Origin of the sequence: Aminobacter sp. LjRoot7, assembly GCF_964252895.1 — a bacterium.
In the GTDB taxonomy this organism is placed as follows: Bacteria; Pseudomonadota; Alphaproteobacteria; order Rhizobiales; family Rhizobiaceae; genus Aminobacter; species Aminobacter aminovorans_B.
The window spans coordinates 275,727-331,406 of the sequence record NZ_CAXUPX020000001.1; the positions used below are offsets into that span (position 1 = coordinate 275,727).

Genomic DNA, 55,680 nt, shown 5'->3' on the forward strand with positions numbered 1-55,680 from the left:
CAGCGCAATCCCTGTCGTCTTGTCGCCATTGTCGACGGCGCTGGCGACGAAATCGATGCGCGCGTCGGCCAGCAAGCCGGGATAGGCCGCAGCACGGGTAGCCAGTCCGTTCAGCAACTTGTTGTCGGGCGCCTGCCTTGCGGCCAGCGCGACCAGCGGTGCAAGGTCGACTGATACCACCGAAGCGTCGAGATTGCCGGTCGGCGCCGTGGGAAAATCCTTGATCCGCCCGGTGGCGCTCAACGACGCACCGGCCAGTCCGCCGACCGACAGCTTGTCGATCTCCAGCACGCCCTCGCGAAGCCGAAGTGCTGTGTCGACAGTTTCGGCACTGAGGCCGGCGAAATTTACCGGACCGGCCTTCACCGCGAGATCGAGGTCGGCATCGCTGAAGCGGTTGGCGCCCTGGTCGGTGACGAACAGCGAAGCAAAGGCGCGCAACCCGTCGAGGTCGAGTTCGCCGCCATCGAGCTTCATCGTCACCGAGGCGCGCGCGTCGTCGGGCAGCATGCTGTCCAGTTCACCGGTGAACTTGGCCTTGCCAAGGATCAGCTCGACTGCGTCGAATGTCTGCTGTTCGCGCGTCAGCTTGACCTTGGCCTTGAAGCCCGCCGCCGGCAGCTTGCGCACCGCCTCGTCGACATCCTTGGCCACCCAGGCGGCAAAGCCCGAGGGCTGCCCGACGGCCAAAAGCATCTGCCCGTCGAAGCCGAGCGTGTTTTCGGTGCGCAGGAAACCATCTGCCTCAAGCCGCGTGCGGCCGGGCAAGGTCGCGGCCATCGACTTCAGCTTCCAGCCACCTTCACCCGGTTCCGCCGAAAGCTTGACGTCGCGCACCGTGGTGTCGCCGGCAACGACCGCCGGCAGGTCGACATCGACAGTGCCCGGGATCGAAGGCCGCGGCAGCTCGACCAGCACCTTTTCGAGTGCCGTCAGGCGCTGCGCGATCGAGAAGCCCGGTCCGCCCGCCTTTTCGCCGCCCACCGCCTCGTCGAAACGCACCTGCGCGCCATTCGCCGTGATCATGAAATGCGGCGCGGTGCCCAGGTCGATCTCGGCCGTGCCGTCGGCGGTATAGGGGTCGTCCAGCGGCCCGCTTTCGAAGCGGAATTCCTCGACGCCGAGTTTGGCATGGTTGAGCGCGAACTTGCCTTTCAGGCGAAAGCCCGGCTCGACCGGTTTGGGCTGCTCGCCGTCCTTGGCCGTTGGCGCTTCGGTCGCCTCGACGACGCTGAAGCCGCCCGAATAGAGCGCCCTGCCCTTGTCCATCGAAGCATTGCCGTCACTTTCGAGCACGAAGCCGTAGCGCTCCGGCGCCGCCCGCACCCTGAGCCGCATCTGCCCGGTCGGGTCGACGGAGCCGGTCGAGGCCGACAGCTGGGTCTTCATACCGTCGATGCGCAGCGAGCCATCGACCCGCCACGGACCGGACAGCGACCTTGCCGACACGGAGGTGTTGATCTCCGACAGAAGGTGGTCGCGCCCGCTCGCCGCGTGGCGCAGCCGCACCTGTCCTTCGGTGATGGTCAGCTTTTCGATCGAGATCTGCTTGGCATCGAACGGTGCCGACGGGCGGATGGACCAGTCGACGACGCCGTTGGCGGCGACGTCGATGATCGCCTTCGGCCGCACCAGCCGCATATCGTAGATCAGGAACTCGCCGCTCAGCAGCGGCGCGAGTTCCGCATCCATCGAGAAGGTCTCGACGGTCATCGCATTGTTGCCGCCGGCGCCGCCGCCGACGGTGACGTCGGAAAATGTCACCGAGGGAAACGGCAGGATGCGTGCCGTAACCTCCCCCTGCACCGAAACCTTGCGGCCGAGTATGGCGCTTGCCTCGCGCTCGAAGTCGGCCTTGTAGCCCGACCAGTCGATAAAATACGGACCCACCAGCGCCGCACAAAGCGCCAGTACGAACAGTCCACCGAATATGACAAACAGGCGAGCGAGCATTGCCTCTGGGCAAATCTTTCATGCGTCCCAGGCGACTAAGCGCAGGAGCGTGGTCATTTGGTGGCATGTTGGGCTGTGCGCTGCAGCACGTCAACGCCGCGAGGCGCCCTATCCCGTGAAAAGCGGTCGCGCCGCGTCAGCCCGGCTTCGTCGCCGGCTCTGCAAGCGGACCAATGGAGACGCCAAGATTCAGGTCAGGCCGAGCCGAACATGGTGGAGACCGGGGTCGCTCTTGGGCGACGAACGGAGCGTAAATTCAAGTACGCGAGTACCGGAAGCGCAGCTATCCGTCATTTGCAGGCCGGCCTCGCCTGAAGCGCCCTACCTGGCGTCGCGCTTGGCCTGGCTTACCGCCGCCGCCTTGCGCAGGCGCCCGCGCTCCATCGGCCTGACCAGGTTTTTCGCCCTCGCGTTCTCGAGAGCCCTCATGCCGAGATGCGCCTGCCGCGTGTTGAAATCCGCGCCGCGTGCCGGCTTCTTTTCCTTAGCAAGCGCCAATGCATGGCGCGCGTTCTCGACGAGATCGATACGCGCCACCAGCTGCCGCCGCCGCTGATGCTCGCCGTTGAGCCGCCGCATGCTCATCGCCAGCACGCCGAGTTTTGCCTTGGTGCCATGATCCTTGGTCGCTGGCTGCGCACCCTTGGCGGCTGCCTTGCCGCGCATCTCGCGCCGCTTGCGGTTGGCCTCGCCCTGCGCCCGGTCGCGCCGTTCGCGCACCGCCTTCAACAGGTCGCGCAGTTCGGCATCCGAAAGATCCTGCACCATCGGGTGGTGCGAATTCTGCACCAGCTTCCACTCGTCTTCGCTGAGGGCTCGTTCTTCCTGCTTCCTGGAAACCGCCATGTTCTGGTCCTCGCCTGTCACAGTCCGGTTGCCCAAAGCCTGGGCAACCGGACTGTCCGCCCGAACCAGGGCGGGGTCAAGCCGGCTATGCCGGACGGCGCATCCGGATCACCTTCTGCGGCCGCCCGTCGTCATCGGCGTCACGCCTGAGCGTTTCGAAGAATCCAAGCTTCTGATAGAAGCCGACCGCAGACTCGTTCTCGGCGTAGACTTCCAGCTCGAGCGCACCCTTCAGCGCCACGGCGTGTTGCACCAGTGCCTTGCCGAGCCCGTGGCCGTGCGATGCGGGATCGACGAACAGGCCGCCGATGAAGCCTTCGATCAGGCCGATGAACCCGGCCGGCTCGCCGTCGAGCTCGACAACCCAGTTCTCGGCCTGCGGCAGGTAGATGTCGCGGACCCTGCCCTGCTGCTCCAAAAGGTCAGCCTCGGACATGAAGGGATGGCCGACGCGCGAAGCCTCGAGCCAGACGTCAGCAAGCCGATCGCAATCAGCGGCGGAATAGGCGCGGATCGTCGCGCCGTGAGCGTGTGTCATTGGGATTATCCCTGGAATTTGCGTATGGAGAAAGGCGCATAAGCGCCCGCTTTGGCCTCTCGGCCCCGTCAGCACCTAGCCGACGCTTCAGCGATGGAAGTCTCTACGCATAAAATTCCTGGTTGGACGGCGCCGCAGTAGCAGCACCGGCTACATCAGGTCAATGCCTCGACGCCTACTCCGCCGCAGGCAAGACCTTGCCCGGATTGAGAATATTCTGCGGGTCGAGTGCTTGCTTGATCGCCCGCATCACCTGAACGCCATGACCGTGCTCGCGCTCCATCAGGCCCATCTTGCCCTGGCCGATGCCATGCTCGCCGGTCGAGGTGCCATCCATCGATATCGCCCGCTCGGCCAGCCGCTTGACGAATTCTTCCGCCCTGCCGATGTCTGCCGGGTCGTTCGGGTCCATCAGCACCAGTGTGTGGAAATTGCCGTCGCCGACATGGCCGACGATGGGTGCGACCAGCCCCAGCCGCGCGATGTCGGCCTCCGTCTCGGCAATGCATTCGGCGAGCCGCGAAATCGGCACGCAGGCGTCGGTCGACAGCGCCCGCGCGCCCGGCTTCAGCGTCTGCGACGCCCAGTAGGCATCGTGGCGCGCCTTCCACAGTTTCGCCCGTTCCTCGGCGACCTTGGTCCACAGGAACGGCCCGCCGCCATATTCGGCGGCGATCTCGCCGAAGCTCTCAGCCTGCTCGGCAACGCTGGCGTCGGAACCGTGAAATTCGAGGAACAGGCACGGGCTTTCGGGATAATCGAGCTTGGAATAGGTCTTCATCGCCCGCATCTGCAGCGCATTGACCAGTTCGATCCGCGCCACAGGAATGCCCATCTGGATGGTGGTGATGACAGCCTGGCACGCCGACTCGACAGTCGGGAACGGGCAGACACCACCCGAAATCGCCTGCGGAATGCCCTGCAGCTTGAGCGTCACCTCGGTGATGATGCCGAGCGTGCCTTCCGAGCCGACCAGAAGCCGCGTCAGGTCGTAGCCGGCCGAGCTTTTCCTGGCGCGGTGCGAGGTCACGACCTCGCTGCCGTCGGCCATGACAGCGCGCAACGACAGCACATTCTCGCGCATCGTGCCGTAGCGCACCGCATTGGTGCCCGAGGCGCGGGTCGCCGCCATGCCACCTAGGCTGGCGTTCGCACCGGGATCGATCGGGAAAAACAGGCCGGTGTCGCGCAGATAATTGTTCAGCGCCTCACGCGTCACGCCCGCCTCGACAGTGCAGTCGAGATCGTCGGCATTGACCGCGACGATCTTGTCCATGCGCGAGGTGTCGACCGAAATGCCGCCCGCCGGCGCATTCACATGGCCTTCGAGCGACGTGCCGGTGCCGAAGGCGATGACCGGCACGCGATGCGCGGCACAAACCCGCACCACGTCCTGCACGCCAGCAGTGCTTTCGGCGAACACCACGCCATCGGGCGCTTGGTTGGGCAGATAGGTGGTGGTGTGGCCATGCTGCTCGCGGATCGACTGACCGGTCTGGAAGCGCTCGCCGAACTGCTGCTTGAGGATGCCCAGCGCCGCCGCGATGCCCTCCTCGTTCCGCGCCATCGCCTTCAGGTCGCTCAGAGCCATGTTTTCCTCCGCGTTTGGAACAGCCTGGCGCCTTGCTGGCACCTTATGCTCCGGTAATCTGCCAGCCCTGTCAGTTTGTCCAGCGCCACCAAAGGCCAAGTCAAAGAGGATCTTCCATGCCAGCACCGTTCGTCTCGAGCGTCATGGAGGTCGAGAAAGCCTGGCTCGACTACAACGGCCACATGAACATGGCCTATTACAACGTGCTGTTCGACCGCGGCGGCGAGGAAGCGCTCGACCTGCTTGGGATGGGGGCGGCCTATGCCCGCGACCGCAAGCTCACCACCTACACTGCCGAGATCCATGTCTGCTACGTCAGGGAACTGCATCTCGGCGACAAGGTCACCGCGACCTTCCACCTGCTCGACCACGACGAAAAGCGCTTCCGCGTCTACCAGGAACTGCACCATGTCGACGGCTGGCTGTCGGCGACGTCGGAGACGCTGTCGCTCCATGTCGACATGAGCGGCCCGAAGGTCGCCCCCTTCCCGCAAGACATCATGGCCGGCCTCGACGCCATGCGCTTGGCGCATACCGCATTGCCGATGCCCGAGCGCGCCGGCCGCTCGATCGGCATCAGGCGCAAGCCCGCATAGTGGCGCCAGAGCCACAGGCGATTAACCTTACCTGTTTATAACCTTCGCCACAGCCTGAGGTTCGTTGATCGCCCCTCGCTGCCCTCCGACAATCCCCACCAAGCGAAGTTGAGTCGCGGCGGCGGGCACCGGACGGCTTGAGGCAAGGCATGCACACTGACATCGAAGCAACGGCCAACAAGCTCGCCTGCGACCCTCGCATCAGCGACTATGATTTCTGGCGTTCGCTTCGCAACATCAACAACGAGCTGTTCGAGATCGCCAACAACAACCGGCCGATCCCGATCGAGATGCTGCGCTGGCGCGTCATCCTGCGCCAGGCCCGCTCCAAGCGCGGCGTGGCCTGAAGCCTTACGCCGACCTTTCCCAAATCTTAAATTTTCGTCAGGTGCCGCGGCCTCGATAGTGCCGCCACAATCGGGGCCAAGCTAACCCTCGCTGGCCTCGCCATGCTTGCAGCGTCTTCGCCAATCTCATGGCGATCCACTGACGCATTCCGATGCCTCCCATGAGCACGTTTCCGGTCGGGACGAGTGGTTCGTTCCGGGAAGGCGTAGCTGTGTCCAAAAAGGAGGACGAGACGATGATCCTGCCCAGAACTGTTTTTGCCCAGGCATTCGGCCTGACCGGTGCCGCCTTCCTGGCACTGGCCACGCCCGGCTTCGCCGCAACCGCGGCGCAATCGACGACCAAGGCCTGCAGCGAGCAATATCAGGCGGCCAAGACCGCCAACACGTTGAACGGCGAGAAGTGGCCGCAATTCCTGTCCAAATGCAGCGCGGCGATGAACAACACAGCAGCTCCGGCAACGGTGCCCGCCGTCAAGGCCAAGCAGGCGTCAGCGCTAGCGCCCGCCAACACCAACACTTCCAAGACCACCAGGACCGCGGCCGTCTCAGGCACAACAGCCGGCCACCAGACCACCCAGCAGATCTGCAGCTCGCAATACCAGGCGGCAAAGGCAGCCGGCACGCTCAATGGTGCGAAATGGCCGGCCTTCCTGTCGAGTTGCAGCACAAGCATCAAGGACGACAACGAGGATGCGAGCGCCGCGCCACCCGAACCGAGCCTCGCATCAGTCAAGCCGGCGATGACGGCGACATCGGCCAATGGCAAGCCGCTGACGGCGGGCGAAGTCGCCTTCCGCCAGCGGATCCATGAGTGCTCGACCGAATGGCAGCGCGAAAGGCAGGCCGGCACCCTGCCCGCGGGTGCCAAGTGGCCGCAGTTCTGGAGCCAGTGCAACACCAAGCTGAAGGCCCAGGGCTGAGGAGCGGCGCGCGATGAATGCACAGGACATCGTCAACACCGTCTCGTCGAGGTTGAAGCTCGATCCCGCGGTCGCCGAAAAGGCCGTCGGCACCATCTTTTCGGTGCTCGAGCATGAGTCCGGCGGCGTCGCCAGCGCCGGCATCTTCACCAAGATCGCCGGTGCCGGCGAACTCGCCCACAGCTACGACGTCATGGCAGGCGAGGACAGCAGCAGCGGTCTCGTCGGCTCGCTGACCTCGCTGCTCGGCGCTTCGTTCGGCGAAAAGGCCGGCGCCATGGTCAACGGCATCGCGCAACTGCGCTCGCTCGGCCTCGACATGACCCAGATCGAGCAGGCTGGCGAAACGCTGCTGCTCGAAGCCAAGGGCGCAGCCGGTCCCCAAGCCGTCAGCGGACTTGTCGACGCGGTACCGGCGCTGAAAGGCCATTTCGGGCTCTAGGGCTTGGTCCCGAAATGAGAGCCGGTCGGATCATACTCCGGCTCCAAGCCATTCAGCTGACGAAGCCCGCGCCGTCAGGCGCGGGCTTCTCCGTTGATCGACTGCAAGTGTCGTTGCCGCTCAGGCGAGCTTTTCCTTGAAGAAGCCGACGGTCCGCCCCCAGGCGAGTTCCGCCGCCGCCTTGTCGTAGCGCGCCTCCGAGGTATCATTGTTGAAGGCGTGCTGGGCGCCGTCATAGACGAACAGCTGGAACTCCTTGCCGGCCTTCTCCAGTGCTGCCTTGTAGGCGTCGATGCCGGCGTTGATGCGGTCGTCCTTGCCGGCATAATGCAGCATCAAGGCTGCCTTGATCTTGGCGATGTCGGCCTCGTCCTTCGGCTGGGATCCGTAATAGGCAACCCCTGCCGCGAGATCCGGCGCGTTGACCGCCAGGGCGTTGACGGTGCCGCCGCCCCAGCAGAAGCCCATGGCGCCGACCTTGCCGTTGCCGCTCTCATGCCCCTTCAGGAAAGCCACCGTGGCGACGCCATTGGCCACAGTCTGGGCCGCGTCGAGCTGGCCGAACATTTCGCGCGCCTTTTCCTCATCCGTTGGTGTGCCGCCCAGCGGCGACAGATAGTCGGGCGCCAGCGCGACGAAGCCCTCGAGCGCGACGCGACGCGCCACGTCGCGGATATGCGGGTTGAGGCCGCGATTTTCATGGATGACGATGACCGTCGGCAGCTTGCCCGAAGCGTCGGCCGGCCGCACGAGATAGCCCTTCATTTCGCCTGCGCCGCCGGGATAGGTGATGTCCTCGGCCTTGAGCCTTTTGTCGTCGTCGGCGACAATCGCCGCCCGCGCCTGGTTGGCCGTAAGCAGCGGCGCGATTGCTGCGGCCGCAGCGCCCGAGCCGGCGAGCTTGGTCAGCTTCTCCATGAAGCCGCGCCGGTCGAGCGTCAGGTGGGTGTATTCGTCATAGGCGTCAATCATCGCCTGGGTGATGGCAGGTCGTGTCATCTCTCGCTCCCTGTCTGGTTCCGCAGGCGAGGAGTTTAACGTATGCAAATGTAGTTGGTTTCACTGTTGCGTGATTGGCGCGACCACGAAGAAGCGCCCGCGCGACGTCCGCGCGGGCGCTTGGGCAAGCTTTCAATCCTGGCTTTCCATGAAGCGGATGCGATTGCCGAACGGGTCGATCACCTGGCACTCCAGCCCCCAGTCCTGCCGCTCCAGGCCCGGGCGGTTGTACTTGTAGTTCTTGGCGATCAGCCCCTTCTGGAAAGCCTCGACGCCCTTCATGTAGCAGACGGCGGTCGCGCCCGGGCTGGCGTCGCCCGAATGCTCCGACAGATGCAGCTTCAGCCCGCCGCGCGACACCTGGCAATAGAGCGGCGCACCGGGGTGGAAGCGATGCTCCCAGTCGAACGTGCAGTCGAGGAAGCCTTCATAAAAGCCCCTCGCCTTGTCCTCGTCGAAGATGCGGAAGATCGGCACCGGCTGGGTAAAGCTCACCGCCCCGGCAGAAGGCTCTTCCGCCTTCTCCAGCTTGCTCGACAGGATGTTCCAGGTCTCCACGCCGAACTGGCGGGCGACGATCTCCAGCGCCTCGCTGTGGCTGACTTCGAGATTTTTCTGGGCAAGCGCCTCGCGCATGGCTTTCGCCATCGCCTTTGCGTCACGATAGGTTCGCATGATCTTCCGATCCTCTGGATGTGGCGAGAAATCCCATCAGTGCCCGCATTGCCGATGCTCTCACCATTCCCTTGGGATCAGGTGACGGAAGCGTCCGATGTGTTCGCCATACCCCCTGAAGGGTGCGGACTGCCGGCCACATCAAGCCGTCAGCCACGCTAGCAAAGCGTCCGCAGCAGGGTCAATACCGCTCGCTTTTCCCGGCAAAACCAGAACAAAACAGAGACACTTCTGGCCTTTCCGCCCCGAATCACTACATTCGGGGCAAATGTCAGACTTTCCGGACGACATGCCCTTTTTCGACGAGCCCGGCGGGATGCCGCCTAGGGCCGCCAGCACGCCTGCGCCCAGCGGTATCGCCGCGCGCGCCATGGCTGCGCGCCAGGCGCCTGCCGCCCCCGATTACCTCAAGGGCCTGAACCCCGAGCAGCGCCAGGCTGTCGAGACCACCGAGGGCCCGGTCCTGGTGCTCGCAGGTGCTGGCACCGGCAAGACCCGCGTGCTCACCACCCGCATCGCCCATATCCTCAGCCAGGGCCGCGCCTACCCCAGCCAGATCCTTGCCGTCACCTTCACCAACAAGGCGGCGCGCGAGATGAAGCAGCGCATCGGCCACCTTGTTGGCGAAGCCGTCGAGGGCATGCCTTGGCTCGGCACCTTCCACTCCATCGGCGTCAAGATGCTGCGCCGCCATGCCGAGCTTGCCGGCCTGCGCTCCGACTTCACCATCCTCGATACCGACGACGTCATCCGCCTGATCAAGCAGCTGATCCAGGCCGAGGGCCTCGACGACAAGCGCTGGCCGGCGCGCCAGTTCGCGATGATGATCGACGGCTGGAAGAACAAGGGCCTCGGCCCGGCCGAGATTCCCGAGGGCGACGCCCGCTCCTTTGCCAACGGGAAGGGCCGCGAGCTCTACAAGGCCTATCAGGACCGGCTGCAGACGCTGAACGCCTGCGACTTCGGCGACCTGTTGTGTCATCCGATCCGCATCTTCCGCGCCTACCCTGACGTGCTCAAGGAATACCACAAGCGCTTCAAATACATCCTGGTCGACGAGTACCAGGACACCAACACCGCGCAATACATGTGGCTGCGGCTGCTTGCCCAGGAAACAGGTGGTCCGGGGCAGAAGAATGTCTGCTGCGTCGGCGACGATGACCAGTCTATCTATGGCTGGCGCGGCGCCGAGGTCGACAACATCCTGCGCTTCGACAAGGATTTCCCCGGCGCCGTCGTCATCCGGCTCGAGCGCAACTACCGCTCGACCGCCCACATACTGGGTGCCGCCGCTCACCTCATCGCCCATAATGAGGGCCGCTTCGGCAAGACCCTGTTCACCGATCGCAACGACCCCGAGGACGACAAGGTCAATGTCCATGCCGCTTGGGACTCCGAGGAGGAGGCGCGCGCCGTCGGCGAGACGATCGAGCAGTTGCAGCGCCAGAAGCACAATCTCAACGACATGGCGATCCTGGTGCGCGCCTCGTTCCAGATGCGCGAGTTCGAAGACCGCTTCGTCACGCTTGGCCTCAACTACCGCGTCATAGGCGGCCCGCGCTTCTACGAGCGCCAGGAAATCCGCGACGCCATGGCCTATTTCCGCGTCGTCGCCCAGGGTGCCGACGACCTCGCCTTCGAGCGCATCGTCAACGTGCCCAAGCGCGGCCTCGGCGAAGCCGCCATCCGCCAGGTCCATGATACGGCGCGTGCCCTTGGCGTGCCGATGCTGCAGGCAGCCGCCCAGCTTGCCGAAAGCGACGAACTCAAGCCCAAGCCGCGCGCCGCACTGCGCGAGGTCGCCGCCAATTTCGAGCGCTGGCAGAAGGCGCTCGACAACACGCCCCACACCGAACTCGCCGAGATCATTCTCGAGGAGAGCGGCTACACCGACATGTGGAAGAACGACCGCTCGGCCGAAGCGCCGGGCCGGCTTGAAAACCTCAAGGAGCTGATCCGCTCCATGGAGGAATACGAGTCGCTGCGCTCCTTCCTCGAACATGTCGCCCTCGTCATGGACGCCGAGCAGGACGAGCAGCTCGACGCCGTCTCGATCATGACGCTGCATTCGGCCAAGGGCCTCGAATTCGAGACCGTCTTCCTGCCCGGCTGGGAGGAAGGCCTGTTCCCGCACCAGCGCGCGCTTGACGAAGGCGGCCGCTCCGGCCTCGAGGAAGAACGCCGCCTCGCTTATGTCGGCCTGACCCGCGCCAAGAAGAACCTGCATCTGTGGTTCGTCTCCAACCGCCGCATCCATGGCCTGTGGCAGTCGACCATCCCCTCGCGCTTCCTCGACGAACTGCCCGAGGCGCATGTCGAGGTGGCGGATGCCGGCAATTCCTATGGCGGTTACGGCGGCGGTCGCCAGAATCCCTACGGCGCCTCGCGTTTCGACGACGTCGGCCAGAAATCCTTCTCCAACACCTATGCCACGCCGGGCTGGCAGCGCGCGCAGGCAAACCGCACCGAAGCCACCGACCGCAACTGGGGCTCGCGCTCCGGCCATTCGGTCGAGCGTATCGGCTATGGCGAAACCGATTCCGGCTTCGGCGCCGGCCGCGGCTCGGTCAAGGGCCGCACCATCGACGGCGAACTGGTCGCCAAGTCAGTCTCGACGGAACCCTCCCGCTTCACCGTCGGCGACCGGGTGTTCCACCAGAAATTCGGCAACGGCAACATATCAGTCATCGACGGCAACAAGCTGACAATTGACTTCGACAAGGCCGGCCAGAAGAAGGTGCTGGACGGGTTCGTGAGCCCGGTTTGATCAAGCCCGTTTCCGGCACGTCAATCCGCCACCAGCCGCTCTGCACGAAATCTGCACGAATCTCCTGAACATCTCCTCGTTCCGGCCACCATGCGTGCCCGATGCGGCGGCAGACATGCTGCATGCAAAAGACATCGAACCGCCCCCCCCGCCAACTGCCTAGACGGCTGCTCACCGAAGCATGGTGGCTGACTGATCCGGCGCCGCCGGCAACCATCGTGCCCTTCTCGGCCACGCATCGCGGCCCGAAAAGCCTCCCGCGCAAGCTGGAGTGCAGGGCATGAACCGCAGCCGCTCCCTGTGCACGATATCCACCAAGGTCGCAGTCGCATTGCTGCTGACGCTTGCGGCCGATTTTCTGCTGTTCCGGCAACCCCTGGGCATGTCGCTCTTCATCTTCGCAGCCCTCGTCGCTGCAGCCGCGATTGCATTTCATTCCCGTGCACCGCATCCCCGTCCACTCGCGCTCAAGATCGTCTTCGCCGCTTTGGCTCTTGCCCCGCTTGCCGAAAATGTCAGCCCGCTCTCGGTCACGGTCGCTACCATCGGATTGACGGCCTTCGCGCTGTCGCTCTCGGCGCGCCTGCGCTCGGGGCCGGCAGAATGCCTCAAACGCATCGCCGGCTTCCTCGTGGCGGTCCCCATCCGGCTGCCCTACGACGTCGCGCGCCTGCGTAAGGTGACCGGACGCCGCAAGGTCCGGCGCCTCGGTAGCCTCGCCGCATGGACGCTGGCGATCGCACTGGGTGCCGTGTTCGTTGCCCTGTTCGGCATCGCCAATCCGGTCATCGGCTACTGGATGTCGCTCATCGACCTCAGGGTCATTCTCGACTTTCTCGACATCTGGCGGCTTGCCTTCTGGCTCGGCGTTGCCGGCATCGTCTGGAGCTTTCTCAGGCCGCGCTTGCCCGGATGGGCACCAAAATGGCGCATCTTCACCCCACGGCCGGCCGCTGAAGCGCACGGAAGCGTGGATACACCGGCCGGCCTACACCAGTCGATCTTCGGCACGGCAGCGATTCTGCGCGCCCTTGTCGTCTTCAACATCATCTTCGCGCTGCAGACCGTGCTCGACGGCGCCTATCTGTGGGGCGGCGTGGAGTTACCCGCGGGGCTCACCTACGCCGCCTATGCCCATCGCGGTGCCTACGCCCTCATCGTCACGGCACTGCTTGCCGCGATCTTTGTGCTGCTGGCGCTGCGGCCAGGCAGCGCGACCTCGGCCGACCGTCGTGTCCGCGGCCTCGTCTATCTCTGGTCGGTGCAGAATTTCGTCCTGGTGATCTCGTCCATCTTGCGGCTCGACCTTTATGTCGACGCCTATTCGCTGACCTACTGGCGCGTCGCCGCCTTCATCTGGATGGGACTGGTCGCCGCCGGCATCATCCTGATCATGGCGCGCATCGCTCTGGAAAAGTCCAATGAATGGCTCCTGGGTGCCAACATGCTGACGCTTTCTGCGGTTCTCTACATCAGTTGTTTCGTCAACTTCGCTGCAATCATCGCGCAGTACAACGTCAGCCACAGCCGCGCGATGGATGGAGGATCCGAGTTGGACTGGTATTATCTGCGCTCGCTTGGACCCCAGGCGATCCCGGCAATCGACACGGTGCTGAACCACATGGGTGATGCCGGAGCGGTCGCGAGAACAAGCCTCGTCTCGCGCCACTACGAGGCGGACCGCTTCCGCGAGCTGCAACAGAACTGGCGTGCCTGGAGCTTCCGCAACCTCCGGCTGGCGGCCTATCTCGACCGGCCCTCGCCCCTGCTTTCCGGCGCAATGCCGCAACCGCAGTGACGACGATGCCGCGCCATATTCTTGTCGTCGACGATGATCCCCATATCCGCGACGTGATCTGTTTTGCTCTCGACAAGGCCGGCATGGAGACCGAGCCGGTCGGCGACGGCATGGCGGCGCTGGCCCGCATTGAACGCCGCATGCCCGACCTGGTCGTGCTCGATGTCGGCATGCCCGAGATGGATGGGCTGGAGCTGTGCCGCAGGCTCCGGCGCACCTCTGATGTGCCGGTACTCTTCCTGTCGGCCCGCGACGAGGAGATCGACCGTATCCTCGGCCTCGAAATGGGTGGCGATGACTACGTCACCAAGCCGTTCAGCCCGCGGGAGCTGGTAGCGCGCGTCAACGTCATCCTTCGCCGCGCCCGCCCCGCTCCGGCGGAAACCGTCCCCGCAAGCCTGAGTCACGGCCACCTTGTGCTCGACCCGTTGCGGCGCGCGGTGGTTTACGGCGATCGGGAAATCGACCTCACCGCAACCGAATTCACCATCGTCAAGGCACTGATGATGAGACCGCAGCATGTGCTCAGCCGCAATCAGCTGATCGAAGCCAGCCATGCCGCCAACATTCATGTCTCGGAACGAACGGTCGACAGCCATATCCGCAACATCCGCGCGAAATTCGCAGCAGCTGGCTGTCCGGACGTGATCGAGACCGTCCATGGCATGGGCTTCCGGCTCGGGCGGTGCGGCGCGTGACCGAAAAATGGCGCCCCCGGATCGGCCTCGTCGTTCTGGCCATCCTCGCCACCGTCATGGCGCTGCCGCTGCTCGGGCTATTCTGCTTCCAGCTCTACCAGGAGCGCTTCGAGCCAGCCGCTGAGCCCGCCCTTCTATCGCATGGCGCAGTCGCGGCAGCGGCCCTTGTAACAGGCGTCACGCTGCTGATCGGCTTCGTTTTCATCCGCACCATCACCCGTCCCATGCTCGACCTGATGGAGCGAACCGCCCGCATCGCCGAGGGGCAAACGGACGCCCTGCAGCCGCTTGCCCACCACGGCACGCGCGAAATGGCAGAGCTGTCGAAGGCCTTCCTCGACATGGCGCGTAAGCTGCAGGTCCGCAACGAAACGATCCGCACCTTCGCTACCCACGTCTCGCACGAGCTGAAATCGCCGCTGACCGCGATCCAAGGTGCCGCCGAATTGCTGCGCGACGCCAGCGATGACATGGATCCGGCCACAAGAACGCGCTTCCTCGACAACATCGTCGCCGACACCGACCGGCTGAACCGCCTGGTTCGCCGCCTGATCGAGCTGGCGCGCGCCGACAAGGCAGCGCTGCCGGGCCAGAGCACGTCACTCAATGAAATTCTCGGCCATCTCGCCCCGGTCGAAGGTGTCGAAATATCGATCTTTTCAGGCGCTGACATCCGCTTCGCCATGTCACCCGAAAACGGCGCGGCCATCCTGTCCAATCTCGTCGACAACGCGCTGCGCCACGGCGCCGGCCGTTTCGTGCTGGAGGCCAGCGGCTTGGACAACATCGTCATCATCGCTGCCACCGACGATGGCGGCGGCATCTCGCCCAACAACCGCGCCCGCATCTTCGAGCCCTTCTTCACAACCCGGCGCCAAACCGGCGGCACCGGCCTTGGCCTCGGTATCGTTTCGACCTTGCTCAGTGCCCATGATGGCACGATCCGGCTTGCCAGCACCGACAAGGGCGCGCGCTTCGAGATCACGCTGCCGGCGGCATAGGTGCCCGGCACGATCGGCGCCGAACCCGCGCTCTACCCGCCCTTGCCCACCCAGTAGCGCGGCCCCGGTCCCAGCCGACCGGCGCGGTCGTCTGGGTTGACCAGCTGGCAGCGCTCCAGCGACAGGCAGCCGCAGCTGATGCACTCGGTGAGCCCGATCTTCAGCCGCTTGAGCTCATTGATGCGTTCGTCGACGCGGTGCGTCCAGCGCTGCGACAGCTGCGACCAGTCCTCGCCCGTCGGCACATGGTCCGAAGGCAGCCGCGCAAGCTCCGCTCCCACCTCTTCCAGCGACATGCCGAGCCGCTGGGCGAAAACGATGAAGGCGATGCGCCTCAGCACCCAGCGCGGAAAGCGCCGGTGCCCCGATCCGGCACGCTCGGAGGCGATCAGCCCGCGCTCTTCGTAATAGCGCAAGGCCGATGCTGCGACACCCGAACGCCGCGAAATCTGGTTGATCGTCAGAAGCTGTTCCATCCGGCCACTAAAGCACATCAGGGCCTTGACTTAAAGCTCACTTGAACTTGTAGGGAAGCGTCGTCAACCGCGCATCGGGCCACCTGGCGACATGTCAGGTACGAGGCAGATGCGCCAGATCTCGCATCAAGGAGCCTTGCAGATGACGATTCTTGTGACCGGCGCGACCGGCAATGTCGGTGGAGCGATCATACACGAACTGGTCGAGCGCGGCGCCCGCGTCCGCGCCATGACCCGCAACCCGGCCAGGGCCAGGCTGCCCGAGGAGGTTGAGGTCGTGCCAGGCGACTTCGGCGACCCGGACAGCCTTGCCTCGGCCTTCGCCGGTGCCAAGGCCCTGCACCTGATCAACTACGACGCCAAATCAGGCGCCCACATGAAGAACCCCGAAACAGTCGTCGCTTTGGCCAAGGCGGCCGGCATCGAGCGCGTGACGTCGTTCCGTGGCGAAGCGCCCGGCGCGCTGGAGCAGGCATTGCGGCAGAGTGGCCTCGCCTGGACCGACTTCTTCATTCCGGTCGAGTTCATGACCAACGCGCTGCAATGGGCGCAGTCGGTGGCGACGGAAGGCGTGGTCAGGGCGTTCGGCCCGTCACGAAGCGCGATGATCCACGAGGTCGACATCGGCACCGCGATCGCCAACGCGCTGACCGCCGTCGGCCACGCCGGCAAGAGCTACACCCTGACCGGCCCGGAGGCGCTGACGCCGCAGGACAAGGTCGACGCCCTTTGCGAGACGACCGGCAAGGCCATCAGGCTGATCGAACTCTCCGAAGCCGAGGCGCGCGCCAAATGGCAGGCGCGGGGCACGCCCGCGCCGTTCATCGAGTTTCTCGTCGATTGGCACGTCAACACGCCTGAAAGCGCCTATCAGGTGCTGCCCACAGTCGAGCAGCTGACCGGCTGCCTGCCCCGCACCTTCCGGCAATGGGCCTTCGAGCGCGCCGCTGCCTTCCGCGGCTAGGCTCGCTCCGACGCACCACACGCATATGCAGCCTGCAGACGCGCATATGTGGCCTCTTGCCGGCGATCACGTCGGCGAGAGGCCACCGCCACCGGTGCCACTTACCGGTTGCTGCCGCGCATGCGCAGGAATAACATCAGGTTGCGCTAATTCATGGATCGCAGGGAGGCGAAGACGATGCGCAGATATATCGATTGCCGAGAGTTCCCGAGCGAAATGAAGTGCACTGTGGCGATTGCCGCGGACAGTGAGGACGAGCTGGTCAACGCCGCCGTCCAGCATGCGGTCGCCGTCCATGGCGAGCACGACACGCCGGATTTCCGCGCCGAGGTCAGGAAAGCCATCCACGTCGGCGCGCCGCCGGCCTGATTTGGTGAGCGACATATCGCGGGGCGCTGATGCAGGGGCTCTGCCGCGCAATCATCGGATGCAGGCTGCACCGGCAGTGGCTCGCGTGCATTACGCCCGCAGGCCACTCTTGCCGACTGTGGCAGTGAGGAAGCTAGCTCTCTGATTGTCACTTATGGAGTTGACGAGCCGCGAGCTTATTGCCGGCGTGCAGTCTCGCTGCTGCGCATTGCCTTCAGCCGTTCGGCGGCCGACGCCGCCAGTTCGGCGTAACGGTCCTCCAGCGCCTCGGCGGCCACCAGCACTTCGGGTTCGAAGTCATTGGCCTCGAGCACCTGCCTGAGCTTCTCGACGAATTCGGCCTGCTGTTCGAGCGCGGCGAACAGCTTCTTGACCTGGTCGCGGCTGATGTCGGGATTGGCGAGCGTCGCCGGAACCTCGCGCGCCATCTCGGCGCCGGTCTCGGCCTGCTCTCTGAGGATATCCAGCCAGTCAGTCACGCGACGCCATACCCTACCCGCCATAATCTTGTTCCGGACCGCGCCAATCGTCAACCGCCCGGAAGTAGCGAAGGCGATCACCGCCGTGGACAACACTTTCACGCCTGCAGCAGGAATTGCGCACGGTGGTTTTTTGTTCCCAAATCCTAAGCCCCTGCTTGTCGACGCTGCAGGATATGCACCGCCAGGCAATGCGACACGCATGAACGTTTCCCGGCTGCGAGAAGACGCCGGGCTTACGCCTTCGCTTTCGCTCGGGTATCGTGCTGCTTGGCAGCGTCCTCACATTTCTTGCGGATTTCCTCGACCTCGGTCTCGGTCAGGTGCTCGATACCGATAAAATAGTTCTTCGCCTTGCTGACCCGGATCAGTTCGTCGAGCTTGGCCTGGATCGCGGCACCGTCGCGGTTCTGGGTGTTCTGGATCAGAAACACCATCAGGAAGGTGACGATGGTCGTGCCGGTGTTGATCACCAGCTGCCAGGTGTCGGAAAAGCCGAACAAAGGACCGGACACCGCCCAGACCAGCACGACGACGCAGCAGCCGAGGAAAGTCAGCGGCAGGCCGGCGGCATAGGCAACCTTGTTGGCAATCTTGGTGAAACCCTTCTCGAACATGGACATTTCCCTTCGGTGCGAAAGGAAACAACCGGCGCCCGCTTCGGGTTCCGCAGGCGCTTGCTCCGGTTAGGCCGGACGCGCCTCCCAGCAGTCGAGAAATGCCTCGATCTGCAGGCTCTGCATGTCGGGAATGGCCTCGAATAGCCTTTCGCGCGGCCAGTCCCACCAGGCCAGCGCCTCGATACGAGCAACGATTTCAGCGGGAAACCGCATCTTCAGCCTTTTGGCCGGTACGCCAGCAAACACTTCGAACGGTGCGACGTCGCGCGTCACAACGGCATTCGCCCCGATCACCGAGCCGTTGCCAATGGTGACCCCAGGCATAATGACGGCGCCATGGCCAACCCACACGTCATGGCCGATGCTCACCGGCTTTGCCCTGCGCCGATCGCGGAAGTCGTTGTCGACGCCAAGATAACGGAAGTACTCGTTGGGGCGGTAGCTTAGCTTGTGCGTGGTCAGCCGCTCCATCGGATGCTCGAGCGCGTTGATGCGCGTGTTGGCGGCAATCGAGCAGAACTTGCCGATCGCGGTGTAGATCGCCTCGGCGTGGCGCTCGAAATAGGAATAGTCGCCGACGACAACCTCGCGCAGCACCACGCGCTCGCCGACGATCACATGACGGCCGAGCCGGCAGCCTTTCAGCTCGGATGTCGGGTGGATGCGCGGCTCGTCATCCTTGAAGCGAAGGTCTGCTTGATCGTCCATAACGCGGATGTACGCCCGTGCCACACGGCCCGCAAGCTATTGCGGCTTGCCCTTGGCCCAGACGACGTTCTGGCCATAAAGCGGCACCGTCGTCATCGACATCTTGGCCGAGCCGTCCTGCACCTGGCGCGAATGGGCGAGATAGATCAGCGTCTCGTTCTTCTGGTCGTAGATGCGGTTCACCACCTGCTCCTTCCAGATCAGGCTGATGCCCTGCTTGAACACCTCCTCGCCCTCCTGGCCGAGGTCGATCTCGCCGATGGTGATCGGCCCGGTCTGCTGGCACGAGATGGCGGAATCAGAAGGGTTCTCGAACCAGTTGCCCTTCTGCAGCCTGTCGATCACGCCGCGGTCGAAATAGGAGACGTGGCAGGTGACGCCCTCGACCTTGGGGTCCTTGATCGCCTCGACGATGATGTCGTTGCCGAGCCAGTCGACGCCGACCTCGCCCACCTGCTGGGCCATGGCGGGCAGTGCTGCGCCGAGCGCAAGGGTGGTCGCAAGGACGGAAAGGGCAAGCCGCATGAAAGCCTCCTGAATTGGCTGCAGTCGTCCACAATTGGGTCGCAAGCGCCCGCCTTGCAAGCCGCAGGTGTCGCTTCGGGCTCGCGAAAAGGTGTTTTGTGGACGAATGAGAGCGTCAACATGTCTCTTTTGGCAAATCACGCGCCGCGCTATTAAGGGTTGATGAAACAGGCCTTGCCCATATCGTTTTCGGCGACCGCGTGGATCGCGCTCGGCCTGATGGCGTTTGCGGCGGTTTCAGGCCTCGCCTTCGCCTCCTGGCTGGACAAGGACGCCGGCATCTTCATGTCGCTGGTCGAAGCAGGCATGTCCTGGTGTTTCTGAACCAGCCATCAATCACACCATGGAATCACAACCGATGATGCGCACGATCCTTGCCGGCATTCTGATCCTGATGGCCGCCGGCGTCGGCTGGCTGACCTTCGACTGGTACAGCAGCAAGAACAGCGCCCAGGCCTTCGGCGCGCCCTTCGTGCTCGTCGACCAGAAGGGTGCCGAGATCACTGAGGCTGCCTTCCGCGGCCAGCCGAGTGCTGTCTTCTTCGGCTTCACCCATTGCCCCGAGGTCTGCCCGACCACGCTGTTCGAGCTCGACGGCCTGCTCAAGCAGATGGGCGACGAAGGCAAGAACCTGCGCGCCTATTTCGTCTCGGTCGATCCCGAGCGCGACACGCCCGAGGTGATGAACAGCTACGTTTCCAACGTCTCCGACCGCATCACCGGCATCACCGGCGCGCCCGACAAGATCGCCGCCATGGCCAAGGCCTTCGGCATCTATTCCAAGAAGGTCCCGACCGAAGGCGGCGACTACACCATGGATCACACGGCCTCGGTGCTGCTGCTCGACAGCAAGGGTGATTTCTTCGGCACGATCGCCTATGAGGAGAACCCAGAGACCGCACTTGCCAAGCTCAAGCGGCTTGCCAAGGAAGGCTGACCCTCCTCTTCCGGACCCGACATGACCCAGACACGGCTGCACTTCACCACCGGCCGCGAAGCCGCCAACCGCATCTTCGCCGCCCTCGAAACCGCCTTCGAGGAAGATGGCTGGCCGATCGCCGTTATCGAGGTCGACGAGGACCGCGACATCCACGAGGTCTCGCTCTACACGGATGGCGATGTCGACGACATCGCCCGCCGCATGGCCGAAGTCATTGCCGAAGCCGGCCAGAAAGGCGAGCTCGGACGCGAGGTTTTGCCGGATGTCGACTGGGTGGCGAAGTCGCTCGAGGGCCTGAAGCCGGTGCAGGCCGGGCGCTTCATCGTCCATGGCAGCCATGACCGCGAGGACGTGCGCCCCGGCCAGATCGCCATCGAGATCGAGGCGGGCCTCGCCTTCGGCACCGGTCACCACGGCACCACGGCAGGCTGCCTCGAGATGATCGAAAAGGTGATGGCCGAAGAAAAGCCGGCCAACGCGCTCGACCTCGGCACCGGCAGTGCCGTGCTTGCCATCGCGGTCGCCAAGCTGGCGCCGATCCCGGTGCTGGCCACCGACATCGACCCGGTCGCGACCGAAGTCGCTGCCGCCAATGTCCGCCTCAACGGTGCAGCCGACCATGTCGAGACGGCGACGGCAGAAGGTTTCGACGACCCGATCTTCGCCGCACGCGGCCCGTTCGACCTGATCGTCGCCAACATCCTGGCACAGCCGCTGATGCTGCTGGCGCCCGAGATGGCGCAACACCTGGCCGCCAACGGCTCCCTTGTGCTGTCCGGCATCCTCGACCGCCAGCACGATGCCGTGGTCGAAGCCTATGTCGCGGCAGGCTTCCGCCACGTCGAGACCTTCCACCGGGAAGGCTGGGTGACGATCCACCTCAAGAACTGAGCCCACTGGCACAAGCCGGCGGCGTTGCCAGCAAGGGCCGGCACGGATAGGTTCGCCCGACATCCAGCTTTCGGGAAACCACCATGTTCCAGTCCTTCGATTCAGCCGGCGATCCCACCGTCGGCAAGCCGCGCGTCGCGCTGCTCCGGCAATGGCTCAAGGAAAACGGGCTCGACGGCTTCGTCGTGCCCCGCGCCGACGAGCACCAGGGCGAATACGTCCCGCCGCGCTCGAATCGCCTGCGGTGGTTGACCGGCTTCAGCGGCTCGGCCGGAGTGGCTATCGTGCTCGCCCGCAACGCCTACATCTTCGTCGACGGACGCTACACGCTGCAGGTGCGCGACGAGGTCGATCTCGACATCTTCACCGTCGAAAGCCTGATCGATAACCCTCCGTCCATGTGGATCAAGGAAAGCCTGCCCAAGGGGGCAAGGCTTGGCATCGACCCGTGGCTGCACACAATGGGCGAGGTCAAGGCGCTGACCGCGGCAGCCGAAAAGGTTGGCGCCGTGCTCGTCCCCCTCGCCCGCAACCCCATCGATGCGATCTGGGAAGACCAGCCCGACGCGCCGCTGGCCCCGGTCGAGATCCACCCCGAGGCCTTCGCCGGCGAACTGGCCAAGGACAAGCTCAAGCGGCTTGCTTCGGCGATCGACAACGACGGCGCCACCCATGCGATCCTGACCGACCCGTCGTCGCTCGCCTGGGCGTTCAACATCCGTGGCGGCGACGTGCCCCACACGCCGCTTGCGCTCGGATTCGCGATCCTCGCCGCCGATGGCAGCCACGCCGTGTTCATGGACAAGCGCAAGCTTGGCCGCACCGAGGAGGCCTATCTCACCCAGCTCGCCGACATCAAGGCACCCAGCAAACTCGATGATGTGGTCGCGGCCCTTGCCAAGTCGGGCGCCAGGATCGCGCTCGACCCGGTGCTTGCCGCCGACAGGCTGCGCGCCCTGATCGAGGACAATGGCGGCACGGTGGTGCAGGCGCCGGACCCGGCACGGTTACCACGCGCGACCAAGAACGCCGCCGAGATCGCGGGCTCCCGGGCGGCCCATCGCCGTGACGGTGCTGCGGTCGCGAAGCTGCTGTGCTGGCTCGACCGGCAGAAGCCGGGCAGCCTCGACGAGATCGCGGTGGTGACCAAGCTGGAAGAATGCCGCCGGCAGACCGGCGATGAAACGCAGATGCCGCTGCGCGACGTCTCATTCGACACCATCTCAGGTGCCGGCGCCAATGGCGCGATCATGCATTACCGCGTGTCGAAGGCGACGAGCCGCGTGCTCGCCGACGGTGAGCTGTTCCTGCTCGATTCGGGCGCGCAATATCAGGACGGCACCACCGACATCACCCGCACCATGCCGATCGGCAAGCCGAGCGAGGAGATGCGCGAGCGTTTTACCCTCGTGCTCAAGGGCATGATCGCAATCTCGCTGGCGCGCTTTCCCTCGGGCACGCGCGGCGCCGACATTGATGCGCTTGCCCGCATCGCCCTGTGGAAGCACGGCCTCGACTACGCCCATGGCACCGGTCACGGCGTCGGCTCCTACCTAGCAGTCCATGAGGGCCCGCAGCGCATCGCCAAGACCGGCATGGAAAAGCTGCTCGCCGGCATGATCCTGTCCAACGAGCCAGGCCACTACAAGGAAGGCCACTACGGCATCAGGCTGGAAAATCTGATCCTGGTGACGCCCGCCGCCGAACTGCCGGGCGGCGACATCGCCATGCACGGCTTCGAGACGCTGACGCTGGCGCCCTTCGACCAGCGCCTGCTGCGCGCCGACCTGCTGACCCGCGAGGAACTGGACTGGCTCAACGCCTACCATGCCCGCGTGCTGGCCGAGATCGGACCGATGCTCGACGGCGAGACGCTGGCCTGGCTGGAAAAGGCGACGGCGCAGATCGCCTGATTGGCAAACAGCGCAAATTGCCGGCCGCCTCGGGCGGCCGGTTGTCGTTCAGCCGATGAAATGCCGCATGGCAATCAGCACGGCGGCACCGGCCAGGAACATCGTCATCAGGCCGCCGCGCAGTCCAATGACGGCTGCGACGGCAAGCGCTGCCAGCTCAGCCGGACCGGCAGAAAGTGCCGCGGGCGCCACGAGCGTGGTCAGCACCGCCGCCGGCACGGCGTTCAGCCCGGCCTCGACACGTGGATGGATGCGCTCGAAGCGCGAGATGACGAGATGGCCGCCGACGCGGGTCAGGTAGGTCGCAACAGCGCCGGCGATGATGATCCAAAGGGTCGTGCTCACGACACCACCTCCACCGTTTCTTCGCTCGTGACGGCCTCTTCAGGCCGAACCGGCATCGCCGCGGCAAACAGCACGCCAGCCAGTGCGCCGATGGAAACATGCCAGGGCGAGCCGACGGTCTTGTAGGCGATCATCGAGGCGACGGCGCTGGCAACGACGATCGGTAGCCAGCGCGGACGCTTGCGGAAGCTCATCACCAGCCCGAGGAAGTAGATCGGCAGCAGGAAATCGAGCCCGATGGCATGCGGATTGGGGATCAACCGCCCGAACAGTGCACCCAGCGCGCTTTCAGCGACCCAGAAGACATAGATCGGCAGCGCCATGCCCATGTACCAGGCGAAGGTCACCTGCTCGCCATTCTCTCCCTTGCGCTCGGCCTCGGCATATTGCGGATCGACGAGGAAGAAGTAGCCGACGGCTTGCTTCAGGAATGGCCAATGGTCGATGTGCTTGCCCACGGCGGCCGAATAGAGCACGTGGCGGAAGTTGACGGCGAAGATCGACAGCACTACCAGCCACGGCGCGACATGCTGGCCAAACAGCTCGATACCGACAAGCTGGCTGGCGCCGCCATAGATCGAGGCGCTCATCAGCGTCGCCTCGACGACGGAAAAGCCGTTGTCGACGGCAAGCGCCCCAAACAGGATGGCAAAGGGCGCGGAAGCGACCACCACCGGCACGCTCAGGCGCACGCCTTGCAAGAATTCACCTTGACGATCAGACATTTGGCCTCCGTGGCGCATCGGCCCTAGATCGAACTTTGAATGTTGGAATGCACGATGCAGGTCGACATCGAAACGCAGGGCAGCTCGACCGATGCTCCATAGCCTGCGCGGAGGTCTGAATAAGTCAGCCGGCTTGGCGTGTCACATCAATTCGGTTGAGCCAACGATCAGCGCTTCTTGGCCTTTGGCGGCTGCTTGACCGAACACGGCGAATTGCCGCCCGCATGGAGCCGGCCCATCGTCATGTCGAGCTTGATCGGCAGGTCACGCAGCGTGGAGACGTTCAGCTTGCGCGCGGCAGCCAGCGCCACCTCGCCGCAGGCATGCGCGTCCTCGGCCGCATTGTGGTGCTTGAACGAGAAGTCGATATGGCGCGACACCTCGTTGAGCCGGTGCGAGGCAAGCTCCTGCCACACCTTCTTCGCCATCTTGAGCGTGCAGATGTAGTCGATATCGGGACTGGCCATGCGATAGAGCGCATAGGTCGCCCGCATCACGCTCATGTCGAACGACGCGTTGTGAGCGATGACAAGCGTGTCGCCGAGGTCGTCCTCGAACTCTTCCATCACCTCGGGAAACTCGGCCGCGTCCTCGACATGTTCGGGCCGGATGCCGTGCACGGCGATGTTGAAGCGCGAGAAGCGCATGTCCCTGGGGCGGATGAGCCGCTCCTCGACGCGGATGACCGCGCCGTCCTCGATCCAGGCAAGGCCGATGGAGCATGGGCTGCTGCGCTGCTCGTTGGCAGTTTCGAAGTCGATGGCAAGTGCACGCATGAAGTCTGTCAGCCCGCCTGCCCGACGCGCTCGAACCACTGGTCCTCAGTGATGACCTCGATGCCGAGGTCGGTCGCCGCCTTGAGCTTCGAGCCCGCGCCCGGCCCGGCAACCACCAGGTCGGTCTTCTTGGACACCGAGCCCGCCACCTTGGCGCCGAGCTTCTCGGCCATCGCCTTGGCCTCGTCGCGCGACATCTTCTCCAGCGAGCCTGTGAAGACCACCGTCTTGCCCGAGACCGGCGACGACACGTCACCGATGCGTTCCTCGTCGAGCGGCGTCACCTCGGCGAGCAGCGCGTCGAGCACCTGCCTGTTGTGCTCCTCGGCGAAGAATTCGACCACAGCCTCGGCAACGATCGCGCCGATGCCGTTGACGCCGGTCAGCTCCTGCCAGGCGGCATTACCCTTGTCGCCCTTGCCTTCGGGCATCACGGCGGCGGTACCCGCCTGCCGGAACGCCTCGAAATTGATGTAGTGGCGGGCCAGGCGCTTGGCATTGGTCTCGCCGATGTGGCGGATGCCGAGCGCAAACAGGAAGCGCGAAAACTCGACCTGGCGGCGGTCGTCGATGGCGGCATAGAGCTTGCGCGTCGATGTCGCGCCAAAGCCGTCGATGTTCTCGAGCTTGGTCAGCGATCCATCCTGCCGCTTCTTCAGCGTGAAGATGTCGGCCGGCGATCCGATGTGCAGCGCCGGGTCCTGCGACTGGAAGAAGAACTCGATCTGCTTTTCGCCCAGGCCCTCGATGTCGAAAGCATTGCGCGAGACGAAATGGCGAAGCCGTTCCACCGCCTGCGCCGGGCAGATCAGGCCGCCGGTGCAGCGGCGCACCACCTCGCCCTCCTCGCGCACTGCATGACTGTCGCAGGCCGGACAGCGCGTCGGGAACAGATAGGGCTGTGCGTCCGCCGGACGCTTTTCCATGACGACGTCGAGGATCTGCGGGATGACGTCGCCCGCCCGCTGGACGATGACCGTGTCGCCGACGCGGATGTCATGGCCCTCGTCGCGAATGGCCGCACCGCTGTTGCCGATGCCCTTGATGTAGTCCTCGTTGTGAAGCGTAGCGTTGGTCACCACCACACCGCCAACCGTCACCGGCTGCAGCCGCGCCACCGGCGTCAGCGAGCCGGTGCGGCCGACCTGGATGTCGATGCCGAGCAGCGTCGTCGTTGCCTTCTCGGCCGGGAACTTGTGCGCGATGGCCCAGCGCGGCGAGCGCGAAACGAAACCGAGCCGCTGCTGCAGGTCGAGGCGGTCAACCTTGTAGACGACGCCGTCGATGTCGTAGCCGAGCCCGGCGCGGTTGGCCTCGATCATCCGGTACTGCGACAACAGCCCCTCGACGCTGTCGAACACCTTCATGAGCGGATTGGTCTTGAAGCCGTAGCCTTTAAACGCCTCGACCATGCCCATCTGGGTGTCGGCGGGCATGTCGCTGACCTCGCCCCAGGCATAGGCGAAAAAGCGCAGCGGCCGGCTGGCGGTGATCGAAGTGTCGAGCTGGCGCAGCGAACCGGCAGCCGCATTGCGCGGATTGGCGAATATCTGCTTGCCGGCGTCGGCATTGCGCCGGTTGAGCTCGGCGAAGTCGGCGTGGCTCATATAGACCTCGCCGCGCACTTCCAGCACCTCGGGAAAGCCGCCCGACAGCACGTTCGGAATGTCGGCGATGGTGCGGGCGTTCGCCGTAACGTTTTCGCCGACCTGCCCGTCACCACGCGTCGCCGCCGTCACCAGCCGCCCGTTCTCGTAGCGAATCGACAGTGACAGCCCGTCGATCTTGGGTTCGGCTGTGATCACCACCGGCTCATCGGCAGAAAGCCTGAGGAACCGCCTGATGCGACCAACGAATTCGCTGACGTCCTCATCGGCAAAAGCATTGTCGAGCGACAGCATTGGCACGACATGGGTGACCTTGCCGAATTTTTCCGAGACCGCGGCACCGACCGATTTGGACGGCGAATCCTCGCGCACCAGCTGCGGAAAGCGCTGTTCGATGGCGAGGTTGCGGCGGCGCAGAGCATCGTAATCCGCGTCCGAAATCGTCGGCGCGTCCTCGGCGTGATAACGCAGGTCGTGACCGGCGATTTCCTCAGCCAGCCGCGCAAGCTCTGCCGCGGCTTCAGTCTCGCTCAGCGAATCGACTGGCTTGTCGGACATGGTGCGGCTCCGGCTGAAAACGCGGCCACCATAAATCAGGACGCTGCCGAGCGGGAGCCGCTCAAGGCGAATTCCACGTCAAATCAGCAGGATCGCGAAAGCTCCTGACAGCGGAGCCGCGGTTGGCCGGTCAGGAAGCGACAGCCGTGTTCTCGCGCAGCAGGCGCTCGGCGGCGGCGCGCGCTTCCTCGGTGATCGAGGCGCCGGAAAGCATGCGCGCGATCTCCTCTTGCCGCGCCGTGCGGTCCATCTCGTGGATGCCGGTGGCCACCTTGTCGGTGTTGCCCTTCTTGGAGATCAGGAAATGCGTGGCCGCACGTGCCGCGACCTGCGGCGCATGAGTTACCGACAGCACCTGCACCCGGCTGGACAGCCGCGCCAGACGCTGGCCGATGGCGTCGGCGACGGCACCACCGACGCCGGTGTCGATCTCGTCGAACACCAGGGTCGGTGCCGAGCCACGATCGGCAAGCGCCACCTTCAGCGCCAAAAGGAATCGCGACAACTCGCCGCCCGAGGCGACCTTCATCATCGGGCCAGGCCGCGTGCCCGGATTGGTACGCACCCAGAACTCGACCTGGTCGATGCCTTCCTGCATGCGATTGTCGGCATCGCTCGACATCTCGACCAGGAATTCGGCGCGTTCGAGCTTGAGTTCGGGCAGTTCGGCCATAACTGTCTTGCGCAGGCTCTCGGCCACCGTCTTGCGCAGTTCCGACAGGTTGGCGGCGATGCGGTCGTAAGCCTCGCGGCTTGTCTTTGCCTGCGTTTCCAGCACCTGCAGGCGCTCTTCGCCGGCGTCGAGATCGGCGAGATCGGCGACCATCGTGTCGCGCAGCTTGGCCAGGTCGTCGACGGCGACATTGTGCTTGCGCGCCGCGGCGCGCAGGGCAAACAGCCGCTCCTCGGCCTTCTCCAGCCGCTGCGGATCGTATTCGGTGGCGCGAAGGGCGGCATCGACGCCTGATTGCGCCGCATCGAGCGAGATCATCGCCTCGTCGAGCGACTTGACCACGTCGTCGAGCAGGCCCGGCACTTCGGCCGCCTTGCGCTGCAGCCGGCGCAACAGGCTGGCAAGCTGCGGCAGCGGCGACGACGAGCCCGACAGCACGTCCTGCGCATCCTGGATTTCAGAAGCGATCTTTTCGACGCGCATCATTGCGGCGCGCATTTCGGCCAGTTCGCTTTCCTCCCCCGGCTGGGGATCGAGCTTGGTGAGTTCGGTCACCGAGGCACGCAGATATTCGGCTTCGCGCGCAGCCGCATCAACCCGGGCGCGATGGCGCGACAGCTCCTGCTCGGCACCTCGCCACAACTTCCACGCGTCGGCGGTGGCCTTGGCTTCGCCGACATGGCCGCCAAACGAATCGAGTACGTCGCGGTGCGCACCGGCATCGACAAGCGCGCGATCGTCGTGCTGGCCGTGGATTTCGACAAGGGCGCGGCCGATGTCGCGCATCAGCGTGACGCTGGACGGCTGGTCGTTGACGAAGACGCGGGTGCGTCCGTCGGCGGTCTGGACGCGTTTCAGGATGATGTCGCCATCATCGTCGATGGCATTGTCGGCGAGCAGCGTACGCGCCGGATGGTTGCGCGGCACGTCGAAGACGGCGCTCACCTGCCCTTGCGTCGCACCGTGGCGGACGAGCGAAGCATCGCCGCGCGCGCCAAGCGCGAGCGACAATGCGTCGAGAAGGATGGATTTGCCCGCGCCGGTTTCACCGGTCAGCACGGAAAGGCCAGGCGTGAAATCGATGTCCAGCCGTTCGATCAGGACGATATCGCGGATCGACAGGCGCGAGAGCATCTATTTCTGGTCAGGCGCCGGAGAACATCTTTCCGGCCTTGGAAATCCAGGAGCCGGCATTTTCGCGAGGCTCAAGGCCGCCGGACTGCAGCAGCTTGTACGAATCCTTGTACCACTGGCTGTCAGGATAGTTCTGGCCAAGCACGGCTGCCGCCGTCTGGGCTTCCGAGGTCAAGCCCATCGCGTAGTAGGTCTCGGTCAGGCGAGCGAGCGCTTCTTCGATGTGGCGCGTGTTCGAGTAGTTCTCGACCACGTTGCGGAAACGCTTTGCCGAGGCGATGAACTCGCGGCGCTCGAGATAGTAGCGGCCGATCTGCATTTCCTTGCCCGCGAGCTGGTCGCGAGCAAAACGAATCTTGGCGTTGGCGTCATCGACATATTCCGATGCGGGCCAGCGCTGGACCACTTCGGTCATCGCTTCGATGGTGCGGCGAGCTTCCTTCTGATCCTGCGTCACGTCGCGAATCTGGCGGAAGTAGCTGAGGCCGATGATGTACTGGGCGTAAGCCGCGTCGTCGGTCGAAGGATAGAGCGCGAGATAACGCTTGGCCGAATTGATGGCCTCTTCATAGGAGCCCTGGCGGTAGCTGGCGAAAGCGCCCATCACCATCGACTTGCGCGCCCACTCGGAATACGGGTGCTGGCGGTCGACGGCCTCGAACTTGCGGCTGGCCTCCTTGAGACGGCCGGCATTGAGGTTGGCGAGGCCCTGATTGTAGAGCACATCGGCCGGTTCGGTCTGCTCGACATAGGTCGCGAGATCGACGTCGGCTTCGCCGGACATGCAACCGGACAGTGCAAGCGTCGGAGCGATGAGCGAAAGCGCCACAACCAGAGGCTTCACGCGCAATTTCGATCGATCGGCTCGTATCAATGACATCACAGAGTTCCGCCCCTTTGGCGCTGTTTCGCTTTTAGGCAATGGCCATAGATCACAACTGGCTTTGCCGGGCAACGCTATCAGCCGCCAATCGCGCAATTTTGTGGCACGCAATGACGCATGCCATTTCGCCGGCCAAGTGGTGCAACAAGGTCACACCACTTTTCCGGCGATTGCCAGCCGTCAGAGCGTCCAGGGCGCGTGGACTGCGGCGCTGACAGCGATAAGTTCGGCCGAACGGCCGCGCTCGCGGCGCGACGTCTCGACGACTTCGAAGGCCGAGCGGTCGGAAAGCAGGCGGCGCAAGGCCGCAGCGTTCAGCCGGTGGCCGCCGCGATAGGAGCGGAAGCAGCCGATGAAGCGCGCGCCGGCAAGTGCCAAATCACCCATCGCATCCAGCGTCTTGTGACGCACGAACTCGTTGGAGAAGCGCAGGCCTTCCATGTTGATGATGTGGTTGTCGTCGCCGATGACCACCGAATTCTCGAGCGACGAACCCAGCGCATAGCCGGCGGCCCACAGGCGCTCGACGTCCTTCATGAAGCCGAAAGTGCGGGCGCGCGAGATTTCGCGGCGGAAAATATCGTCGTTGATGTCGGAAGCGAAGGACTGGCGGCCGATCGCCGGGCTTTCGAAATCGATCTCGACCTCGAATCGCGTGCCGCCATAGGGGCGGAACTCGGCCCACGAGGCGCCGCTTTCGATTCGCACCGGCTTGAGAACGCGGATGTAGCGACGCTTGACGCCCTGCACTTCGATGCCGGCGAGGTCGATAGCCTCGACGAACTGTGCTGCGCTGCCGTCCATAATCGGGATTTCGGCGCCTTCGACCTCGATCAGCAGATTGTCGATACCGAGGCCGAACAGGGCGGCCATCAGGTGTTCGATGGTGGCAACGTGCTGGCCGGCGGGATCGCCGAGCAAGGTGCAAAGATCGGTCGCACCCACTTCTGACACAATTGCACGAAACTCTCGGTCAGCAACCTGAAACACCACGCCCGTATCCGCGTCTGCCGGCGCGAAATGGATGGCTACCGGCTTGCCGCTGTGGACGCCAACGCCCGACAGGGTGACACGCGATTTGAGTGTTGTCTGATAGTCCTGCAAGTCGATCCCCATATGCCCGTACTCACTGCGTCCGCTTCGCCACACCACGGCGCACGGCTCTTATGCTCGCTAGACGGGACCTCATCCCCACAATACCCGTCAGCGACCTTAGTCGGCGCGAAGATAGTCTTCCGGGTGAGAGACTCCAAATCACGGTTTCTTACTCTGTGTAACTGCGGGGACGCTTCGACTCACCCCATCAAGTCAATGATTTGACTTACCTTTTCAGATCAAAAGGCGGGCGTCGAGACGCCCGCCTTTCAAAGAGTGTTACCGTTCGTTCACAGATCAGTTGGCTTGCCGGCGAAGGAACGCCGGAATCTCCAGCTGATCGTCTTCAGTCCGTGCCTGCGGTGCCAGGCGGCCATGCTCATCGAGCTGTCCGCGACGCGGCGCGTACATCTGCGATTCCTGGCTGGTCATGCGGCGCTGCTCAGGTGCAGGCTGGCGCAGCTTGGGCTCGCGTGGCTGCGCGGGCTGCAGGCGTGCCGGCTCTTCTTCGCGACGGGTCAGGCCGCTGGTCAGGCGCTTGAGCAGGCCCATCGGACCACGGTCCTCATGGTGCTCGGCCGGCTGGGCCTTGGCTTCCACCTCGGCCTTGACCATCGGCGGGAAGTCCTCGACGCGTGGCATGCGCGGCTGAACCTGGGCCGGCTGCATCATTTCGCGCTGCGGTGCGACCTGCGGCTGGGCCACCGGCTGCGGTGCGGGCTGCTGGAACTGCTGCGGCTGGTACTGCTGCGCCTGCGGCTGGGCAGGCGGAGCTGCAAACAACTTGCTCTGCGGGCGGAAATCGTCGCCCTGCGGAGCTGCGGGGCGCGGCTGCGCCATCGCTGCGGCATTGGTTTCGGCAAGGCGGATAGCTTCGGCGACCGGGTCGTTGGTACGCACTTCCATGCGCGGCTGTTCGACCGGAGCGGCCTGCACGACGGGACGCGGGGCCTCGACCTGGCGCTGGGCCGGCTTCGGCGCCTGACGGATGGTCAGCGGTGCAGCAGCCATGTCGGCGGCCGACTTGTCGATGCCGGTGGCAACGACCGACACGCGGATGACGCCTTCGAGGTCTTCGTCGAAGGTGGCGCCCAGGATGATGTTGGCGTCCTGGTCGACTTCCTCACGGATGCGGGTCGCAGCTTCGTCGACTTCAAACAGGGTCAGGTCGCGGCCGCCGGTGATCGAGATCAGCAGGCCCTTGGCGCCCTTCATCGAGGTCTCGTCGAGCAGCGGGTTGGCGATCGCTGCCTCGGCGGCGGCCATCGCACGGCCCTCGCCCGAAGCTTCACCGGTGCCCATCATGGCCTTGCCCATCTCGCGCATCACCGAACGGACGTCGGCGAAGTCGAGGTTGATCAGGCCTTCCTTGACCATCAGGTCGGTGATGCAGGCGACACCCGAATAGAGCACCTGGTCGGCCATGGCGAAGGCGTCCGCGAAGGTCGTCTTGTCATTGGCCAGACGGAACAGGTTCTGGTTCGGGATGACGATCAGCGTGTCGACGCACTTCTGCAGCTCCTCGATGCCGTAGTCGGCCGTCTTCATGCGGCGCTGGCCTTCGAAGTGGAACGGCTTGGTGACGACGCCGACGGTCAGGATGCCCTTCTCGCGAGCGGCGCGGGCAACGACAGGAGCAGCACCGGTACCGGTACCGCCGCCCATGCCGGCGGTGACGAAGCACATGTGGGTGTTCGACAGGTGGTCGATGATCTCGTCGATGCACTCTTCAGCGGCGGCGCGGCCGACTTCCGGCTGCGAACCCGCACCAAGGCCCTCGGTGACATGCGCGCCGAGCTGGATGAGGCGCTCGGCCTTCGACATGGTGAGTGCCTGGGCATCGGTGTTGGCTACGACGAACTCGACGCCGCGCAGACCAGCAGTGATCATGTTGTTGACGGCATTGCCGCCGCCACCGCCGACACCGAACACGGTGATGCGGGGCTTGAGCTCGGTGATGTCCGGCTTCTGCAGATTGATCGTCATAGTCCTCGTCCTTTTTGCCTTTCGAACCGCTTCGCCGTGCGGCCGTTTATGGGGCTGCCCCCGTCAATTCCTAAAAACTGTCTCTCAACCACTGACTCATGCGATGCAGTTTTCCGCCAGTTCCCGTTGCCCTGTAACGGGAAATCCCTTTCGCAGACTGGCTCTCGATGCCGGCCATCTGCGGGTAGATGAGAAGCCCGACGGCGGTCGCGAAAGCCGGCCCCTTGGCCGCCTCCGGCAGACCTGCCACGCCGAGCGGGCGGCCGATGCGTACATTGCGGCCGAGAATACGACGCGCTGCCTCGGGCAGGCCGACGAGCTGGCTGGCGCCGCCCGTCAGAACGACGCGCTTGCCTACCGCATTGCCGTAGCCCGACTTGTTAAGCCGGTCGCGCAGCAGTTCCAGCGTCTCGTCGATGCGGGCGCGAATGATGCGCGCCATCACCGAACGGGGAATCTGCAGCGGAACTTCGTTGTCGTCGACGCCGATCGGCTGGATGCTGATCAGGTCGCGGTCGTCGGTGGTGCCGGGCAGCGCCGAACCGTGCATGACCTTGAGCCGCTCGGCATCGTCGAGACGCGTCGATAGACCCTTTGCCATGTCCATGGTGACGTGGTTGCCACCAACCGGAATGGCGTCCGCGTGAACGAAACGGCCCTCGGAGAAGACCGAAAGCGTCGTCGTGCCGCCGCCCATGTCGATGCAGGCCGCGCCCATTTCGAGCTCGTCATCGACGAGTGCCGCAAGGCCGCTGGCATAAGGCGTGGCAACCATGTGCTCGACCGACAGGTGCGAACGGTTGATGCAAAGCTCGAGATTGCGCATCGGCGCCGAATCGCCGGTCAGCACATGCATGTCGACGCCAAGCGTATCGCCGACCATGCGGCGCGGGTCGCGCACGCCGCGCTCTGCATCGAGCGAAAAGGCGACAGGCAGCGAGTGGATGACGTCGCGCTCGGCCCTCAGCGCCTGCTTGGCGCCGGCAGCGAGCACGCGCTGGACATCGGATTCGTCGACCTCATGGCCGCCGAGATTGATCGTCGCCGAAAACGACTCGCTCTTGATGCGGCCGGCGGACAGGTTGACGATCAGCGAGTCGGCGGTGAGCCCAGCCATGCGCTCGGCAGCGTCGACGGCGAGACGGATGGCGTGCTCGGCACGGTCGAGATCGACAACCACGCCCGACTTCACGCCCTGCGACTTCTGGTGGCCGATGCCGATGACCTGGGCCTGGTGGGTGCGGCCCTTGAGCAGTTGGCTGCCTTCAGCCGGCTTCAGCTTGGCGACCACACAGCAGACCTTGTTCGAACCGACATCGAGCACCGTGAGGATGCCCGAGCGACGCGAAACCGGATCTTTTTGACCGCCGAGCCAGCTCATATTCTTTTCTCCGCCTTCGCCTTGAGGGCCTTCGGCTTGTTTTTCAGCAGATCGGCGCGCCGCTCGACAGCTTCCGGCGTCAACTGCACGACCAGCCGATCACTGAAACGCATGTCGATTGCAGAGATGTCGCGCGTCAAAATCGCATTCTCGCGGTCGAGATCGGCAAGGTCGGCAAGTGCAGCATCGACCTGATTCTCGGGCAGCTTGACGGTGATTCCGTTGTCGAGGCGCAGATCCCAGCGCCGCTCGCCGACGCGGATGTAGCCTTTCACGCGCGACGCCAACTGAGGGAATGCCTGCACCCTTGCGACGAAGTCGGCAGCGCGGTCGGCGGCACCGAAGCCGATGACCAGCGGCAGCGTGGCCTGGCGTCCGCCAGCGTAGGGAGCAATGACCTTGCCATCCTTCTCGACGACGCTGAGCTGGCTGCCGTGCTGCCAGATCGCAAACGCATCGCGCTCGTCGATGCGAACCTCGATCGTGTCGGGATAGACCTTGCGCACGGCTGCATCGCGAACCCAGGGCAGGCTGACGATGCGCTCGCGCGCCTCTTCCGGATTGAAGCCGACCAGCGAAGTCCAGCCGTCGAGTTCAAGCTTGTCGAGGATGTCGATTTCGGAGGTTTCGCGGTTGCCCGAGACCTTGATCTGGTCGACGGCAAAACCGCTGCGGGCGGTCACGCCCTGCACCATCGCCGGGAAGTGGCCGCCGAGATAAGCACCATAAAGCGAGCTTGCGGCGAGGAACGCAGCCGTCAGCATCGACGCAGCATAGGGCGGAGGAGTGAACTCCCCACGCCCGAAGCGCGACAGCATGCGAACCGGCTTGCGCAGCAGCCGCGGCAGCACGAAGTGCTCCGCGGACAAGGACAGCCCGAAGACGCGCGGCGCCGAGCCACCCATCCTTCTGCTCTGTCCCGATCTCAACGCAAACACGAAGCGTCCTCCACCATCCAACTCAACAACTCACCAAACGAATGCCCGGCTTGGGCGGCAATCTCAGGCACCAACGACGTCGGCGTCATGCCGGGTTGCGTGTTAACCTCCAGCCAGACGACCTCTCCATTTTCGGAATGGCGGTCGTCGTACCGGAAGTCAGACCGGGAGACGCCCCGGCACCCGATCGCTTGGTGAGCCTTGAGCGCCAGTGTTTGTATTTTTTGGTAAATATTCGGTGAAACTTTCGCGGGGCATTCGTGCTTTGATCCCCCGGCGACATATTTTGAATCATAATCGTAGAAGGCATGACCGGTCGGGACGATCTCGCAGACGCCAAGCGCGACATCACCCATGACTGCGCAGGTCAGCTCACGGCCATGGACGTAGCGCTCGACCATCACCGTATCGCCATAGCGCCATTCCGACGACGAGATGACCTGCGGCGGATGCGACTGGTCTTCCTTGACGATGACCACACCGAAGCTCGACCCTTCCGACACCGGCTTGACCACATAAGGCGGCTTCATCGGATGCTGATTGCCGATGGCGAAGCGGTCGAGAACACGGGATTCGGCAATCGGAATGCCGGCAGCCTTGGCCACCTTCTTCGACTGCTCCTTGTTCATCGCCAGCGCCGAGGCCAGCACACCGGAATGGGTGTAGGGAATGCCGAGATATTCGAGGATGCCCTGGATGGTGCCGTCTTCGCCGAAAGGACCATGCAAGGCATTGAATGCGACATCCGGCTTGAGCGCCGAAAGCACTGCGCCGACATCGCGGTCGACGTCCACTCGCGTGACCTGATAGCCCACCTGCTCGAGCGCTTCGGCGCAGGCATTGCCGGACGACAGGGACACAGGCCGCTCGGACGAAAACCCGCCCATCAGGACAGCGACGTGCTTTGACTTCATCCCCTGAGATCCCCTCTCGACTCAGACACAACGCCTTGTTTCCAAAGACTAAATAAGAGCACCCGGAAGTAGGACTTCCGGCTGGAAACGCGGGCTACGCGTCACGCGACTCAAATCAGGAAACGCTTTAGGTCAGAGAATCAGAGACTTGATTCCGTGGCAAGAGCCGATTGAAATTCGTTGCAATTTCATGACCAATGCGGCTTCCGATGACCTGCAGGATGACTTCGGGAAAAGGCGGAATTCGGGTCGCAAAAAGGCCCCGGCGAGGATGCGCCGAGGCCTTTTGAAATCGTCGTCTCAGGTGGTTTTGATGCGCCCCGACAGGCCTGCCGGAGTGACCGACCTTAGAGCAATTGCCCCAAGAATTCCTGCACTTCGTGGCCGGGCTTGAAGTGGCCAAGACGCTTGATTTCCCAGTGCAGACGGATGCCCGAATTCTCAAGCACGCGGCTGCGCACGGTCTCGCCGAGATACTCGAGATCATAGCCGGTGGCGTTGCCCGTGTTGATCATGAAATTGCAATGCAGCGGCGACATCTGCGCGCCGCCGATCATCAACCCGCGGCAGCCGGCGTTGTCGATTTCCTTCCAGGCCGAGGTTCCCTCGGGATTCTTGAAGGTCGAGCCGCCCGTCTTTTCGCGGATAGGCTGCACCGTTTCACGATGGTGCTGGACCGCGTCCATCGCCGCCTTGATCGCGTCCTTGTCCTCGGCATAACCCTCGAAGGTCGCCGAAGTGAAGATCAGGTCGGCAGCAGCGCCCGAATGACGGTAGCTGTAGCCCATGTCGGCGTTGGACAGCACATGCAGGTCGCCCTTGCGATCGAGCGCGCGGACTTCGACGACGCGTTCGCGCGTCTCCACACCATTGGCACCCGCATTCATGCGCAATGCGCCGCCGATGGCGCCGGGAATGCCGTGGTAGAAATGAAAGCCGCCGATGCTATTGTCATGGGCAAGAGCTGCCACGCGCTTATCGGGCGTCGCAGCACCAGCCTTGATGCCGGTCGCCGAAATCGCCTCGGCTTCGCCGAAACCCTTGGCCGACAGGCGAACGACGAAGCCCGGAATGCCGCCCTCGCGCACCAGCAGATTGGAGCCGATGCCGACGACCATCACCGGGATTTCTTCTGGCACCGCCTTCAGGAAGGCAGCCAGATCCTCTTCGTCTGCAGGCTGGAACAGCGCCTGGGCCAGGCCACCAGCACGAAACCAGGTGATCTTCTCCATCTCGGCGCTGGGCGTGATGCGGCCGCGCAGGCCGGCAAGCCGGTCGCCGAGCTTGGCTATGAGCGCCTCGCCTCCGATCACGATCCGCCCCCGGCGAGCTCGCCCGGCAGGGCGTAGGCCCATTGCGTGATGTTGCCGGCGCCAAGATAGACGACGAAATCGCCCGGCTTGGCCAGTTCGCGCACGATCGGCGCAACGGCGACGGGGCCGTCGATGTAGCGGGCATCACGATGGCCGCCGGCGCGGATGCGCGCGACGAGCGCCTCGGAGTTGATGCCATCGATCGGATCCTCGCCGGCCGTATAGACGGGCGCGATCATGACGGTGTCGGCATCGTTGAAGCAGGCCGAGAAATCGTCGAACAGGTCACGCAGGCGGGTGAAGCGATGCGGCTGGGCAATGGCGATGACGCGGCCGGCGGTGGCCTCACGCGCGGCGCGCAGCACGGCCTTGATCTCGACCGGGTGGTGGCCGTAGTCGTCAAACACATCGACGCCGTTCCAGGCGCCGGTGTGGGTGAAGCGGCGCTTGACGCCGCCAAACGACAGCAGCCCGCGCTTCACGGCCTCGGGCGTGATGCCGAGTTCGGTGGCGACCGCGATGGCCGCGGTGGCATTGGAGACGTTGTGGCGGCCCGGCATCGGCAGGCGCAGGCCCTCGATGGTGGTCGCGGAGGCCGACTTGCGGTTGCGGATGACCACGTCGAAGACCGAGACGGCACCTTCCATGCGGTGATTGGTGAACCGCACGTCGGCCTGGGCGTTCTCGCCATAGGTGATGACGCGACGGTCCTCGATGTGGCTGACCAGCGCCTGTACCTCTGGATGGTCGGTGCACATCACGCCAAAGCCGTAGAACGGCACGTTCTCGACGAACTGGCGGAACGCCTCGCGCACCTTGTCGAAGGTGCCGTAGTGGTCGAGATGCTCGGGATCGATGTTGGTGACGACGGCGACGTCGGCCGGCAGCTTCAGGAAGGTGCCGTCGCTCTCGTCGGCCTCGACCACCATCCACTCCCCCTCGCCCATGCGGGCGTTGGTGCCGTAGGCATTGATGATGCCGCCATTGATGACTGTCGGGTCGAGCCCACCCGCATCGAGCAGCGTCGCCACCATCGATGTGGTGGTCGTCTTACCGTGGGTGCCGCCGATGGCGACCGCATTGCGGAAGCGCATCAGTTCGGCCAGCATCTCGGCGCGGCGCACGACCGGCAGCAATTTCTCGCGCGCGGCCATGAGCTCCGGATTGGTCTTCTTGATCGCGGTCGAAACGACGATCACCTCGGCGTCGCCAAGGTTCTCGGCCTTGTGACCGACGAAGCACTCGATGCCCTTGTCGCGCAGGCGCTGGACGTTGGCGCTCTCGGACTGGTCGGAGCCCTGCACCTTGTAGCCGAGATTGTGCAGCACCTCGGCGATGCCGCTCATGCCGATGCCGCCAATGCCGATGAAATGCACGAGGCCGATCGTCTGCGGCATCTTCATGGCCGCACTCCCTTCCTGAATTCCGCAACGGGTATTTTGGACGCAATAGCCTCTGCGAGGTCGGCGAGCAACCGTGTGGCGTCTGCTTTGCCGACTGACTTAGCGGCAGCCGCCATGGTCGCCATGCGCGCCGGATCGTCCATCGCGCCGCCGATCAGCCCGGCAATGCGCTCCGGCGAAAGCGTTGCCTGCGGGTGCACTTCGCCGCCGCCGGCCGCGGCCAGCCGCGCCGCGTTAGCCGCCTGGTCGTGGTCGAGCGCGTAGGGATAAGGCACCAGGAATGCCGGGCGGCCGATGACCGCGATCTCGGAGACCGTCGAGGCGCCCGAACGCGAAATCACCAGCTGTGCTGCCGCCATGCGCTGCGCCATATCGCCGAAGAACGGCGACACGTCGGCGGTGATGCCGAGCTTGGCGTAGGCCGCCTTGACCTTGTCGGCATCCTCGACGCGCGCTTGCTGGGTGACACGCAGGCGCTTGCGCTGTGCTTCACTGAGCAGTGCGATGGCACCGGGAACCGCATCGGAAAAGAACTGCGCGCCCTGGCTGCCGCCGAAGACGAGAAGGTTGAAGGCATCCGTTCCGGTCGACGCCGCATAAGGGGTCTTTGCCGCCTCGATGACGGCCGGGCGCACCGGGTTGCCGGTCACGACGACCTTGGCGCTGTTGGCACCCGCATTTTCGGGTAGGAAGCCGCCGGCGACCGCATCGACCTTGCTGGCGAGCGCCTTGTTGGCGCGGCCCATCACGGCGTTCTGCTCATGCACCATCGACGGCACGCTGCGGCGGGTCGCGGCATAGAGCGGCGGCAGCGTCGGATAGCCGCCGAAGCCGATGACGACGGAGGGCTTGATCTGGGCGATGACCTTCGAAGCCTGGCGCACGCCGCGCCAGATGCTCCAGAAGGCGCGCAGCACGGCAATCGGGTTCTTCGAGCCGATGGTCGATGATGAAATCGGATGAATGGCCGCAGCGGGGAACTTGCCGGCGAAACGCTCGGCGCGATCGTCGGTGGCGAGATGCACCTGCCAGCCACGCGCGGTCAGTTCATGCGCCAGCGCCTCAGCCGGAAAGAGATGGCCGCCGGTCCCGCCGGCGGCAAGCATGATAGTTCCCTTGGCCATGTTATTCGGCCGGAACCGCGTGGCGCGGCATGGCGGAGAAACCGCCCGGCCTGAGCTTTTCCGGCTTCTTGCGCGTCAGCGACAGCACCATGCCCATCGACATGGCGATCGCGATCAGCGACGAGCCGCCATAGGAGATGAAAGGCAGCGTCATGCCCTTGGCCGGCATGAGCTGCAGGTTCACGCCCATGTTGATGACCGACTGGAAGCCGAAGACCACGACAAGGCCGGCAACCGCATAACGGGTGAAGTCGTCATGCTCCTTGAGCGCGGTGCGCAGGCCGCGCAGCACGATGAAGGCAAAGATCGCCATGATGATCAGGCACAGGATGATGCCGAACTCCTCGCCGGCGACCGAAAACACGAAGTCGGCGTGGCTGTCGGGGATGACGCGCTTGACAGTACCCTCGCCCGGACCGACGCCGAACCAGCCCCCATTGATGATGGCGTCACGGCCCATGTCGACCTGGAAGGTATCGCCCTCGCCGGTCATGAAGCGGTCGATACGGCCGGCGACGTGCGGGAAGATCGTATAGGCGGCGAACAGTCCGCCGGCGCCGACGCATCCGAGCGCGATGATCCAGAACCATGACATGCCGGCCATGAAGAACATCACGCCCCAGGTGCCGAGCACCAGCATGGTCTGGCCAAGGTCGGGCTGCGCCACAAGCAATGCCACGACGAGGCCGAGCAGGATCATGGCAAACAGGTTGCCGGGAATATCGGGCTGGCGTTCATGCTCGGCGAACAGCCAGGCACAGATGACCACGAAGGCCGGCTTGAGGAACTCCGACGGCTGGATCGAGACACCGGCCAGCGACAGCCAGCGCCGCGCGCCCTTGACCTCGACGCCGATGAACAGCACCGCGACCATCATCACCAGCATGATGCACAGCATCACCAGCGCCATGCGCCTGATCTGTCTGGTATCGAGGAAGGACACTGCGATCATCACCGCCAAGGCAGGGATGGTGAAGATGATCTGGCGGGTGGCGAAATGGAACCCGTCGAGGCCGATGCGCTCGGCAACGGCCGGGCTTGCGGCGAATGAAAGCACGATGCCCAGTCCCATCAGCGACAGGAATGCCGCGAGGAACCAGCGATCGACCGTCCACCACCACAGGGCGACGGGACTTCTGTCGAGACGGCTGGCCATTATCTTGCCCCTCCGATAGCGCTGACGCCATCAATAGCATCCACAGCTTGCCTGAAGGCTTCGCCGCGAATTTCGAAATTCTTGAACTGGTCGAAGCTGGCGCAGGCCGGCGACAGCAGCACCACCGCCTCGCTCGTATCGTCCTTGGCAGCATCCTCGGCCGCGTGCTCTACGGCCGCCGCAAGCGTGCCCGAGATTTCGTACGGCACCGCTTCGCCAAGCGTCGCCGAAAAAGCCGGAGCGGCCTCGCCGATCAGATAGGCCTTGGCGATGCGCGGAAACAGGCTGCGCAGCGGCTCGATGCCGCCCTCCTTGGGTAGGCCGCCGGCGATCCAGTAGATGCGCGGGAAGCTCGACAGCGCAGGTGCCGCGGCATCCGCGTTGGTCGCCTTGGAATCATTGACGAACAGGACGTGCCCCTTGCGGCCGACCTGCTCCATGCGGTGGGCAAGTCCGGGGAAGCTTTCGAGGCCGGCCTGGATCTCGCCGAGGTCGAGCCCGACCTTGAGACAGGCAGCCACCGCCGCGAGCGCGTTCTGGGCGTTGTGCTGACCGCGTAGCGAGCCGATACCTTCGAGGAAGGCGATGCGGCTGTAGCGGCCGTCGATCGCCTCCATCAGGTCGCTGCCGTCGGCGAAGTAGCCGTCAGTCAGAGGCAGACGCTTGGAAATGCGCACGACTTCCTTGCCGACGCGCTCGAGCCTGTCAGCGATCTGGGCGCAGTAGATGTCGTCGACGCCGATGATGGCGGTTTCGCTGCCGGCGACCAGGCGCTCCTTGATCGAAGCGTAGTGCTGCATCGTGCCATGGCGGTCGAGATGGTCGGGCGTCAGGTTGAGCAGCACGCCGGCGGTCGGATTGATCGAGGGCGCGAGGTCGATCTGGTAGGACGAGCACTCGACGACATAGTGGCGGTCGGGTTGCGGCGCGTCGAGCGTCATCACGGCGCGGCCGATATTGCCGCCCATCTGCGTGTCGCGGCCTGCCGACTGCAGGATGTGCGCAGTCAGCGCCGTCGTCGTCGACTTGCCGTTGGTGCCGGTGATGGCGATAAACGGTGCTGTCGGCGCGGTGGCGATGCGCTCGCGCGCGAATAGCTCGATGTCACCGATGACCTCGACGCCAGCGCCACGCGCCAGTTCGACCGTCCAATGCGGCTTGGGGTGTGTCAGCGGCACGCCAGGCGACAGCACGAAGGACGCAATGCCGGCCCAGTCGGCGCCGCGCAGGTCGCCAGTCGAGATGCCTTCGGCGGCAGCCCGCGCCACGCTTTCGGGATTGTCGTCCCAGGCAAGCACGTCCGCCCCGCCTTGCGCGAGCGCACGCGCGGTCGCGATCCCCGAGCCACCGAGGCCGAAGAGCGCCACTCGCTTTCCCTGAAATGACGTCGCGGGGATCATGGATGCCTCAGCGCAGCTTGAGGGTGGAAAGGCCAATCAGTGCCAGGATAACAGCAATGATCCAGAAGCGGATGACGACCTGGCTCTCGGTCCAGCCAAGTTTTTCGAAATGGTGATGGATCGGCGCCATCAGGAACACCCGCTTGCCGGTCATCTTGAAGAAGCCGACCTGGATGATGACCGACAGAGCTTCCATGACGAACAGGCCGCCGACAATCGCCATGACGATCTCATGCTTGGTGGCGACAGCGACCGTGCCGATCAGGCCGCCAAGCGCCAGCGAGCCGGTGTCGCCCATGAAGATGGCGGCGGGTGGCGCGTTGAACCACAGGAAGCCGAGGCCGGCGCCGATGACGGCGCCCAGGATGACGGCGAGTTCGCCGGTGCCGGGCACGAAATGGATCTGCAGGTATTCGGCGAAGACCGCGTTACCAGAGAGGTAAGCGATGACGCCGAATGAGGCTGCCGCGATCATGATCGGAACGATGGCAAGGCCGTCGAGCCCGTCGGTCAGGTTCACCGCATTGCCGGCACCAACGATGACGAAGCAGGCGAATGGAATGAAGAACCAGCCGAGATTGAGCAGGAAATCCTTGATGAAGGGGAAGGTCAGCGACGACGAGAACGGCGCCTGGCCATTGTGCATGATGATCCAGGCGGCGATGCCGGCGATGACGAACTCGATGCCAAGGCGCGCCTTGCCGGAAAGGCCGAGATGCGACTGCTTGGTGACCTTGAGATAGTCGTCATAAAAGCCGATGGCGCCGAAGCCGAGGGTGACGAACAGCACCACCCAGACATAGACCGAAGTGATGTTGGCCCACAAAAGCGTCGAGCCGACGATGCCGCACAGGATCATCAGGCCGCCCATCGTCGGCGTACCGGCCTTCTTGAAGTGGGTCTGCGGACCGTCGGCGCGGATCGGCTGGCCCTTGCCTTGCCTCAGGCGCAGGGCGTTGATGATCGCCGGCCCAAAGATGAAGACGATCAGCGCCGAGGTGATCAGCGCACCGCCGGTGCGGAAGGTGATGTAGCGGAAGACGTTGAAGAACGACACCTTGTCCGCAAAGTCGACAAGCAAAGTTAGCATGCGTATCGGTCCCCCGAGACCTCGTCAGGTCGATGTGGTGTTGCCGGCCTCAGCCGGAAATGTCTTGATGAGCGCTTCAACCAGGCGGTTGAAGCCAATGCCTTTGGACGACTTGATCATGACCGCGTCGCCGGGCTGCAGCGTGGTGAGCAGCACGGATTTCAGCTCCTCGACACCGCTGCGATACTCGGCCCTGAACCCCTCGGGCAGCGTATCGGCAAGCGCCTTCATTTCCGGACCCGCCATCAGCACCATGTCGGTCCTGGTCGAGCCGATCAGCTCGGCTAGAGCTGAATGCAACTTGGCCGAATGGCTGCCGAGCTCCAGCATGTCGCCAAGCACGGCGATGCGGCGGCCAGCGCCGTGGATCGGCGTCGCGTCGAGCAGCTCGATCGCCGCCTTCATCGATGCCGGATTGGCGTTGTAGCTCTCGTCGATCAACGTGATCGGACCGTTCGGTAATTGCAGGATGTGGCGCTGGCCGCGTCCGCTCTCGGCTGTCATCGAAGCGAGTGCCGTGGCGACCGTCGGCACGTCGGCGCCGCAGAGATGGGCGGCACCCAGCACCGCGAGCGCGTTCTGCACGATGTGACGTCCCGGCGCGCCGATACGGGCCGGCACATCGCGGCCACCGATGCGCGCCATGATCATCGAATGATCGGCTTCCAACGTGCATTTCAGCAGGCGGAAGTTGGCGCGGGCGTTTTCGCCATAGCTCATGACATTGTCGATGCCGGCGGCGCGGGCGAACTTTTCCAGAAGCTTGAAGCGGCCATCGTCGCGGTTGAGCAGCACGGCGCCACCCGGCTCGACGCCCTCGAATATCTCGGCCTTGGCTTTGGCGATCTCGTCGAGATTGCGGAAGAAGCCGAGATGGGCGGCCGCGATCAGCGTGACGATGGCGATATGCGGGCGGACCATGCGTACCAGCGGACTGATCTCGCCGGGATGGTTCATGCCAATCTCGAAGACCGCGTAATCGCAATCCTCGGGCATGCGGGCGAGCGTCAGCGGCACGCCCCAGTGGTTGTTGAAGGATGCGGCCGAGGCATGCACCTTGCCGACTGACGACAGCGCATGGCGCAGGGCTTCCTTGGTCGAAGTCTTGCCGACCGATCCGGTCACCGCGATGATCCGCGCCCGCGAACGGGCGCGCGCCGCGATACCAACTTTCTCGAGTGCCGCGAGCACGTCTGGCACGACGATCATCGGCGCGGTCAGCCGACCCAGGGCGGGCAGCTTGCCTTCGGCGACGACGAGCAGGCCAGCACCTGCCTTGATCGCGGCAGTGGCGAAGTCGTGGCCGTCCATCGCGTCGCCCTTGATCGCGAAGAAGGCCTCTCCCGGCTTCAGGCTGCGGCTGTCGATGGAAATGCCCGAAATGCCGTCCGGCATCTGGCCGAGCGGGCGGCCACCTGTCGCCTCAACGAGCGCCTCGGAGGTCCACAACAAGCTCATGCCGCAACTCCGGCAAGCGCATTGCGGACTTCCTCGTGATCGGAGAAATGCAGCGTCTCGGCGCCGATGGTCTGGCCTTCCTCGTGGCCCTTGCCGGCGACGATCAGCGTGTCGCCTGCGTGCAGCATGCCGACGGCCTCATGGATCGCCTGGCGGCGGTCGGCGATCTCGATAGCGCCCGGCGCCGCTTCCATGATCGCCGCGCGAATGGTGGCGGGCACTTCCGAGCGGGGATTGTCGTCGGTAACGATGGTTACATCGGCAAGTCGCGTCGCGATCTCGCCCATGATCGGGCGCTTGCCGCGGTCACGGTCGCCGCCACAGCCGAACACGACGATGACGCGGCCGGTGGTAAACGGCCTGACAGCCGCCAGCACGTTCTCTAGCGCGTCGGGCTTGTGGGCGTAGTCGACATAGATCGGCGCGCCTTGCGCCGTGGTGCCGACGAGGTCGAGGCGACCCGGTGCACCTTCGAGATGTTCGAGCGCTGCCAGCGCCTTGGCGACATCTGTGCCGGTTGCGATGGCAAGGCCTGCGGCAACGAGCGAGTTGGACACCTGGAAGTCGCCGGCCAGCGGCAGGTCGATTTCGTAGATGGTGCCGCCGCATTCGATTTCGGCGCGCTGGCGGTGGCGTTCGTGCTCGACCCGCTTGAGCGCCAGGAACTGGCCGTTGCGGCCGACGGTCAAAACGTCGAGGCCGGCGGCGCGTGCCGCAGCGATCGTCGGCTCGGACCAAGGATCGTCGGCGAAGACGATGGCGGGCGCGCCCTTGGGCAGCAGCGTATCGAACAGGCGCAGCTTGGCGCGGTGATAGTCCTCGACCGTCGGATGGTAATCCATGTGGTCGCGGCCGAGATTGGTGAATCCGGCGGCAGCGAGGCGCACACCGTCGAGGCGGCGCTGGTCAAGACCATGGCTGGAGGCCTCCATCGAGGCGTGGGTCACCCCAGAAGTGGCGAGTTCGGCGAGCAGCTTGTGCAGCGCGACCGGATCGGGCGTCGTCAGCTGGCCGTATTCGACGCGTCCGGGGGCGACGACACCTGTCGTGCCGATGCTGGCGGCGGCAAAACCGGCATGCTTCCAGACCTGGCGGGTGAAGGCCGCGACCGAGGTCTTGCCGCTGGTGCCGGTAACGGCAACCATGGTTTCGGGCTGGCTGCCATAGAACTTTGCTGCAGCGAGCGCCAATGCCCGGCGCGGATCGTCCACTGCGATCACCGGCAGGCCGGCGGAGGAGAGATCGGCACCCTTGGCCGCGACCACTGCCACGGCGCCGCGTTTGGCCGCATCGCCTGCATAAGTGGCGCCGTCCGCCTTGCTGCCGGAGACGGCAAAGAAAAGGATCCCCGGCGTCACCTGCCGCGAATCCGACGAAACCCCGCTCACCTCGACATCTCTGGGCAGAACCCCGTCGACGGGCAGGATACCAGCAAGGTCTTCTATTTTCATCGAGTTCCGTTCGTCACTAAACAAGCGGGGCGCTACTGCGCGCCCCAGAATCAAGGGTAGGAAGCCAGCGTTGCCCCACCTTCTTGGCCGAATTCTGGCTTTACGCCAAGCAGCGGCGCCGAACGGCGGATGATGTTGGCCACCATGGGTGCCGCATTGAAGCCGGCCGTTGCGCCCACTCCCGGCTTTTCCGCCTTGGGTTCGTCGACGATGGTCAACACCACATATTGTGGATTGTCCATCGGAAAAGCCGCGAGGAAGGCGTTGAAGCGCACATCGGACGAATAACGGCCATTGATGACCTTCTCGGCGGTGCCGGTCTTGCCGCCGACGCGGTAGCCTTCGACCTGCGCGCGCGAGCCCGAGCCGCCCGAGCCCTTGGTGGCATTGAGCTTGTAGAGATACCGCATGTCCTCGCTGGTCTTCGGATTGATGACCTGCGTCGAGGCAGCTTCAGCCTCCGCCTGCGTGCGCATCAGGAATGTCGGCTCGATCAGCTTGCCGCCGTTCATCAAGGCGGCAGCGCCCACGGCCGTCTGCAGCGGCGTCGTCGACATGCCGTGGCCGAAGGAGATCGTGATCGAGTGGACCTTCTTCCAGACCTTTGGCTCGGTCGGGCGGGCAACTTCGGGAAGCTCGGTCTTCATGCGGTCGAGCAAGCCCAGGCGCTTCAGGAACTCGCGGTGGCCTTCGATGCCGACGACATCGGCTTCGCGCGCCGAGCCGATGTTCGACGAATAGATGAACACTTCGGGCACGGTCAGCACCCTGCCCTTGCCGTGGAAGTCGCGGATGGTCTGGCGTCCGATGGTGATTGGCCGCCGCGCATCGAAGGTGCTGTCGAGCGTCACCTTGCCGGAATCCAGCGCCATGGCGGTGGTGAAGCTCTTGATCGTCGAGCCCATCTCGAACAGGCCGGCCGACATGCGGTTCAGCCGGTCCTTGTCCTGGGCGTTGTAGGGATTGTTGGGATCGAAATCCGGCACCGAGCCCATCGCCAGCACTTCGCCGGTCTTGACGTCGAGCACGACGGCACCGGCAGCGACTGCCTTATACTTCTCCAGTGCGGTGACGATCTCGTCACGCACGATGTGCTGGACGCGCAGGTCGATGGAAAGCTTGACCGGCTTGAGGTCCTTGGCGATCGCCAGGCCAGATGCCTGGAGGTCGGCGAGGCCCTGGTCGTCGATGTACTTCTCAAGGCCGGAGATGCCCTTGTTGTCGATGTTGGTCAGGCCGACGATGTGCGAAGCCGTTTCACCGCCGGGGTAGAAGCGGCGCTTTTCGGTGCGGAAGCCGATGCCGGGAATGCCCAGCGCCATGATTTCGGCCTGCTGCTTCGGCGTCAGCTGGCGCTTGAGCCAGACAAAGCCGGTACCGCTCTTAAGCTTGAGATAGGTTTGCTCGACCTCGAGGTCGGGCAGAACCGTCGACAACTTCTCGATCGCCTCATCGGCGTCGACGATGCGGCGTGGCTCGGCGAACAGCGACGATGTCTTGATGTCGGTGGCCAGCACCTCGCCGTTGCGGTCGACGATGTCGGGGCGCGATGCGGTGACCCGCGATTCCGGTCCCGTCGACGTTTCAGGGTCCTGCATGCCGAGATAGACAAGGCGTCCGGCAATCGTCGCATAGATGCCGAAGAACACCGCCATGGTCATGACGACGCGGTTACGTGTGCGCCCGCCGGTTGCCTTGCGCGCGCTGTCGACGACGATCGCGGGCTTGCCTTCGCCCTTGCCGCGCTTCCTGCCAAGCAAGCCGATCATCGGGCAATCCCTCCGGTCAAGGTCTGGTCGGGTGCTGCTTCGGCAACGCCGCCGAAGCGCTCCGCTGTGATGTCTTCGATGGTCAGCTGGCGTTCCGGCAGGTCGTTGAGGCCAACGATCTGGCGGGCATCGACCGGCTGGAGCTTGAGCTCGGCCTCATAGACCTGCGACAGCTTCTGCAGGCGCGAGGGCTGGGTCAGCAGGCTCCAGTCGGCCTTCAACAGGTCGATCGTGTCTTCTTCGAAGCGGATCTGCGCCTCGATCTTGTTGACGGCCTTGAGCTGGTTCTCGGCCTCGTCCTTGGTCTTGTAGGTGAACGCCGCAGCGCCAACCATGACGGCGATCAGCACGATGTCACTGGTGCGGAACATGGTTCACCTTTCTCCCGACTGGCTGACGTCGGGAAGCTTCGGAAGCCCGAAAATGGAAAAGTCTTCGGCGCGCGGCGCAGCCGTGGTGCGCACGGCGGCCCTGAGCTTGGCCGAGCGCGAACGCGGATTAATTGCCATCTCGGCATCGCTCGGCCCGACAGCGCCGCCGGCCTTGTCGAAGGTCGTGGCGATGGTTTCGAGCTCGGGCATATAGCGCGAGCGCGACGGGCTCGACGAGCGGTCGGTGATGAAGCGCTTGACGATGCGGTCTTCGAGCGAATGGAAGGTGACGACGACAAGCCGCCCGCCCGGCTTGAGCGCGCGCTCGGCGGCGAAAAGCGCCCGCGCCAGTTCGCCAAGCTCGTCGTTGACATAGATACGCAGCGCCTGGAACACGCGTGTAGCCGGATGAATCTTGTCTTTCGGCGCCCGCCCGATATGCGTCTCGATGGCGTCGGCCAGATCAAGCGTGCGCTCGAACGGACGGCGCTCGCGGCGGCTTTCGATCATGCGGGCGATGCGCCCGGCATGGCGCTCTTCGCCAAGGAAGCCAAAGATGCGGGCGAGATCGCCAGCCTTGAAGCGATTGACCACGTCAGCGGCGCTGGCGCCGGCCTGAGCCATGCGCATGTCGAGCGGACCATCGGCGCGGAAGGAGAAGCCGCGCTGTGCCTGGTCGAGCTGCATCGAGGACACGCCGATGTCGAGCACGACCCCGTCGACAAGCTCGACATGCTCGTCGAGGCTGGAGAATGGCGCCTGGACGAGGCGGAGCTTGCCATTCGATTGCGCTTCGAGCTCACGCCCGGCGGAAATGGCGTCGGGATCGCGGTCGATCGCCACGACCGACGCGCCGGTCGCCAAAATAGCCTTGGTATAGCCACCGGCACCGAACGTGCCGTCGACGATCACGTCGTCCGGCTGCGGATGCAGTGCTTTCAGAACTTCGGCGAGGAGGACCGGAATGTGGCGGGCCGGTCCGCCGACAGCAAGATGGTCATCGCCGTGGCCAGCCGTCATTCCGGTCGCTCCCCAGGCTTCGTCCCCTGCCGAAGCTTCAAGAGCCGGGCACGCACGTCCGCGCCATGGCTGCGCAGCCGCTCCGGCTCCCACATCTGAAAAAACTGCCCCCGGCCGACAAAGGCCACGTCGGTGGTGATCCCCGTATGCTCGCGCAGGAAATCCGAAACCGAAATGCGTCCATCCTGATCGAGCTTCAGGAAGGTGCTGTCGCCATGGATGAAAAAGGACATGTCGTCCGCCGTCTGCAGGAACGGATCTTCTTGGGCGATGCGCTGCTCGTAACGGTCGAGCAGGTCGAGCCCGCCGACATCCAGCGCCGGCACGTCGAGCGCCCTCAGCGCGTAGAGCTCGGCGTAGCCGCGCTTCTGCAATACGGCACGGAAATGCGCCGGAACGGAGACCCGTCCCTTCGCATCGATCCTGTTCACCGCATTTGACAGAAACCGATCCATCGACTGATCCGGCCACTTCCGTGGCCGTGCCCCTCTTCGTCATGCCGTCCGAACCCCGATGGCCCGGATCAATCCCAAAACGCCTCCGTCGCAGGGCCAATGCGCTCCGACCTGCAGCCGCCGCGGCTGCCGGATCGGCGAACGCCTTACCCTTTACTGGAACGAAATCATGGTTACCGATTTGGGATAACATGGGGTGATATGGGCGTCAACGGGAACTGGGTACACTTGGCCGCCGTAAGCGCCCTTTCGGACCCTTTCGCGGCTTCCTGATTTTTATGATCCCTTAAGGCTAACGAAGTCTTACGTGGGCCAACGCCGCGGCCCGGATTCCGTCTTGCCGCGCAAGGACCTAGCCCCTAGCGTTGAGGTGTCGTCTGCATTGCCAGGGAGAGACCTGAGATCATGTCCGAGACCATGAAGGCCCGCGCCGCCACCCTCGCCCATCTGCGCCGCTCGAAGCTTGGCATCGGCGACCCGATCCCGGTGCCGCTGACCATGGCCTCGATCTATCACGCACCTGGCGACGCGACGGGCTTCAACCAGTATGGCCGCTTCAGCAACGCCAACTGGTCGGCCACCGAAGACATGCTTGGGCATCTCGAGGGCGCACCTTGCGTGGCATTTCCCTCAGGCATGGGCGCCATTTCGGCGACTTTCTTCGCCCTGCTCAAGACCGGCGACCGCATCCTCGTCGCCTCGGACGGCTATCATACGACGCGCATCCTGGCCGATCGCTTCCTCGGCGCCTTCGGCGTCAAGACGGACGTGCGGCCGACGGCAAGCTTCCTCGATGGCGGCTTCGACGGCTATCGTCTGGTCTTCGTCGAAAGCCCGTCCAACCCGACGCTCGACATCTGCGACATCGCGGCCGTGGCGGAAGCCGTGCACAAGGCCGGCGGGTTGCTCATTGTCGACAACACCACGATGACGCCCTTCGGCCAGCGTCCGCTCGACCTTGGCGCCGACATTGTCGTTGCCGCCGACACCAAGGCGCCCAACGGCCATTCCGACGTACTGTTCGGCCATGTCGCAAGCCGCAACCCTGACATCATCGCCGCCGTCACCGAATGGCGGCAGAATGCCGGCGGCATACCCGGTCCGTTCGAGGCCTGGCTGGTGCATCGCGGCCTGGAAACGCTCGAACTGCGCTTCGACCGCATGTGCTCGTCGGCGGAAATCATCGCTCCGCGCCTCAAGGCGCACCCGGCCGTCAGCGCGTTGCGCTATCCCGGCCTTGAAGGTGACCCGTCACACAACCTCGCTCGCGCCCAGATGGACCGGTTCGGCTTCCTGACCAGCTTCGACCTCGGCTCCGAGGAACGGGCGGAAAATTTCATCAATGGCTGCGAACTGATGCATGCGGCCACCTCCTTCGGCGGCGTGCACACCGTCGCCGAACGCCGGCTCCGCCGCGGCGACGCGGTCACGCCGGGCTTCGTCAGGCTATCTGTCGGCTGCGAGCCGGTGGAAGAGCTGTGGGCCGCGATGAAGGCATCGCTGGATCGACTGGGAGGTTAGACGTTCTTCGTCGGAAGACGTCGCCAAGCAGGCAACGAGGCGCGCTTCTGAATCGAAATGCGCACAACGCGTCCGAACGCCTTGATTTATTAGCAAAGAGGCAAGCGCCAGCTGGCCTGTAAGCCGGGTTCTGTATGGCCCCCGCGCCTTGCGGCACGGGAACGTGGCGACCATTCTTCTTGGACGCATGTTGCCATGCGCCTCACGCAACCTACCCGGGCGGTGAGCCGGAAACAGCCCTGAGGGTTTCCCCTCGCACCACCCCTATTCGGTTTTGCTCCCGGTGGGGTTTACCTTGCCGCTTCTGTTGCCAGTCGCGCGGTGGGCTCTTACCCCACCCTTTCACCCTTACCGCGGAAACCGCGGCGGTTTGCTTTCTGTGGCACTTTCCCTGGGGTCACCCCCGCCGGCCATTAACCGGCACCGTGTATCCATGGAGCCCGGACTTTCCTCACCCGCTGCCTTTCGGCAGTTGCGGGTGCGGCCGCCCGGCCAGCTGGCAAAGCGTATAGAATGGTTCACACGGCAAAAGGCAAACGAAAACATTCGCCTTGAGAGCGTAGTGCATCCGGATGGACACACTAAGGACGCTCTCATTCATTGAGCCTGCGCTTCGTGCTTTCCCAAAAACTGTTCCGATTTTCGGTCGATACGGCTGGGAACCATTCCTTCGGTGAGCGACTAACCGCCGATGCGGGCCTGGACCTTCTTACAGTAGGCAGCGGAAATCGGATTCATGCGCTTGGCGCCGTGGCCGGCATTGTACCTGAGGATCGTGCCACAAGTGGTGCCGCCCGAAAGCTCATGCGCCTTGGCGAGGTACTTGAGACCGAACTTGATGTTGGTTTCCGGGTTGAACAGGCCCTTGGCCGAACCCGAGTAGCCCATCATGCGTGCCGTTGCCGGCTTGATCTGCATCAGGCCGATTTCGCCAGCGCTGCCACGGGCGTTCGGACGGTAGTTGCTCTCGACGCTGATCACGGCATGGGCAAGCGACACAGGCACACCGTAGGTCGATGCATAGCGCGCAACAATTTCACCGTAAGGTGCGTTTGCCTTGGTGGCCTTGGCCGACTTGCCAGCCTGCTCCTTCAGCGACTTCGCGCCCTTGGCGCCGATCGAAGCGGTCGTGAAGTTGTCGACCGCAGCTTCCTTCTTGGCGCTGCAACCGAACAAATAGGGGCAGTCGTCGATCTTGTTTGCCTTGGCTGCACTGGCCTTCTTGCTGGTTTCGATGATCGCCTTCGAGGCTCTGACAGCGCCGTCCTGGGCGTGAGCGGCAAAAGAGGTCAGGCCGACGGCAAATGCCACCGTTAAAACGGTCAAATTCTTCATGTTATCCTTGTTCTCGAAACAGGCCGAACGACAGCCGAAAGCCATCGCGCAGCATCCCTTCCTAAACGCCGGAGGGCCCTCTTGCGGGGCATGCAGACTTAGCCGGCGCCTTGCACGGGAATGCATGTGACGGGGGAACTGGCGGGAAAAATGGCCGGACAAGTCACAATGCGTGACAGGTTGTAATCTGGCGAATCACCAACCCTGGGCTAGTCAAGCCCGTCTGGAAGTGTGGCAAGCAGCCGCCGCAGCGTCGAAACAGTCGATGAATCGACGACGCCATCGACGCACCTTGTGCGGAAGTGGCGTTGAAAAGCCTGAACAGTTACAACCGTTTGCGCGTCGAAGCGGCCGGTGATCTCGACTCCGTAGCCGTACAGCGCGAGCATCGATTGCAGTTCCTCGACCGCCGCCCCGGCGTCGCCCGGTTGCAGCAAAGCATGCCCGTTGCGCGGCGAAGGTGCGACCCAATGACCTATGCCGGCCTGGGCCAGCATCCGCCACGAAAACTTCTCGCCGGGGTCGACCTTGCGTCCCAGGGCGACGTCGGAATGCGCCAGAACGCGCTCCGGCGCCACATTGTGGCGGTCAACGATGCCGAGGCAGAGCTCGATCACCGCCTGCATCTGGCGCTTGGGAAACGAGCTATAGCCGAGCGCGTGGCCCGGATTGACGATCTCGATGCCGACCGAGCAGGAGTTGATGTCGGTTTCGCCGCGCCAGGAGCTCTTGCCGGCATGCCAGGCCCGGTCGCTCTCGCGCACCATCTGCACGATGCGCCCGTCCTCATGCACCAGATAATGCGACGACACTTCGCTTGCCGGATTGCACAGCCAGGACTCAGCCCCGTCACCGGTTTCCATGCCGGTGTAGTGCAACACGATCATGTCGGGTTTCATTCCGTCGCGCCGCTGCCCGAAATTGGGCGAAAGTCGTACCTCGGCATGCGGTTGGTCGGGTTGAAAACCGCTCATGCGTGCCGGAGTCCCCTTTCGATCATCTCGTAGGCCGCGTTGATCGCGGCGATGCGGGTGGTGGCGATCCTGATGAACTCCTCCGGCAGGCCGCGCGCGATCAGCTTATCGGGATGATTGCTGGCGACAAGCTTGCGGTAGTGTTTGCGCACATCTTCGAACGGCTTGCCGCGCTCGATGCCGAGCACGCGGTAGGGATCGGTGTCGCCAAGATCGAGGTGCCGCGCCACGATGGTCTGGTAGTGGACCTCGTCGATGCGGAAGATCTCGGAGACACGGTGCAGGAAGCTGCCCTCGCACTGGTGCATCATCCCGTCGGCCTTGGCGATGTGGAACAGGCCGTCGAGGATGTCTTCCAGCATGCCGCAGTTGGTGTGGCCCGAACCGCACAGCTTGGCCATGCGCTCGGCATAGAATTCGAAGCCGGCGACGTCCTGCTGGGCGATGTCATAGAGCCGCGCCACATCTCGCGCGTGCTCGGGCGGCACGGCGAATATCTCGTAGAAGGCGCGAACCTCGGCCTGGGAGACGACACCATCGGCCTTGGCCATCTTGGCCGACAGCGCGATCATCGCCACCGAAAACGCGACGCGGCGGCGGGTTTCCGCGTCTCCGGAAAAGACTGTGCGCACGGCCTCGACGACGTCCGCGACGCCATTTGCCGCCGACGCAGAGATACGTGCGATGAAGTCGCCGAGACGGTCCCAAATCGACATGGCCGCTTCTTAGGATGAAACATTCGCAAATGCGAGATGCCTTGGCGACGCAAGCATAACTTTGTCGGCAACACTCCGGCATCTGGACCAATATTCTGGACCAATGGAATTTTCACGACGCAAAAGCCAAGTATCGGGTATCGATCTGCGCCATGGACGCGCGCAACACCACCCAACCGGCACACACAATCTCCCGCGAGACGATCGGGCTTGCCTTGGGCACGCTCGGCGTCGTCATCTTCGGCGGCACCTTGCCGGCGACCCGTGTTGCGCTGGCAACCTTTTCGCCATGGTTCGTCACCCATGGCCGTGCCGCCATCGCCTCGCTTGCCGCGGCCGCCCTGCTGCTGGTCCTGCGCAAGCGGTTCCCGAAGGACGATGCGCCGGCATTGTTCCTCGCCGGCCTGCTCCTGGTCTTCGGTTTCCCGATCTTCTCCTCCATCGCCATGCAGACGGTGCCCGCCTCGCACGGTGGCGTTGTGCTCGGCGTGCTGCCGCTGACGACCAGCATCTTTGCCGCCCTCATCGGTGGCGAGCGGCCATCGCCGTTCTTCTGGGCCTGCGGTGTCGCCGGTGCCGCCCTCGTCGTCACCTTCGCCATCAGCGACAGCGGCATGCAACTGTCATCAGGTGACCTGTTCCTGTTCCTCGCAGCCCTCGCCGCCAGCCTCGGCTACGTCGTTTCGGGCAAGCTGTCGCGCCGCATGCCGGGCTGGGAGGTGATCTGCTGGTCGCTGATCCTGACCGCGCCGATCTCGATCCCTGGAGCACTGTTGAGCTGGCACCCCGAGTTCGCCGCCGCCTCGTCGACGCAGACATTTGCCTTCTTCTATCTCTGCTTCGGCTCGATGTTCCTGGGCTTCTTCGCCTGGAATGTCGGCCTCGGCATGGGCGGCATTGCCCGGGTCAGCCAGGTCCAGCTGCTGCAGTCCTTCGTCACCCTCGCCATCTCCGCCTTCCTGCTTGGCGAACATGTCGGCGCAAGAACTGTCATGTTCGCGCTCGCCGTCATCGCGATCGTGGCGCTCGGCCGCCGCGCCCGGGTCACGC

Annotated in this window: 53 protein-coding genes and 1 other RNA gene (2 of these 54 running past the window's edge); 16 read left to right on the forward strand and 38 right to left on the reverse strand. The window is 64.3% G+C overall.

Annotation, left to right across the window (positions count from 1 at the left end):
• The 4 genes from ACSQ3E_RS01405 to ACSQ3E_RS01420 all read right to left on the reverse strand — a co-directional run.
• Nucleotides 1-1,953, reverse strand: the beginning of a protein-coding gene (locus ACSQ3E_RS01405; RefSeq protein ID WP_436121313.1) for an AsmA family protein. It extends 1,995 nt beyond the left edge of the window; only the first 1,953 of its 3,948 coding nucleotides appear in the window; its start codon is at nucleotides 1,951-1,953; its stop codon lies off the left edge, out of view.
• Nucleotides 1,954-2,274: 321 nt separating this feature from the next.
• The gene (locus ACSQ3E_RS01410; protein WP_436121314.1) at nucleotides 2,275-2,799 is read right to left on the reverse strand and encodes a hypothetical protein; all 525 of its coding nucleotides are present in this window, start codon (nucleotides 2,797-2,799) and stop codon (nucleotides 2,275-2,277) included.
• Nucleotides 2,800-2,884: 85 nt separating this feature from the next.
• Nucleotides 2,885-3,337, reverse strand: a complete 453-nt coding sequence (locus ACSQ3E_RS01415; protein ID WP_436121315.1) for a GNAT family N-acetyltransferase — start codon at nucleotides 3,335-3,337, stop codon at nucleotides 2,885-2,887.
• A gap of 175 nt (nucleotides 3,338-3,512) precedes the next feature.
• The gene (locus ACSQ3E_RS01420) at nucleotides 3,513-4,928 is read right to left on the reverse strand and encodes an FAD-binding oxidoreductase (RefSeq protein ID WP_436121316.1); all 1,416 of its coding nucleotides are present in this window, start codon (nucleotides 4,926-4,928) and stop codon (nucleotides 3,513-3,515) included.
• 116 nt (nucleotides 4,929-5,044) lie between these two features.
• Between ACSQ3E_RS01420 and ACSQ3E_RS01425 the strand changes: the two genes are divergently transcribed.
• From ACSQ3E_RS01425 to ACSQ3E_RS01440, 4 genes are all read left to right on the forward strand, one after another.
• The gene (locus ACSQ3E_RS01425) at nucleotides 5,045-5,524 is read left to right on the forward strand and encodes a thioesterase family protein (RefSeq protein ID WP_436121317.1); all 480 of its coding nucleotides are present in this window, start codon (nucleotides 5,045-5,047) and stop codon (nucleotides 5,522-5,524) included.
• 149 nt (nucleotides 5,525-5,673) lie between these two features.
• Nucleotides 5,674-5,871, forward strand: a complete 198-nt coding sequence (locus ACSQ3E_RS01430; RefSeq protein ID WP_067960475.1) for a hypothetical protein — start codon at nucleotides 5,674-5,676, stop codon at nucleotides 5,869-5,871.
• A gap of 161 nt (nucleotides 5,872-6,032) precedes the next feature.
• Nucleotides 6,033-6,794, forward strand: a complete 762-nt coding sequence (locus ACSQ3E_RS01435; protein ID WP_436121318.1) for a hypothetical protein — start codon at nucleotides 6,033-6,035, stop codon at nucleotides 6,792-6,794.
• A 13-nt stretch (nucleotides 6,795-6,807) separates the two neighbouring features.
• Nucleotides 6,808-7,236, forward strand: a complete 429-nt coding sequence (locus ACSQ3E_RS01440) for a hypothetical protein (RefSeq protein WP_436121319.1) — start codon at nucleotides 6,808-6,810, stop codon at nucleotides 7,234-7,236.
• 120 nt (nucleotides 7,237-7,356) lie between these two features.
• Here the strand turns inward: ACSQ3E_RS01440 and ACSQ3E_RS01445 are convergent, their stop codons facing one another.
• Nucleotides 7,357-8,235, reverse strand: a complete 879-nt coding sequence (locus tag ACSQ3E_RS01445) for a dienelactone hydrolase family protein (RefSeq protein ID WP_436121320.1) — start codon at nucleotides 8,233-8,235, stop codon at nucleotides 7,357-7,359.
• Nucleotides 8,236-8,367: 132 nt separating this feature from the next.
• Nucleotides 8,368-8,910, reverse strand: coding sequence for a glyoxalase superfamily protein (locus ACSQ3E_RS01450; RefSeq protein ID WP_436121321.1), 543 nt, complete (start codon nucleotides 8,908-8,910; stop codon nucleotides 8,368-8,370).
• 268 nt (nucleotides 8,911-9,178) lie between these two features.
• On the opposite strand from ACSQ3E_RS01450, the gene ACSQ3E_RS01455 reads away from it, so the two are divergent.
• The 4 genes from ACSQ3E_RS01455 to ACSQ3E_RS01470 all read left to right on the forward strand — a co-directional run bounded on the left by ACSQ3E_RS01455 (nucleotide 9,179) and on the right by ACSQ3E_RS01470 (nucleotide 15,174).
• The gene (locus ACSQ3E_RS01455) at nucleotides 9,179-11,677 is read left to right on the forward strand and encodes an ATP-dependent helicase (RefSeq protein WP_436121322.1); all 2,499 of its coding nucleotides are present in this window, start codon (nucleotides 9,179-9,181) and stop codon (nucleotides 11,675-11,677) included.
• A 280-nt stretch (nucleotides 11,678-11,957) separates the two neighbouring features.
• Entirely contained in the window at nucleotides 11,958-13,475 is a 1,518-nt protein-coding gene (locus tag ACSQ3E_RS01460; RefSeq protein ID WP_436121323.1) for a DUF4153 domain-containing protein, read from the forward strand.
• Nucleotides 13,476-13,480: 5 nt separating this feature from the next.
• Nucleotides 13,481-14,173, forward strand: coding sequence for a response regulator (locus ACSQ3E_RS01465; RefSeq protein ID WP_436121956.1), 693 nt, complete (start codon nucleotides 13,481-13,483; stop codon nucleotides 14,171-14,173).
• A complete protein-coding gene (locus tag ACSQ3E_RS01470) occupies nucleotides 14,170-15,174 on the forward strand; it encodes a HAMP domain-containing sensor histidine kinase (RefSeq protein ID WP_436121324.1) in 1,005 nt (334 codons plus the stop codon). The genes ACSQ3E_RS01465 and ACSQ3E_RS01470 overlap by 4 nt, the downstream gene beginning before the upstream one ends.
• A 32-nt stretch (nucleotides 15,175-15,206) precedes the next feature.
• On the opposite strand, the gene soxR is transcribed toward ACSQ3E_RS01470, so the two are convergent.
• Nucleotides 15,207-15,650, reverse strand: coding sequence for a redox-sensitive transcriptional activator SoxR (soxR, locus tag ACSQ3E_RS01475; protein WP_436121325.1), 444 nt, complete (start codon nucleotides 15,648-15,650; stop codon nucleotides 15,207-15,209).
• A gap of 142 nt (nucleotides 15,651-15,792) precedes the next feature.
• Between soxR and ACSQ3E_RS01480 the strand changes: the two genes are divergently transcribed.
• Nucleotides 15,793-16,614 carry an NmrA family NAD(P)-binding protein gene (locus tag ACSQ3E_RS01480; protein WP_436121326.1) on the forward strand — a complete coding sequence of 274 codons (822 nt, stop codon included), beginning with the start codon at nucleotides 15,793-15,795 and terminating at the stop codon, nucleotides 16,612-16,614.
• 177 nt (nucleotides 16,615-16,791) lie between these two features.
• Nucleotides 16,792-16,983 carry a DUF1059 domain-containing protein gene (locus ACSQ3E_RS01485; protein ID WP_436121327.1) on the forward strand — a complete coding sequence of 64 codons (192 nt, stop codon included), beginning with the start codon at nucleotides 16,792-16,794 and terminating at the stop codon, nucleotides 16,981-16,983.
• A gap of 176 nt (nucleotides 16,984-17,159) precedes the next feature.
• Here the strand turns inward: ACSQ3E_RS01485 and ACSQ3E_RS01490 are convergent, their stop codons facing one another.
• The 4 genes from ACSQ3E_RS01490 to ACSQ3E_RS01505 all read right to left on the reverse strand — a co-directional run bounded on the left by ACSQ3E_RS01490 (nucleotide 17,160) and on the right by ACSQ3E_RS01505 (nucleotide 19,315).
• Complete coding sequence (locus tag ACSQ3E_RS01490) at nucleotides 17,160-17,462, reverse strand: hypothetical protein (protein ID WP_310317216.1); 303 nt, start codon at nucleotides 17,460-17,462, stop codon at nucleotides 17,160-17,162.
• A gap of 236 nt (nucleotides 17,463-17,698) precedes the next feature.
• Nucleotides 17,699-18,079 (reverse strand): low affinity iron permease family protein, encoded by a 381-nt coding sequence (locus ACSQ3E_RS01495; protein WP_436121328.1) that lies wholly within the window; start codon nucleotides 18,077-18,079, stop codon nucleotides 17,699-17,701.
• Between the two features lie 69 nt (nucleotides 18,080-18,148).
• Complete coding sequence (locus ACSQ3E_RS01500; protein WP_436121329.1) at nucleotides 18,149-18,790, reverse strand: DapH/DapD/GlmU-related protein; 642 nt, start codon at nucleotides 18,788-18,790, stop codon at nucleotides 18,149-18,151.
• A 36-nt stretch (nucleotides 18,791-18,826) separates the two neighbouring features.
• Nucleotides 18,827-19,315: a CreA family protein gene (locus ACSQ3E_RS01505; RefSeq protein ID WP_310317205.1), complete on the reverse strand. Its 489-nt coding sequence runs from the start codon at nucleotides 19,313-19,315 to the stop codon at nucleotides 18,827-18,829.
• A 162-nt stretch (nucleotides 19,316-19,477) separates the two neighbouring features.
• On the opposite strand from ACSQ3E_RS01505, the gene ACSQ3E_RS01510 reads away from it, so the two are divergent.
• From ACSQ3E_RS01510 to ACSQ3E_RS01525, 4 genes are all read left to right on the forward strand, one after another.
• Nucleotides 19,478-19,639 (forward strand): hypothetical protein, encoded by a 162-nt coding sequence (locus tag ACSQ3E_RS01510; protein ID WP_436121330.1) that lies wholly within the window; start codon nucleotides 19,478-19,480, stop codon nucleotides 19,637-19,639.
• Nucleotides 19,640-19,673: 34 nt separating this feature from the next.
• Complete coding sequence (locus ACSQ3E_RS01515) at nucleotides 19,674-20,252, forward strand: SCO family protein (RefSeq protein ID WP_310317200.1); 579 nt, start codon at nucleotides 19,674-19,676, stop codon at nucleotides 20,250-20,252.
• Between the two features lie 21 nt (nucleotides 20,253-20,273).
• Complete coding sequence (locus ACSQ3E_RS01520) at nucleotides 20,274-21,146, forward strand: 50S ribosomal protein L11 methyltransferase (protein ID WP_436121331.1); 873 nt, start codon at nucleotides 20,274-20,276, stop codon at nucleotides 21,144-21,146.
• Between the two features lie 83 nt (nucleotides 21,147-21,229).
• Complete coding sequence (locus tag ACSQ3E_RS01525; protein ID WP_436121332.1) at nucleotides 21,230-23,059, forward strand: aminopeptidase P family protein; 1,830 nt, start codon at nucleotides 21,230-21,232, stop codon at nucleotides 23,057-23,059.
• Nucleotides 23,060-23,107: 48 nt separating this feature from the next.
• Here ACSQ3E_RS01525 and ACSQ3E_RS01530 read toward each other — a convergent pair whose 3' ends face one another.
• From ACSQ3E_RS01530 to mraZ, 23 genes are all read right to left on the reverse strand, one after another.
• Entirely contained in the window at nucleotides 23,108-23,404 is a 297-nt protein-coding gene (locus tag ACSQ3E_RS01530) for an AzlD family protein (protein ID WP_436121333.1), read from the reverse strand.
• Nucleotides 23,401-24,129, reverse strand: coding sequence for an AzlC family ABC transporter permease (locus ACSQ3E_RS01535; RefSeq protein ID WP_436121334.1), 729 nt, complete (start codon nucleotides 24,127-24,129; stop codon nucleotides 23,401-23,403). The genes ACSQ3E_RS01530 and ACSQ3E_RS01535 overlap by 4 nt, the downstream gene beginning before the upstream one ends.
• A gap of 167 nt (nucleotides 24,130-24,296) precedes the next feature.
• Nucleotides 24,297-24,905, reverse strand: coding sequence for a 3'-5' exonuclease (locus ACSQ3E_RS01540; RefSeq protein ID WP_436121335.1), 609 nt, complete (start codon nucleotides 24,903-24,905; stop codon nucleotides 24,297-24,299).
• Between the two features lie 8 nt (nucleotides 24,906-24,913).
• Nucleotides 24,914-27,070, reverse strand: coding sequence for an NAD-dependent DNA ligase LigA (gene ligA, locus ACSQ3E_RS01545; protein WP_436121336.1), 2,157 nt, complete (start codon nucleotides 27,068-27,070; stop codon nucleotides 24,914-24,916).
• A gap of 130 nt (nucleotides 27,071-27,200) precedes the next feature.
• The gene (gene recN, locus ACSQ3E_RS01550; RefSeq protein WP_436121337.1) at nucleotides 27,201-28,877 is read right to left on the reverse strand and encodes a DNA repair protein RecN; all 1,677 of its coding nucleotides are present in this window, start codon (nucleotides 28,875-28,877) and stop codon (nucleotides 27,201-27,203) included.
• A 10-nt stretch (nucleotides 28,878-28,887) separates the two neighbouring features.
• Nucleotides 28,888-29,757 (reverse strand): outer membrane protein assembly factor BamD, encoded by an 870-nt coding sequence (locus ACSQ3E_RS01555; protein WP_310317176.1) that lies wholly within the window; start codon nucleotides 29,755-29,757, stop codon nucleotides 28,888-28,890.
• A 183-nt stretch (nucleotides 29,758-29,940) separates the two neighbouring features.
• Nucleotides 29,941-30,876 (reverse strand): UDP-3-O-acyl-N-acetylglucosamine deacetylase, encoded by a 936-nt coding sequence (lpxC, locus tag ACSQ3E_RS01560; protein ID WP_115731432.1) that lies wholly within the window; start codon nucleotides 30,874-30,876, stop codon nucleotides 29,941-29,943.
• A gap of 276 nt (nucleotides 30,877-31,152) precedes the next feature.
• Complete coding sequence (gene ftsZ, locus ACSQ3E_RS01565) at nucleotides 31,153-32,841, reverse strand: cell division protein FtsZ (RefSeq protein WP_436121338.1); 1,689 nt, start codon at nucleotides 32,839-32,841, stop codon at nucleotides 31,153-31,155.
• A 70-nt stretch (nucleotides 32,842-32,911) separates the two neighbouring features.
• Nucleotides 32,912-34,222: a cell division protein FtsA gene (gene ftsA / locus ACSQ3E_RS01570; protein WP_310317168.1), complete on the reverse strand. Its 1,311-nt coding sequence runs from the start codon at nucleotides 34,220-34,222 to the stop codon at nucleotides 32,912-32,914.
• Nucleotides 34,219-35,160, reverse strand: a complete 942-nt coding sequence (locus tag ACSQ3E_RS01575) for a cell division protein FtsQ/DivIB (protein ID WP_436121339.1) — start codon at nucleotides 35,158-35,160, stop codon at nucleotides 34,219-34,221. Before ACSQ3E_RS01575 ends, ftsA begins: the two co-directional genes overlap by 4 nt.
• Nucleotides 35,148-36,074 (reverse strand): D-alanine--D-alanine ligase, encoded by a 927-nt coding sequence (locus ACSQ3E_RS01580; RefSeq protein WP_263006625.1) that lies wholly within the window; start codon nucleotides 36,072-36,074, stop codon nucleotides 35,148-35,150. Before ACSQ3E_RS01580 ends, ACSQ3E_RS01575 begins: the two co-directional genes overlap by 13 nt.
• A gap of 347 nt (nucleotides 36,075-36,421) precedes the next feature.
• Nucleotides 36,422-37,387, reverse strand: a complete 966-nt coding sequence (gene murB, locus ACSQ3E_RS01585; protein WP_436121340.1) for a UDP-N-acetylmuramate dehydrogenase — start codon at nucleotides 37,385-37,387, stop codon at nucleotides 36,422-36,424.
• A complete protein-coding gene (gene murC, locus ACSQ3E_RS01590) occupies nucleotides 37,384-38,790 on the reverse strand; it encodes a UDP-N-acetylmuramate--L-alanine ligase (RefSeq protein ID WP_436121341.1) in 1,407 nt (468 codons plus the stop codon). The genes murB and murC overlap by 4 nt, the downstream gene beginning before the upstream one ends.
• The gene (gene murG, locus ACSQ3E_RS01595; RefSeq protein WP_436121342.1) at nucleotides 38,787-39,914 is read right to left on the reverse strand and encodes an undecaprenyldiphospho-muramoylpentapeptide beta-N-acetylglucosaminyltransferase; all 1,128 of its coding nucleotides are present in this window, start codon (nucleotides 39,912-39,914) and stop codon (nucleotides 38,787-38,789) included. The genes murC and murG overlap by 4 nt, the downstream gene beginning before the upstream one ends.
• 1 nt (nucleotide 39,915) lies before the next feature.
• Nucleotides 39,916-41,070 (reverse strand): putative lipid II flippase FtsW, encoded by a 1,155-nt coding sequence (ftsW, locus tag ACSQ3E_RS01600; protein WP_310317150.1) that lies wholly within the window; start codon nucleotides 41,068-41,070, stop codon nucleotides 39,916-39,918.
• Nucleotides 41,070-42,470 carry a UDP-N-acetylmuramoyl-L-alanine--D-glutamate ligase gene (gene murD / locus ACSQ3E_RS01605; protein WP_436121343.1) on the reverse strand — a complete coding sequence of 467 codons (1,401 nt, stop codon included), beginning with the start codon at nucleotides 42,468-42,470 and terminating at the stop codon, nucleotides 41,070-41,072. Before murD ends, ftsW begins: the two co-directional genes overlap by 1 nt.
• 7 nt (nucleotides 42,471-42,477) lie before the next feature.
• Complete coding sequence (gene mraY / locus ACSQ3E_RS01610; RefSeq protein WP_310317145.1) at nucleotides 42,478-43,560, reverse strand: phospho-N-acetylmuramoyl-pentapeptide-transferase; 1,083 nt, start codon at nucleotides 43,558-43,560, stop codon at nucleotides 42,478-42,480.
• Nucleotides 43,561-43,584: 24 nt separating this feature from the next.
• Nucleotides 43,585-45,018 (reverse strand): UDP-N-acetylmuramoylalanyl-D-glutamyl-2,6-diaminopimelate--D-alanyl-D-alanine ligase, encoded by a 1,434-nt coding sequence (locus ACSQ3E_RS01615; protein WP_436121344.1) that lies wholly within the window; start codon nucleotides 45,016-45,018, stop codon nucleotides 43,585-43,587.
• Nucleotides 45,015-46,469, reverse strand: coding sequence for a UDP-N-acetylmuramoyl-L-alanyl-D-glutamate--2,6-diaminopimelate ligase (locus tag ACSQ3E_RS01620; protein WP_436121345.1), 1,455 nt, complete (start codon nucleotides 46,467-46,469; stop codon nucleotides 45,015-45,017). Before ACSQ3E_RS01620 ends, ACSQ3E_RS01615 begins: the two co-directional genes overlap by 4 nt.
• A 50-nt stretch (nucleotides 46,470-46,519) precedes the next feature.
• The gene (locus ACSQ3E_RS01625; protein WP_310317137.1) at nucleotides 46,520-48,238 is read right to left on the reverse strand and encodes a peptidoglycan D,D-transpeptidase FtsI family protein; all 1,719 of its coding nucleotides are present in this window, start codon (nucleotides 48,236-48,238) and stop codon (nucleotides 46,520-46,522) included.
• Nucleotides 48,235-48,609: a cell division protein FtsL gene (gene ftsL, locus ACSQ3E_RS01630; RefSeq protein ID WP_310317134.1), complete on the reverse strand. Its 375-nt coding sequence runs from the start codon at nucleotides 48,607-48,609 to the stop codon at nucleotides 48,235-48,237. The genes ACSQ3E_RS01625 and ftsL overlap by 4 nt, the downstream gene beginning before the upstream one ends.
• A 3-nt stretch (nucleotides 48,610-48,612) precedes the next feature.
• A complete protein-coding gene (rsmH, locus tag ACSQ3E_RS01635; RefSeq protein ID WP_436121346.1) occupies nucleotides 48,613-49,629 on the reverse strand; it encodes a 16S rRNA (cytosine(1402)-N(4))-methyltransferase RsmH in 1,017 nt (338 codons plus the stop codon).
• Nucleotides 49,626-50,084 (reverse strand): division/cell wall cluster transcriptional repressor MraZ, encoded by a 459-nt coding sequence (gene mraZ / locus ACSQ3E_RS01640; RefSeq protein WP_055969736.1) that lies wholly within the window; start codon nucleotides 50,082-50,084, stop codon nucleotides 49,626-49,628. Before mraZ ends, rsmH begins: the two co-directional genes overlap by 4 nt.
• A 405-nt stretch (nucleotides 50,085-50,489) precedes the next feature.
• Here mraZ and ACSQ3E_RS01645 point away from each other — a divergent pair, with 405 nt between their 5' ends.
• Complete coding sequence (locus ACSQ3E_RS01645) at nucleotides 50,490-51,605, forward strand: cystathionine gamma-lyase (protein WP_436121347.1); 1,116 nt, start codon at nucleotides 50,490-50,492, stop codon at nucleotides 51,603-51,605.
• A 103-nt stretch (nucleotides 51,606-51,708) separates the two neighbouring features.
• On the opposite strand, the gene rnpB is transcribed toward ACSQ3E_RS01645, so the two are convergent.
• The 4 genes from rnpB to ACSQ3E_RS01665 all read right to left on the reverse strand — a co-directional run bounded on the left by rnpB (nucleotide 51,709) and on the right by ACSQ3E_RS01665 (nucleotide 54,630).
• An RNA gene (gene rnpB / locus ACSQ3E_RS01650) (RNase P RNA component class A) lies at nucleotides 51,709-52,105 on the reverse strand.
• 181 nt (nucleotides 52,106-52,286) lie between these two features.
• Entirely contained in the window at nucleotides 52,287-52,940 is a 654-nt protein-coding gene (locus ACSQ3E_RS01655; protein ID WP_436121348.1) for a lytic transglycosylase domain-containing protein, read from the reverse strand.
• Between the two features lie 209 nt (nucleotides 52,941-53,149).
• Nucleotides 53,150-53,914, reverse strand: coding sequence for a peptidoglycan recognition protein family protein (locus ACSQ3E_RS01660; RefSeq protein WP_436121349.1), 765 nt, complete (start codon nucleotides 53,912-53,914; stop codon nucleotides 53,150-53,152).
• Nucleotides 53,911-54,630: a DnaJ family molecular chaperone gene (locus ACSQ3E_RS01665; RefSeq protein WP_310317115.1), complete on the reverse strand. Its 720-nt coding sequence runs from the start codon at nucleotides 54,628-54,630 to the stop codon at nucleotides 53,911-53,913. The genes ACSQ3E_RS01660 and ACSQ3E_RS01665 overlap by 4 nt, the downstream gene beginning before the upstream one ends.
• Nucleotides 54,631-54,782: 152 nt before the next feature.
• Between ACSQ3E_RS01665 and ACSQ3E_RS01670 the strand changes: the two genes are divergently transcribed.
• On the forward strand, nucleotides 54,783-55,680 hold the 5' portion of the coding sequence (locus ACSQ3E_RS01670; RefSeq protein ID WP_436121350.1) for a DMT family transporter. The gene runs 5 nt beyond the window's last position; 898 of the gene's 903 nt are visible here — the first part of the coding sequence; its start codon is at nucleotides 54,783-54,785; its stop codon lies beyond the right edge, outside the window.

Bases quoted from the DNA above. Each gene is read 5' to 3' on its own strand.
- ACSQ3E_RS01655 (WP_436121348.1), bottom strand. From the start codon at position 52,940: ATGAAGAATTTGACCGTTTTAACGGTGGCATTTGCCGTCGGCCTGACC.
- ACSQ3E_RS01480 (WP_436121326.1), top strand. From the start codon at position 15,793: ATGACGATTCTTGTGACCGGCGCGACCGGCAATGTCGGTGGAGCGATC.
- ACSQ3E_RS01540 (WP_436121335.1), bottom strand. From the start codon at position 24,905: ATGCGTGCACTTGCCATCGACTTCGAAACTGCCAACGAGCAGCGCAGC.
- ACSQ3E_RS01410 (WP_436121314.1), bottom strand. From the start codon at position 2,799: ATGGCGGTTTCCAGGAAGCAGGAAGAACGAGCCCTCAGCGAAGACGAG.
- ACSQ3E_RS01580 (WP_263006625.1), bottom strand. From the start codon at position 36,074: ATGAAGTCAAAGCACGTCGCTGTCCTGATGGGCGGGTTTTCGTCCGAG.
- ACSQ3E_RS01645 (WP_436121347.1), top strand. From the start codon at position 50,490: ATGTCCGAGACCATGAAGGCCCGCGCCGCCACCCTCGCCCATCTGCGC.
- mraZ (WP_055969736.1), bottom strand. From the start codon at position 50,084: ATGGATCGGTTTCTGTCAAATGCGGTGAACAGGATCGATGCGAAGGGA.
- ACSQ3E_RS01620 (WP_436121345.1), bottom strand. From the start codon at position 46,469: ATGAAAATAGAAGACCTTGCTGGTATCCTGCCCGTCGACGGGGTTCTG.
- ACSQ3E_RS01420 (WP_436121316.1), bottom strand. From the start codon at position 4,928: ATGGCTCTGAGCGACCTGAAGGCGATGGCGCGGAACGAGGAGGGCATC.
- ACSQ3E_RS01615 (WP_436121344.1), bottom strand. From the start codon at position 45,018: ATGAGCTTGTTGTGGACCTCCGAGGCGCTCGTTGAGGCGACAGGTGGC.
- ACSQ3E_RS01455 (WP_436121322.1), top strand. From the start codon at position 9,179: ATGTCAGACTTTCCGGACGACATGCCCTTTTTCGACGAGCCCGGCGGG.
- ACSQ3E_RS01505 (WP_310317205.1), bottom strand. From the start codon at position 19,315: ATGCGGCTTGCCCTTTCCGTCCTTGCGACCACCCTTGCGCTCGGCGCA.
- ACSQ3E_RS01555 (WP_310317176.1), bottom strand. From the start codon at position 29,757: ATGTCATTGATACGAGCCGATCGATCGAAATTGCGCGTGAAGCCTCTG.
- soxR (WP_436121325.1), bottom strand. From the start codon at position 15,650: ATGGAACAGCTTCTGACGATCAACCAGATTTCGCGGCGTTCGGGTGTC.
- ACSQ3E_RS01415 (WP_436121315.1), bottom strand. From the start codon at position 3,337: ATGACACACGCTCACGGCGCGACGATCCGCGCCTATTCCGCCGCTGAT.
- ACSQ3E_RS01485 (WP_436121327.1), top strand. From the start codon at position 16,792: ATGCGCAGATATATCGATTGCCGAGAGTTCCCGAGCGAAATGAAGTGC.
- ACSQ3E_RS01525 (WP_436121332.1), top strand. From the start codon at position 21,230: ATGTTCCAGTCCTTCGATTCAGCCGGCGATCCCACCGTCGGCAAGCCG.
- ftsL (WP_310317134.1), bottom strand. From the start codon at position 48,609: ATGTTCCGCACCAGTGACATCGTGCTGATCGCCGTCATGGTTGGCGCT.
- ACSQ3E_RS01435 (WP_436121318.1), top strand. From the start codon at position 6,033: ATGAGCACGTTTCCGGTCGGGACGAGTGGTTCGTTCCGGGAAGGCGTA.
- ftsW (WP_310317150.1), bottom strand. From the start codon at position 41,070: ATGGCCAGCCGTCTCGACAGAAGTCCCGTCGCCCTGTGGTGGTGGACG.
- ACSQ3E_RS01430 (WP_067960475.1), top strand. From the start codon at position 5,674: ATGCACACTGACATCGAAGCAACGGCCAACAAGCTCGCCTGCGACCCT.
- ACSQ3E_RS01515 (WP_310317200.1), top strand. From the start codon at position 19,674: ATGATGCGCACGATCCTTGCCGGCATTCTGATCCTGATGGCCGCCGGC.
- ACSQ3E_RS01465 (WP_436121956.1), top strand. From the start codon at position 13,481: ATGCCGCGCCATATTCTTGTCGTCGACGATGATCCCCATATCCGCGAC.
- ACSQ3E_RS01460 (WP_436121323.1), top strand. From the start codon at position 11,958: ATGAACCGCAGCCGCTCCCTGTGCACGATATCCACCAAGGTCGCAGTC.
- ACSQ3E_RS01660 (WP_436121349.1), bottom strand. From the start codon at position 53,914: ATGAGCGGTTTTCAACCCGACCAACCGCATGCCGAGGTACGACTTTCG.
- ACSQ3E_RS01665 (WP_310317115.1), bottom strand. From the start codon at position 54,630: ATGTCGATTTGGGACCGTCTCGGCGACTTCATCGCACGTATCTCTGCG.
- ACSQ3E_RS01500 (WP_436121329.1), bottom strand. From the start codon at position 18,790: ATGGACGATCAAGCAGACCTTCGCTTCAAGGATGACGAGCCGCGCATC.
- ACSQ3E_RS01510 (WP_436121330.1), top strand. From the start codon at position 19,478: ATGAAACAGGCCTTGCCCATATCGTTTTCGGCGACCGCGTGGATCGCG.
- ACSQ3E_RS01495 (WP_436121328.1), bottom strand. From the start codon at position 18,079: ATGTTCGAGAAGGGTTTCACCAAGATTGCCAACAAGGTTGCCTATGCC.
- lpxC (WP_115731432.1), bottom strand. From the start codon at position 30,876: ATGGGGATCGACTTGCAGGACTATCAGACAACACTCAAATCGCGTGTC.
- ACSQ3E_RS01445 (WP_436121320.1), bottom strand. From the start codon at position 8,235: ATGACACGACCTGCCATCACCCAGGCGATGATTGACGCCTATGACGAA.
- murD (WP_436121343.1), bottom strand. From the start codon at position 42,470: ATGATCCCCGCGACGTCATTTCAGGGAAAGCGAGTGGCGCTCTTCGGC.
- ACSQ3E_RS01425 (WP_436121317.1), top strand. From the start codon at position 5,045: ATGCCAGCACCGTTCGTCTCGAGCGTCATGGAGGTCGAGAAAGCCTGG.
- recN (WP_436121337.1), bottom strand. From the start codon at position 28,877: ATGCTCTCGCGCCTGTCGATCCGCGATATCGTCCTGATCGAACGGCTG.
- ACSQ3E_RS01440 (WP_436121319.1), top strand. From the start codon at position 6,808: ATGAATGCACAGGACATCGTCAACACCGTCTCGTCGAGGTTGAAGCTC.
- ligA (WP_436121336.1), bottom strand. From the start codon at position 27,070: ATGTCCGACAAGCCAGTCGATTCGCTGAGCGAGACTGAAGCCGCGGCA.
- mraY (WP_310317145.1), bottom strand. From the start codon at position 43,560: ATGCTAACTTTGCTTGTCGACTTTGCGGACAAGGTGTCGTTCTTCAAC.
- ftsZ (WP_436121338.1), bottom strand. From the start codon at position 32,841: ATGACGATCAATCTGCAGAAGCCGGACATCACCGAGCTCAAGCCCCGC.
- murG (WP_436121342.1), bottom strand. From the start codon at position 39,914: ATGGCCAAGGGAACTATCATGCTTGCCGCCGGCGGGACCGGCGGCCAT.
- murC (WP_436121341.1), bottom strand. From the start codon at position 38,790: ATGAAGATGCCGCAGACGATCGGCCTCGTGCATTTCATCGGCATTGGC.
- ACSQ3E_RS01625 (WP_310317137.1), bottom strand. From the start codon at position 48,238: ATGATCGGCTTGCTTGGCAGGAAGCGCGGCAAGGGCGAAGGCAAGCCC.
- rsmH (WP_436121346.1), bottom strand. From the start codon at position 49,629: ATGACGGCTGGCCACGGCGATGACCATCTTGCTGTCGGCGGACCGGCC.
- ACSQ3E_RS01450 (WP_436121321.1), bottom strand. From the start codon at position 8,910: ATGCGAACCTATCGTGACGCAAAGGCGATGGCGAAAGCCATGCGCGAG.
- ACSQ3E_RS01535 (WP_436121334.1), bottom strand. From the start codon at position 24,129: ATGTCTGATCGTCAAGGTGAATTCTTGCAAGGCGTGCGCCTGAGCGTG.
- ACSQ3E_RS01520 (WP_436121331.1), top strand. From the start codon at position 20,274: ATGACCCAGACACGGCTGCACTTCACCACCGGCCGCGAAGCCGCCAAC.
- ftsA (WP_310317168.1), bottom strand. From the start codon at position 34,222: ATGAGCTGGCTCGGCGGTCAAAAAGATCCGGTTTCGCGTCGCTCGGGC.